General features: G+C 60.8%; 41 protein-coding genes (2 of these 41 only partly in view). 21 read left to right on the top strand and 20 right to left on the bottom strand.

The window, feature by feature from the left end:
* The 8 genes from metA to JQ604_RS13955 form a co-directional block, all read left to right on the top strand.
* Positions 1–1,056 carry the 3' portion of a homoserine O-succinyltransferase MetA gene (gene metA, locus JQ604_RS13920; protein ID WP_212357965.1) on the top strand. It extends 9 nt beyond the left edge of the window, so only the last 1,056 of its 1,065 coding nucleotides appear in the window; its start codon lies beyond the left edge, outside the window; its stop codon occupies positions 1,054–1,056.
* 2 nt (positions 1,057–1,058) lie between these two features.
* A complete protein-coding gene (locus JQ604_RS13925; RefSeq protein ID WP_212358035.1) occupies positions 1,059–1,979 on the top strand; it encodes an acyl-CoA acyltransferase in 921 nt (306 codons plus the stop codon).
* 27 nt (positions 1,980–2,006) lie between these two features.
* Positions 2,007–2,894 (top strand): branched-chain amino acid aminotransferase, encoded by an 888-nt coding sequence (locus JQ604_RS13930; RefSeq protein ID WP_212357966.1) that lies wholly within the window; start codon positions 2,007–2,009, stop codon positions 2,892–2,894.
* Between the two features lie 33 nt (positions 2,895–2,927).
* Positions 2,928–4,610, top strand: coding sequence for a thiamine pyrophosphate-dependent enzyme (locus JQ604_RS13935; RefSeq protein ID WP_212357967.1), 1,683 nt, complete (start codon positions 2,928–2,930; stop codon positions 4,608–4,610).
* Positions 4,611–4,678: 68 nt separating this feature from the next.
* Positions 4,679–5,734, top strand: coding sequence for a TAXI family TRAP transporter solute-binding subunit (locus tag JQ604_RS13940; RefSeq protein ID WP_433996245.1), 1,056 nt, complete (start codon positions 4,679–4,681; stop codon positions 5,732–5,734).
* Positions 5,735–5,763: 29 nt separating this feature from the next.
* Positions 5,764–6,360, top strand: coding sequence for a hypothetical protein (locus tag JQ604_RS13945; RefSeq protein WP_249158245.1), 597 nt, complete (start codon positions 5,764–5,766; stop codon positions 6,358–6,360).
* 37 nt (positions 6,361–6,397) lie between these two features.
* Positions 6,398–7,000: a DsrE family protein gene (locus JQ604_RS13950; protein WP_212357969.1), complete on the top strand. Its 603-nt coding sequence runs from the start codon at positions 6,398–6,400 to the stop codon at positions 6,998–7,000.
* Positions 7,001–7,244: 244 nt separating this feature from the next.
* Positions 7,245–9,689 carry a hypothetical protein gene (locus tag JQ604_RS13955; RefSeq protein WP_212357970.1) on the top strand — a complete coding sequence of 815 codons (2,445 nt, stop codon included), beginning with the start codon at positions 7,245–7,247 and terminating at the stop codon, positions 9,687–9,689.
* A 153-nt stretch (positions 9,690–9,842) separates the two neighbouring features.
* Here JQ604_RS13955 and JQ604_RS13960 read toward each other — a convergent pair whose 3' ends face one another.
* From JQ604_RS13960 to JQ604_RS13980, 5 genes are all read right to left on the bottom strand, one after another.
* Positions 9,843–13,028 (bottom strand): acetoacetate--CoA ligase, encoded by a 3,186-nt coding sequence (locus tag JQ604_RS13960; protein ID WP_212357971.1) that lies wholly within the window; start codon positions 13,026–13,028, stop codon positions 9,843–9,845.
* Between the two features lie 276 nt (positions 13,029–13,304).
* Positions 13,305–14,735: an HlyD family type I secretion periplasmic adaptor subunit gene (locus JQ604_RS13965; RefSeq protein WP_212357972.1), complete on the bottom strand. Its 1,431-nt coding sequence runs from the start codon at positions 14,733–14,735 to the stop codon at positions 13,305–13,307.
* Positions 14,722–17,370, bottom strand: a complete 2,649-nt coding sequence (locus tag JQ604_RS13970) for a type I secretion system permease/ATPase (RefSeq protein WP_212357973.1) — start codon at positions 17,368–17,370, stop codon at positions 14,722–14,724. Before JQ604_RS13970 ends, JQ604_RS13965 begins: the two co-directional genes overlap by 14 nt.
* Positions 17,371–17,482: 112 nt before the next feature.
* Entirely contained in the window at positions 17,483–19,366 is a 1,884-nt protein-coding gene (locus tag JQ604_RS13975) for a heparin lyase I family protein (protein WP_212357974.1), read from the bottom strand.
* Positions 19,367–20,038: 672 nt separating this feature from the next.
* Complete coding sequence (locus JQ604_RS13980) at positions 20,039–20,857, bottom strand: class I SAM-dependent methyltransferase (protein WP_212357975.1); 819 nt, start codon at positions 20,855–20,857, stop codon at positions 20,039–20,041.
* Positions 20,858–21,041: 184 nt separating this feature from the next.
* Between JQ604_RS13980 and JQ604_RS13985 the strand changes: the two genes are divergently transcribed.
* Positions 21,042–22,100: a polysaccharide deacetylase family protein gene (locus JQ604_RS13985; RefSeq protein ID WP_249158246.1), complete on the top strand. Its 1,059-nt coding sequence runs from the start codon at positions 21,042–21,044 to the stop codon at positions 22,098–22,100.
* Positions 22,101–22,114: 14 nt separating this feature from the next.
* On the opposite strand, the gene JQ604_RS13990 is transcribed toward JQ604_RS13985, so the two are convergent.
* On the bottom strand, positions 22,115–23,233 hold the full coding sequence (locus JQ604_RS13990) for a glycosyltransferase family 4 protein (RefSeq protein WP_212357976.1): 1,119 nt from the start codon (positions 23,231–23,233) through the stop codon (positions 22,115–22,117).
* Between the two features lie 447 nt (positions 23,234–23,680).
* On the opposite strand from JQ604_RS13990, the gene JQ604_RS13995 reads away from it, so the two are divergent.
* Both JQ604_RS13995 and asnB read left to right on the top strand, forming a co-directional pair.
* Positions 23,681–24,538: a WecB/TagA/CpsF family glycosyltransferase gene (locus JQ604_RS13995; protein WP_283817991.1), complete on the top strand. Its 858-nt coding sequence runs from the start codon at positions 23,681–23,683 to the stop codon at positions 24,536–24,538.
* A gap of 107 nt (positions 24,539–24,645) precedes the next feature.
* Entirely contained in the window at positions 24,646–26,523 is a 1,878-nt protein-coding gene (gene asnB, locus JQ604_RS14000) for an asparagine synthase (glutamine-hydrolyzing) (protein ID WP_212357977.1), read from the top strand.
* Between the two features lie 138 nt (positions 26,524–26,661).
* On the opposite strand, the gene wecB is transcribed toward asnB, so the two are convergent.
* Together wecB and JQ604_RS14010 are read right to left on the bottom strand one after the other, a co-directional pair.
* A complete protein-coding gene (gene wecB / locus JQ604_RS14005; RefSeq protein WP_212357978.1) occupies positions 26,662–28,926 on the bottom strand; it encodes a non-hydrolyzing UDP-N-acetylglucosamine 2-epimerase in 2,265 nt (754 codons plus the stop codon).
* Between the two features lie 348 nt (positions 28,927–29,274).
* Positions 29,275–30,483, bottom strand: coding sequence for a glycosyltransferase (locus JQ604_RS14010; RefSeq protein ID WP_212357979.1), 1,209 nt, complete (start codon positions 30,481–30,483; stop codon positions 29,275–29,277).
* Between the two features lie 355 nt (positions 30,484–30,838).
* Between JQ604_RS14010 and JQ604_RS14015 the strand changes: the two genes are divergently transcribed.
* The 3 genes from JQ604_RS14015 (at position 30,839) to JQ604_RS14025 (ending at position 34,918) form a co-directional block, all read left to right on the top strand.
* Entirely contained in the window at positions 30,839–32,125 is a 1,287-nt protein-coding gene (locus JQ604_RS14015; RefSeq protein ID WP_212357980.1) for an acyltransferase family protein, read from the top strand.
* A 217-nt stretch (positions 32,126–32,342) separates the two neighbouring features.
* The gene (locus JQ604_RS14020; protein WP_212357981.1) at positions 32,343–33,188 is read left to right on the top strand and encodes a polysaccharide lyase; all 846 of its coding nucleotides are present in this window, start codon (positions 32,343–32,345) and stop codon (positions 33,186–33,188) included.
* Positions 33,189–33,304: 116 nt separating this feature from the next.
* Complete coding sequence (locus JQ604_RS14025) at positions 33,305–34,918, top strand: hypothetical protein (RefSeq protein WP_212357982.1); 1,614 nt, start codon at positions 33,305–33,307, stop codon at positions 34,916–34,918.
* Between the two features lie 12 nt (positions 34,919–34,930).
* On the opposite strand, the gene JQ604_RS14030 is transcribed toward JQ604_RS14025, so the two are convergent.
* The 8 genes from JQ604_RS14030 to JQ604_RS14065 form a co-directional block, all read right to left on the bottom strand.
* Positions 34,931–36,292 carry an O-antigen ligase family protein gene (locus JQ604_RS14030; protein WP_212357983.1) on the bottom strand — a complete coding sequence of 454 codons (1,362 nt, stop codon included), beginning with the start codon at positions 36,290–36,292 and terminating at the stop codon, positions 34,931–34,933.
* A 27-nt stretch (positions 36,293–36,319) separates the two neighbouring features.
* Complete coding sequence (locus tag JQ604_RS14035; RefSeq protein ID WP_212357984.1) at positions 36,320–37,507, bottom strand: glycosyltransferase family 4 protein; 1,188 nt, start codon at positions 37,505–37,507, stop codon at positions 36,320–36,322.
* Positions 37,508–37,805: 298 nt separating this feature from the next.
* Positions 37,806–38,666, bottom strand: coding sequence for a hypothetical protein (locus JQ604_RS14040; protein WP_212357985.1), 861 nt, complete (start codon positions 38,664–38,666; stop codon positions 37,806–37,808).
* Positions 38,663–40,228, bottom strand: coding sequence for a lipopolysaccharide biosynthesis protein (locus tag JQ604_RS14045; protein WP_212357986.1), 1,566 nt, complete (start codon positions 40,226–40,228; stop codon positions 38,663–38,665). The genes JQ604_RS14040 and JQ604_RS14045 overlap by 4 nt, the downstream gene beginning before the upstream one ends.
* A gap of 366 nt (positions 40,229–40,594) precedes the next feature.
* Complete coding sequence (locus JQ604_RS14050; RefSeq protein ID WP_212357987.1) at positions 40,595–41,350, bottom strand: FkbM family methyltransferase; 756 nt, start codon at positions 41,348–41,350, stop codon at positions 40,595–40,597.
* A gap of 88 nt (positions 41,351–41,438) precedes the next feature.
* On the bottom strand, positions 41,439–42,659 hold the full coding sequence (locus JQ604_RS14055; protein ID WP_212357988.1) for a glycosyltransferase: 1,221 nt from the start codon (positions 42,657–42,659) through the stop codon (positions 41,439–41,441).
* Positions 42,660–42,734: 75 nt separating this feature from the next.
* A complete protein-coding gene (locus JQ604_RS14060) occupies positions 42,735–43,832 on the bottom strand; it encodes a Wzz/FepE/Etk N-terminal domain-containing protein (RefSeq protein ID WP_212357989.1) in 1,098 nt (365 codons plus the stop codon).
* Between the two features lie 119 nt (positions 43,833–43,951).
* Positions 43,952–45,457, bottom strand: a complete 1,506-nt coding sequence (locus tag JQ604_RS14065; protein ID WP_212357990.1) for an undecaprenyl-phosphate glucose phosphotransferase — start codon at positions 45,455–45,457, stop codon at positions 43,952–43,954.
* 237 nt (positions 45,458–45,694) lie between these two features.
* Between JQ604_RS14065 and JQ604_RS14070 the strand changes: the two genes are divergently transcribed.
* Both JQ604_RS14070 and JQ604_RS14075 read left to right on the top strand, forming a co-directional pair.
* Positions 45,695–47,065 carry a polysaccharide biosynthesis/export family protein gene (locus tag JQ604_RS14070; protein ID WP_212357991.1) on the top strand — a complete coding sequence of 457 codons (1,371 nt, stop codon included), beginning with the start codon at positions 45,695–45,697 and terminating at the stop codon, positions 47,063–47,065.
* Positions 47,066–47,192: 127 nt separating this feature from the next.
* The gene (locus JQ604_RS14075) at positions 47,193–47,978 is read left to right on the top strand and encodes a class I SAM-dependent methyltransferase (RefSeq protein WP_212357992.1); all 786 of its coding nucleotides are present in this window, start codon (positions 47,193–47,195) and stop codon (positions 47,976–47,978) included.
* Positions 47,979–48,020: 42 nt separating this feature from the next.
* On the opposite strand, the gene galE is transcribed toward JQ604_RS14075, so the two are convergent.
* Positions 48,021–49,031 (bottom strand): UDP-glucose 4-epimerase GalE, encoded by a 1,011-nt coding sequence (gene galE, locus JQ604_RS14080; RefSeq protein ID WP_212357993.1) that lies wholly within the window; start codon positions 49,029–49,031, stop codon positions 48,021–48,023.
* A 133-nt stretch (positions 49,032–49,164) separates the two neighbouring features.
* Positions 49,165–49,884, bottom strand: coding sequence for a LuxR C-terminal-related transcriptional regulator (locus JQ604_RS14085; RefSeq protein ID WP_249158247.1), 720 nt, complete (start codon positions 49,882–49,884; stop codon positions 49,165–49,167).
* A gap of 702 nt (positions 49,885–50,586) precedes the next feature.
* On the opposite strand from JQ604_RS14085, the gene JQ604_RS14090 reads away from it, so the two are divergent.
* The 5 genes from JQ604_RS14090 (at position 50,587) to JQ604_RS14110 (ending at position 55,652) form a co-directional block, all read left to right on the top strand.
* The gene (locus JQ604_RS14090; protein WP_212357995.1) at positions 50,587–51,267 is read left to right on the top strand and encodes a LuxR C-terminal-related transcriptional regulator; all 681 of its coding nucleotides are present in this window, start codon (positions 50,587–50,589) and stop codon (positions 51,265–51,267) included.
* 302 nt (positions 51,268–51,569) lie between these two features.
* Complete coding sequence (locus JQ604_RS14095; RefSeq protein WP_249158248.1) at positions 51,570–53,690, top strand: PAS domain S-box protein; 2,121 nt, start codon at positions 51,570–51,572, stop codon at positions 53,688–53,690.
* 2 nt (positions 53,691–53,692) lie between these two features.
* Complete coding sequence (locus tag JQ604_RS14100) at positions 53,693–54,346, top strand: response regulator transcription factor (RefSeq protein WP_212358040.1); 654 nt, start codon at positions 53,693–53,695, stop codon at positions 54,344–54,346.
* A 135-nt stretch (positions 54,347–54,481) separates the two neighbouring features.
* The gene (locus JQ604_RS14105; RefSeq protein WP_212357996.1) at positions 54,482–54,907 is read left to right on the top strand and encodes a response regulator transcription factor; all 426 of its coding nucleotides are present in this window, start codon (positions 54,482–54,484) and stop codon (positions 54,905–54,907) included.
* Between the two features lie 559 nt (positions 54,908–55,466).
* Entirely contained in the window at positions 55,467–55,652 is a 186-nt protein-coding gene (locus JQ604_RS14110; RefSeq protein WP_212357997.1) for a hypothetical protein, read from the top strand.
* Positions 55,653–55,774: 122 nt separating this feature from the next.
* On the opposite strand, the gene JQ604_RS14115 is transcribed toward JQ604_RS14110, so the two are convergent.
* Positions 55,775–57,307: a glucosamine inositolphosphorylceramide transferase family protein gene (locus tag JQ604_RS14115; protein WP_212357998.1), complete on the bottom strand. Its 1,533-nt coding sequence runs from the start codon at positions 57,305–57,307 to the stop codon at positions 55,775–55,777.
* A gap of 30 nt (positions 57,308–57,337) precedes the next feature.
* On the bottom strand, positions 57,338–57,671 hold the 3' end of the coding sequence (locus tag JQ604_RS14120; RefSeq protein WP_212357999.1) for a glycosyltransferase family 4 protein. It continues 809 nt past the right edge of the window; only the last 334 of its 1,143 coding nucleotides appear in the window; its start codon lies off the right edge, out of view — the gene reads right to left on this strand; it ends in the stop codon at positions 57,338–57,340.

Raw genomic sequence — 57,671 nt, forward strand, 5'->3', positions numbered from 1 at the left:
CTGGTCGATATAGACGCCGACGACCACCACCTCCTCTCAAGAGCGCCCGGTCATGCCGCCGCATGGCAGTCACCAAGGAACCGGAGCGAGTGTCTCGATATCGGGCTGATCAACAACATGCCCGATGCCGCCCTGATGTCCACCGAGCGCCAGCTGTTCGACCTGCTGGAGGCGGCGGCCGGAAATCTCGTCGTCAGGATGCATTTCTACACGATGGAGACGACACCGCGTTCCGACTGGGGACGCGACTACGTGCGCCGCTACTACCGCAGCACCGACGATCTCTTGATGGGAAGCCTGGACGGAATCATCGTGACCGGCGCCGAACCGAAAGCGGCCCGCCTGCTGGAAGAGCCATATTGGACCAACCTGGCTCAGGTCATGGACTGGGCGACGGAGAACACGATCTCGGCCGTGTATTCGTGCCTGGCCGTCCATGGAGCGGTGTTGCACATGGATGGCGTCGAGCGCCACAAGCTGCCTGACAAGTGCATTGGCGTCTTCGCGCAGACCAAGGTGAACGACCATCCGCTGATGTGCGATATTCCGGCGACCATCAAGACACCGCACGCGAGGTGGAATGAGGTGAAGGAGACTGAACTCGCCGACTGCGGATATACCGTTCTCACCAAATCCGCAGCGACGGGCGTGGACTGTTTCGTCAAGCAGCAGAAGAAGAGCCTCTTCGTCCATTTCCAGGGCCACCCGGAATACGACACCCAGAGCCTGCTCGGCGAATTCAGAAGGGATATCGGGCGTTTCCTCCGCGGGGAGAACGATGTCTGCCCGACCATACCAAGAGGCTATTTTGGCACGGCGGCCGAAGCGTTGGTGACGGACTACCGACGCCGGGCTCTCGCGGACAGATCGGCGGAGTGCTTCGCCAGCTTCCCGGCCGATCAACTGGCGAGCGGCCTACGGAACGCGTGGCATCCGGCAGCCAGGCGCATCTATCGCAACTGGCTGCTGTACATGGCGTCGCGGCGCGCAGACCGCTCAAAGCCGCTGGCGATCACCCAAGGCCGCCGAACGAGACCGGGGCAGGCGGCCGCGTAATCATGCGCCCGGGCATCCCCAAAAATCAGGAGAAAGCGCGAGGAGATGCTCCTTCCGCAAGCGGGATCCGATGCCGCGAGATCGCATCAGCTGATCTTGATGCCGTCGCCGATCTGCTGGCGCAGGGCTTTGCACGCCGCTCGCGCGACTACTGGATCAACGGGCTCCGGCGCATGTCCGCGCGCGAGGTGCCGCAAGGCTTCCCGCGCTATGGCTACATGCTCGATCATGAGGGGACGCCGGTGGGCGTTCTGCTGCTGATCTACACCTCGCGGGACGATCGTGGCGGGACCTCGATTCGCTGCAATCTCTCCAGCTGGTATGTGGTACCTGCCTATCGCAACTACGCGCCGATGCTGACGAGCGTCGCGCAGCGCCACAAGCACGTCACCTACGTCAACATCAGTCCGGCGCACTGGACCTGGCGGATTATCGAAGCCCAGGGATTTCAAGCCTATTGCGGCGGCTTGTTCTTCTCCTTTCCGGCGCTGTCTCATCCGAAACAAGGCGTGCGCATCGAGATCATCCGACAAGACGCCGAGGCCGTGGACGACTTGTCCGAGGTCGACGCCGCGCTGCTTGCGCGGCACGCTGCGTGTGGCTGTCTCAGCCTGGTATGTCGCGCCGCCGACGGACGCAGCATCCCCTTTGTCCTGCAGCCGATGCGCTTACGCGGGCTCAGTGTGCCGGCGATGCGGCTGATCTATTGCCACGACGTCGCCGACTATGTCGCCTGCGCCGGCATCATCGGCCGCTTTCTGCTCCGGCGCGGCCGGATCATGGTCGCGCTCGACGCCAATGGCCGCATGAAGGATCTGGTCGGCTTCTATAGAGGACATCGGGGCCGCAAGTATTTCAAGGGACCGCAGCGTCCCCGGCTCGCCGATCTGTCGGATAGCGAACTGGTGATCTACGGACCGTAACTCAAGTCGTGCGCGTGGAGGGTCGTCATGTTTCCCGATGTCAAATCCGTCAACTATTCGCAGACATGGACCTTCTTCAAGGGCGAGTGGCACGAGGGCAATTTGCCGATCATGGGGCCGCGCACGCATGGGCTCTGGCTCGGATCGACCGTGTTCGATGGTGCGCGCGCCTTCGAGGGCGTGACGCCCGACCTCGACCGCCATTGCGCCCGCGTCAACCAATCCGCAGTCAATTTCGGGCTCAAGCCGATCGTCGATCTCGACACGTGGCTGGGTCTGGCGCGCGAGGGTATCAAGCGTTTCCCGCCCAATGCCGAGCTCTACATCCGTCCGATGTACTGGCCGCAGAATGGTGTGGGCGGCGGCGTGCTGTTCGATCCGGAAACCATGGACTGGTGCCTTTGCATCTATGAGGCGCCGTTACCGAAACCTGTCGGCAACGCGATCACGCTGTCGCCGTTCCGCAGGCCGACCGCCGAATGCGCGCCGGTCGATGCCAAGGCCGCCTGCCTTTACCCGAATTGTTCGCGTGCGCTGATCGAGGCCGCCGCGCGCGGTTTCCAGAACTGCCTGATGCTGGACATGCTCGGCAACGTCGCCGAGTTCGGTAACGCCAACGTGTTCATGGCGAAGGACGGTGTGGTCTACACGCCGGCGCCGAACGGCACCTTCCTGAACGGTATCACCCGGCAGCGGGTGATCGAACTGTTGCGCGGCGACGGCGTCACCGTAGTGGAGGCCACGTTGCGGTATGCCGATTTCCTTGCCGCGGACGAGATCTTCTCGAGCGGAAATTTCGCCAAGGTTGCGCCGGTGATCCGCATCGATGACCGCCAGCTGACACCCGGGCCGTTCTATGCGCGCGCGCGGAAACTGTACTGGGATTTCGCGCACGCGGTCAGGCTTGCGGCGTGACGGGTGACGACCATCCAGGGAGGATTGTGTCGCATGGCATTTCGGACTGCCGATCTGATCGTGGATGCGCTGATCGCGCACGGCGTCGACCGGGCCTTCAGTGTCCCCGGTGAAAGCTTTCTTGCGCTGCTTGACGCCCTGTACGAACGCGACGAGATCGACCTCGTGACGTGCCGCCATGAGGGCAGCGCCAGCCTTGCAGCCATTGCCGACGCCAAGCTGACCGGCCGTGCCGGCGTGGTGATGACGAGCCGCGGACCGGGCGCATGCAATGCGGCGCTTGGTCTTCACGTCGCGTCCCAGGAGGCCATCCCTCTCATCATGCTGGTTGGTCAGGTCGATACGGCCGAGCTGAACCGTGACGCGGTGCAGGAGATCGACACGAAGCAGGCGTTCGGCGGCCTCATCAAATGGTCAACCCGCATCGATTCGGCCGCGCAGGCGCCCGAGATGATGGCGCGCGCGTTTTCGGTGGCGCTTGGCGGCACGCCGGGGCCGGTTGTGATCGAACTTCCTCACGACGTGCTCGAAATGGAGGCCGCTCGGCTTTCCGCCCGGGTTCACGGCGTCGCGCGGGCCGAGCCCAGCCGAACTGCGCTGGAGCAAACGGCCGACCTGGTCGGCAAGGCGGAGCGGCCGGTCCTGCTGATCGGAGGGGAGTGCCGAACCGCGGAATTTCGCAAGGATTTGCTGGCGCTGAGCGAGCGCTGGAATCTGCCGGTCGCAGCCACCAACAAGATGCAGGATCAGTTTCCGAACGATCACCGGCTCTGGGTCGGACAACGCGGCTTCTTCTCGTCGCCGGCCCATGTCGCGCTGTTTGATCAGGCCGATCTGATCGTCGCGGTCGGAACGCGGCTCGGCGACCTGTCCTCCCTGGGATTCCGCTTTCCGCGGCAATCGCCGGCTCCGCAGCAACTGGTTCACGTCTATCCCGATCCACATGCGATCGGGACCCACTTCCATACGGATGTTCCGATCGTCGCCTCGTCGCATCCGTTTTTGAAATGCTGGCTCGACCTGCCGGCCGTATCGCGCGAGCGCAGCGGTTGGATCGAGGCCGTGGCGAAAACCCGGGAGGCGGTGCACGCATGGCCCGAGCAGCGTATCCCCAGCGCCGACGTGCTGGGGCATGCCGTGGCGGCCATCGCGAGGTGTTTTCCGGAAGATGGCATCGTGACGACCGACTCCGGCAACTTCGCCACCTGGGTCCACCGCATATTCCGCTTGCAGCCGTCGGCCCGCATGCTCGGCTCCGCCTGCGGCGCGATGGGCAGCGGTGTCCCTTCTGCATTGAGCGCGAGCCTTCGCTATCCCGACCGTCAGGTGGTCGCGTTTTGCGGAGACGGCGGCTTTCTGATGACCGGAAACGAGCTGGCCACCGCCGTGGCGCGCCGGCTCAATATCAAGATCGTGATCTCCAACAACGAGTCGTACGGCACGATCCGCTCGTATCAGGAGAAAGCGTTCCCAAAGCGCAACTGGGGCACGGACCTGTCCAATCCCGACTTTGCGGCTCTTGCCCGGGCGTTCGGCGCGCGGGGCTATACGATCGCGGATGCAGCGCACGCGGCCCCAATCGTCGCGGAGGCGATGTCGTCGACGGGACCCGCGGTGATCGAAGTTCAATGCGATGTCCGCCAGACCGTCGATCGATCCCTCGCTGTGGCGCGGACTGATGCCTCGGATCGCGCGATCGGGGTGTCCTCTGCATAACCCGGAAGGGGTACGTGTGGTTCGGCGATGCGAGGCATAGGATGGGCAGGCACGTGATGGATGTTGCGATGGGACGGGTCATTGCAGATGGGGCGCGGAACGCAAAGGCCGGATTGCTGCTGCGGCTTGCGCTGGTGGCCTTGACGGCACTGTTCACGATCGTTCAGCCTCCCGAGGCGGATGCACAGACGCAACCCGCGCCTCGTCAATTGCGACGCGAGCCACCGCAAAAGCCGCAAGTGACGATGAATGCCTGGACGGTTGGACTCGCCGGCGGTCTTCTCGAAGGGGCGCCGATCCGCCTGGCGGCTGAAATGGCCCGCGTCGTGGATGATGGCGACAAACTCCACGTTCTGCCGATCGTGACGCGCGGGCCCACGGAGAATGTGAATTCGCTGCTCTATTTGCGCGGCATCGACGTCGCGATCATCAACTCCGACTCGCTCGAGGAATACAAGAGCCAGGTGCCCGACATCCAGCAGCGCCTCGCCTATGTCCTGAACCTGTTTCCGTCAGAACTCCATGTGTTTGTCCGTCCCGAGATCCAGAGCCTGAACGATCTCGCCGGCAAGAAGGTGAACTTCAATACCTTGGGCACCGCCGCAGCCTATTCGGGACCGCTGATCTTCAGCCGTCTCGGCCTCGACGTGGAGAAGACCTTCATCCCCCACCAGATCGCGCTCGAGCAGATGCGAAAGGGCGAGATGGCCGCAGTCGTCTTCATTACCTCGAAGCCGGTGGATGCCTTCACGCGCGGCCGTTGGGATCCGGGGTTCAAGTTCTTGCCCGTGCCCTACGATCGCAAGTTCGAGGACTATTATCTCCCCGCAACCCTCGATGCCACAGAATATCCCGGCCTGATCAAGCAGGGCGAACGCGTCATGACGATCGCGGTGCCGACTGCGCTGGTGGCCTTCAACTTCCCGGCCAAGTCCAACCGCTTTGAGCGCCTCGAGCGCTTCGTGGACTATCTGTTTTCGCGGATCGAAAAATTGCAGCAGCCGGGCTTCGACCAGAAGTGGAGGACGATCAATCTCGCGGCCTCCGTTCCCGGCCTTACGCGCTTCCCCGCGGCGCAGGCGTGGCTCGATCGCGAGCCGCGCGCCGCGCGTCCATCGCAATGAGACGCTTGGCGATCCCTTTGGTCGTTGGAATGGCTCTGGCGAGCGGCATCGCTTCGGCGCAGAGGGCAGAAGATCGTTCGACGGCACAGCTTCGCGATTGTTCTGCGACGGAGCGCCCCGAAGGGGTGGAATGTGCGGAGGCGGCGCCGCAGACCGCTGCACCTCGCCAGGTCGACAGGGCAAGCAACTGGATCGTCAGTTTGACGACGTCACCCGTCGACTATTCGCCGGTCGCGACCGCCACGGCATCGGCGCGTGACGGAGCAGGCGATTCCGGAATGAAACTTTCAATTCGCTGTCGTCAAGGGCGGAGCGAACTGGTCATCGCCGGGCCAGGCATTACCGGCCGCGGCGCCGATTACACGATTTCCTATCGTGTCAACGACGGCCAGACGCTGCAAATCGCGTCAGCTGTGCCGGCGTCCGGAACCGGAGTGGCATTCGGGGGGGATGTGGTCGGTCTGCTGCAGTCCCTTCCCGACAGTGGAAGCCTCGGCATTCACCTGTCATCCCGCTTGGGAGGCGCTGTGGATGCAGTGTTTCCGCTGGGTGGACTGGAAGCCGCGCGGGCGAAGATGTCCAGCGTATGCGCGTGGCCACGTCCGGCCGCGAAACCGAACGGGTGAAAAGTTCGACGAATTGTGTTCGAGAGGAGAAGGCATCATGAGCATGTTTCGACATATTGCGCGGGTCACCGCAGTAGGCGCCGTAACGCTGCTGTTCGCCGCGTCGTTCGCTGCGGCCGCCCAGGGCGGGCGGTACTGGGTCCCGTCGACATCGAATCCCGCTATGGACCAGCCGCGCATCGCGGCGACGGATGGCACGACGCCTAAAGCGGTCACGCAAAAGAAGGAGCGGCGTGCTCTCTCCGCGAACGCGAAGCTTGAACCCAGCGGCAAGCCGCATCGCCTGATCTTGCAGGTGAACACGAACGACCCCGCCGCGATGAATCTCGCGCTCAACAACGCGACGAACGTTGCGCAGTACTACAAGGATCTCGGCGAGAAGGTGAAAATCGAGGTGGTCACGTTCGGGCCAGGCCTGAATATGCTGCGCGAGGACACCTCGCCGGTGAAGTCCCGCATCGAGGAGATGGCGCTGAGCACGCCGGAAGTCTCGTTCAAGGCCTGCGGCAACACCCAGGAAAAGATGCACAAGGCCGAGAACAAGGACATCCCGATCGTTCGGCAGGCCGAGGTGGTGAAGTCGGGCGTCGTGCGCGTGATGGAACTGCAGGAGAAGGGCTGGTCCTATGTGAAACCGTGAGCGAGATAGCCGCCGCGTAACCCGAAAGGGGGGGACGGGTCCTCCAAGAGGGTTATAGGATTTGCGTCGAGGCCGGCCGCATGATGGCGCATCCTGAACAGGATGATCGATCGCACGGGCCGTGGCGAAGCAAGGACCGGCGGCAATATCACAGACACGTTGGGCCGCGATTTTGGACAAGACGCCGTTTGCTCGGAAGACAGTGAAGCTCCTGCCTGCGCGGGGACGATCGGCGTCCCTGTGGGTGGCCGCCGCCGTGCTTGCGATGGCCTGCGCTCCGCAAGCACAGGGAGCCCCTAAACCGCCGCAAGCCTCGGCGGATGCGCAGCAGGCGACCGACGACAGACCGCTGCAGCAAGCGACCACGAGCGATCCAGGGCCATCTCCGAACCAGGAACCCCATTGGGCGGAGACTCTGTCCTGCGACCTCGTCAACGCAAGGCGAGATATCGAGCTGCTGCAACGCCTGGAGCAGGAGCGCGATCGGGCCGACCTGCTGGAGCAGGGTATTGCGGCGGCGAGAGGCGATCTCGAGGCCCAGACCGCGCTGACGGCCAGGGCGGTCGAGGAGGCCACCCGGCTGAAGCAGGCCGCCCAGGCCGGGCCCGCGGAACTGCAAGACGCCGCGCAACAGGCGCGCGAGCGGGCGGATCGGCTGGAGCAGGATCTCGCGGCGGCGCGGCGCGATGTCGAGACCCAGACCGCATTGGCAGCAAAGGCGGGTGAGGAAGCGTCCCGGCTGAAGCAGCAGGCGGGGGAAGGCGGCGCGGCGGAGTTGAAGATATCCCTGCAACAGGAGCGCGAGCGGTCTGCGCGGCTGGAGCAGGGTCTCGCGGCGTCGCGACGCGATGTCGAGACCCAGACCGCATTGGCAGCAAAGGCAGGCGAGGAAGCGTCCCGGCTGAAACAGACGGGGGACAGCGGTGCGGCTGAGTTGAAGACATCTCTGCAGCAGGAGCGCGAGCGCTCCGCACGGCTGGAGCAGGATCTCGCGGCAGCGCGGCACGATGTCGAGACCCAGACCGCACTGGCCGCAAAGGCAGGCGAGGAAGTCTCGCGGTCGAAACAGACGGTGGACAACGGCGCGGCGGAATTGAAGACATCCCTGCAACAGGAACGCGAGCGGTCCGCGCGGCTGGAGCAGGATCTTGCGGCAGTGCGGCGTGATGTCGAGACCCAGACTGCGCTGGCGGCAAAGGCGGGTGAGGAAGTCTTGCAGCGGACGAAGGCCGCGGAGGCAGGTGCGGCCGAGCTGAAGCAATCGCGCGCCAAGGCCGATGCGCTGGCACAGGACCTCTCGCTGGCGCGGAGCTCGATCTATGCATACGAGGCCAAGGCCCGCAAAGCCGAAGACGACGCGTCCGAACTCAAGCAGGCTGCCGCAAACGGCGCGACGTCGACCAGACCCGCATCGGACCAGCGCGCGCAGCTCGCACGCCTGGAGCAGGATCTTGTTGCGGCGCGAGGCGACGTCGAGACCCAGGTCGCGCTGGCGGCGAAGGCGAGCAAGGAGGCGTCGCAGCTGAAAGCGGCGGGGCAAAGAAGCGAGGCGGAGCTGCAGCAGCAACGCGAGCGGTCCGCCCGGCTGGAGCAGGATCTGGCGGCGGCGCGCCGCGATGTCGAGGCCCGCACTGCGCTGGCGACGAAGGCGGGCGAGGAAACATCCCGGCTGAAGGCGACGTGGGAGAGCGGCGCCGCGGAGCTGCAGAAGTCCCTGCGTCAGGAGCGGGAGCGATCTGCCGGACTTGAGAAAGACCTTGCGGCCGCGCGGCGTGATGGCGAGACCCAGGCTGCACTGGCGACGAAAGCAGGCGAGGAAACCGCCCGGCTGAAGCAAGCGTCAGAGAGCAGTGCGGCGGACCTGCAGAAATCCCTGCGCCAGGAGCGGGAGCGCGCGGCGCGGCTGGAGAAGGATCTGGCGGCGACGCGGCGCGATGGCGAGACCCAGGCTGCGCTGGCGACGAAGGCAGGCGAGGAGACCGCCCGGCTGAAGCAGGCGTCAGAGAGCGGCGCCGCGGAGCTGCAGAAGTCCCTGCGCCAGGAGCGGGAGCGCTCGGCGCGGCTGGAGCAGGATCTGGCGGCGGCGCGGCGCGATGTCGAAACCCGGACCGCGCTGGCGCCAAAGGCGGGCGAGGACGCTTTGCGGCGAAACCAGGCGGCGGAAGCCGATGCTGCCGGGCCGAGGCCGTCGCGCGCGTGGGGCGAGGCGATGGCTCAAGACGTCTCCCTGTCGCAGAGTGCGATCCACGCGTACGAGGCGCAAGCCCGCAAGGTAGCTGGAAACGAAGCCACCGAGCTCAGGCGCACGGCTGCGCTCGGGTCCAGCGCCGCCGCGACCGGTGCGCCGCGGGACAAGTCCATCGAGCTGGCCGTTGCGCCGGCAGCGCCCGTTCGGGCGCCCGTCAGTTCGGAGCAAGCTGCGGTGGCGACCGGCCTGGTTGCGCGCGCGGCTGCGTTGCTCCGACAGGGCGACATCGGTGCGGCACGGCTCGTGCTCGAGCGCGCCGTGGAGATGGGGAGCGCCCAAGCGAGCTTCGCGCTGGCAGAAACCTACGACCCGTTGACGCTCGCGAAATGGGGGACCTACGGCACACGGGGCGATGCGAACAAGGCGCAAGGCCTCTATGCCAGGGCCGCCGCCGCTGGAATCCAGGAGGCAAAAGCCCGCCTGGAAGCGTTGCGTCGCTAAAGCGCGATGAGATTGGGTTGAATCGTCATCGCGCTTTAGCTTCTTGTTTGAGCATGATCTTCTCGGAAAACCGCTTCACACTTTTCCGGATCATGCGCTAGCGTCTGGGCTGATCGACCGCTGTTGCGGCCCTGAAGCCTTTGCTGTTCTGCCTCAGATGGGCAGGAGCACGAGTTCCGAATACAGCCTGTCGACGTCGCCGGCCGCGAGCAGCGGGGAACGGTAACAGGTGGGCTGCGGGCGCACCAAACCCCGTGGCCGTACGGCAAAGAGCCGAGCCTCCGCGACGAGTGCTGCCGTCCGCTGCCGGCGCAGGATCGCCAGCTTGATGCGCTCGAGATGCCGCGACAGCAGTTCCGGCGCACTGCAGTAAAGAATGTCCGAATAGGGGATGCCGATGGGCAGAGCTTTGGCGAGCCCAACCAGTCTGCTCCCGTTGAGTCGGTGCACGCGTCGCTTCACCACAAGGAAGGCATGGTCGGCCGCGTCGCTCACAGTGAGTTGCAAGCAATCAAATGGCGCGTGATCGTCGAAGATTTGTCGTTGCTCGCTGGTTAGCCTCGCGCGGACCGCGACCGGGTCGAGACTGATGACCGGCCGGTTCGGCGAGAACAGCGTCTCAACCTGAACCAATGGCGGCATGACGATCCTGTGGGATTCCAGCGGCGTGAAGTGCTGCGCCAGGAGAGCAGGCCAGGAAGTCTGCTGCGACGTGAAGGCCGTATAGGTCAGGCTCCCGTCGCGCAGCGCCGCGGCGAGCAAGGCCATTCCCCAGCCGCGGTACTTCGCATCGACAGACCAGGAGGAGATGTTGCAGACGAGCGCGGGCTTTCCGTCGACCTGCCGCGGGGCAACGACCGTGCCGATGAAGCCGACGACCACGTTGCCGTCGAGGAGCACAAATCCGCCCGCCTGATTGGACCAGCCATGCTCGAACAGGCGCCGCCAGGTGGCTGCGTTGGTGCCCAACTCGCGGAAGCTCTGCTCGAGGAAGCGACAGACCGGCTCCCTGTCGTCGGGACTCATTGCACGGAGATGCGGGATCGATCGACCGTCCTGCTGTGCGGTCGTCGCCATTCCGCCAGCGGATCGGGGCGTGGTCAAACCTTCGATCGACGGCGCCGCCAGAAAGACGGAGAGGGGCAGGGGCTGTCCGGTATAATCCTCAATCTCGAACAACAGGTTCAGCACCGCCAGCGAGTCTGCGCCGACGTTGAGAAGATTGTCGGACCAGGCGATGGGCGAGACGCCGAGCACACGCTCGCAGATCTCCTGCAGCTCCCGCCGCAGCTCGTCACCGTCCGGGATCCCCTTGCGGCCCAGCATGCGTTCGCGCGACGGCCTGATTGCCGGAGGCGCTCGAAAGGCGGGATGCCTGGCAATGGCATCAAGACAATCCGGATTCTGCAGGGCGTCACGGTTCCGCACGGGACGCCCATTCACCGCATCCCGCGCTGCGGCTTCGGACCGCTTGCCGCTGAAGGTGACGGGGAGCGCATCGACCTGTCCGATGCACGCCGGCACGAAGGCCGGCGAACCACACCGTGCAAGCTCCGTGCGGATGTGCTTCGCCAGCACATCGTCGAGCATCAGGCCTTTGCGCAGCACAACCAGAAGAACCATGCGCGTGCCGCCCACCTCCTCCTCTGCTTGCTGCTCGATCGCCATCGCCTCGACGATGTCCTCGATCTCACCGAGGATGCGGTAGATCTCCGTGGGGCCGATGCGGATGCCGCGCACATTGAGCACCCCGTCAGAACGACCATGCAGCCGCCAACCGCCAGAGGGCGTCGCCTCGATGATGTCGCCATGGGTCCAGAAGCCGGGGTTCTGGGCGAAATAGGCGGCATGGAAGCGAGTACCGTCGACATCGCCATGAAAGCCAAGGGGGCGGGACGGGAAGGGGTTGGCGCAGACCAACTCTCCGGTCGGACTCGTCGGATCGTCAGACGGCGGCAGCGAGCGGACATCGAGGCCGAGGCTACGGCACTGAGCCTCGCCCCGGTGGACGGGCAGGTTCGGATTGCCGAGCACAAAGCAGCCGATGATGTCGGTGCCGCCCGAGATCGACTGCAGCGGCATCGCCGCCTTTACCTGGTCGTGAACCCAGTCGTACTGGCGGGCATGCAGGATGGAGCCGGTGGAGAGCACGGCGCGCAGGGCGGAAAGGTCGAACACGCGCCCAGGGGCGAAACCTGCGTTCTCGCAAAACTGCAGATAGGCAGGATTGGTGCCGTACACGGTCACGCCCTGCTCGGCCACGATCCGCCAGAAGGTGTCCGGCCCTTCGAGCGGCCCATCGTAAAGGACGAGCTCCACGCCGGAGGCGAGCGCGGAGAGTTGCCAGTTCCACATCATCCAGCCGCAGGTGGTCTGGAACAACAGCTTGTCACCCGGCCCGAGATCGCAATGCAGCCGGTGCTCTTTTAGATGCTCCAGCAGGGTGCCGCCGGCGCCGTGCTGGATGCATTTCGGCGCGCCCGTGGTGCCGGAGGAGAACATCGTGAACAGGGGCTGGTTGAACGGATGGCGAAGCCAGCCGGGGTCCTCGCCACCAAACCCGTCGCGCAGCAGATCGGCAAGCGCATGCAGGGGAGCCGTCGGCGCCGGAAGCGAGCCATGGTCCAACGCGACAATTGCGGCCAGGTCCGGCAGACCGGCCGCCACCGCAGCGACGCGCTCGGCGACGGGCATGCCTGGATCCCATGCCTCGGCCGCGCAACAGCCGAACAGCACCACGGGTTTGAGCGGGGCGAAGCGCGCGAGGATGGCGGGCACGCCCATGTCCGGCGAGCAACTGGCGAAGGTGGCGCCGATGGCAGCGGTCGCCAGGGCGGCCATGACCGCCTCGGCATTGTTGCGTGCGATTGCCGCAACATGGTCGCCTCGACGTACTCCCAGCCGCTGCAGGGACTTCCCCAGCCGAGCAACTGCGACGCGCAGCGCACCGCGCGTGAGCCGGTCGCGGCTGCCGCCGGCGTGGCAGGTCGTCAGTATCGTCTGCTCGGGATTGCCGCCGAGCATGCACTCGGCGTAGTTGAGACGGAGATTCGGGAAGAAGACGGCGGTCTCGCATTCATCGCCGACACAAACCGGTTCGACCGCCCCCTCCAGGGGCAGGTCGGACCACTCCTGGAAATAGCGCCAGAAGCTCCGGAACTCCTGCACCGAAAACTGGTCCACCGCTGCATGGTCTGGCAAGCGGCGTCCCGTTCGCTCCTGACACCACCGGGTGAAGATGGTCAGCTGCGAAAGCGCGATGGGCTGCTCATCGGGACACAGCACCACTTCGTCCGACAAGGAGCGCGGTAAAGGAAGCAGCATCGCTCCGTCGCTCACTCTGGCATCTCCAGGTGCTTGTTGGAGGCACGGAGAGGCTTCCAGCAGGCGTGCAGTGCGGCTTGTTGCCGCTGCGTCAGTCTGCGGTGGCGCCGCGCTGCAAGCAATAATCCGTGTGAGATACCTCGCATGCTCCTTTTTTCAGGAGCGGCCGCTGCTTTGTCTTCGCTGGCGCGGTGGCGTCGCGGTATGCGGCAGTCGCCATTGACTTCCTCCAACAGCCAAAGCGGGCAGCGCTTCACGCCGCCCGCAATGCTGATCGACGGCTGCGCTCGTCTATCGCTCCCGCAGGGCTTCCTGCCTGTAGCGCGCCAGCGGCGAAAGCAGGTAGCTGATGATCCTGCGCGTGCCGGTCTTGATCTCGACCGTCACCGCCATGCCCGGGCCGAGCTTGACCAGCTTGTCCTCGATCTGCATATGCGCGCGGTCGAGTGAGATGCGCGCGGCATATTCCAGCTCCTGGCCTTTCGGCTCGCTGCTGCTTTGCGCGGCGCCCGACGTCCGGTCGTTGGCGCCCTGCGGCCTGTCGCGGGTGATGGCGTCCGACGACACGCTGAGCACGTCCCCGTGGAGGAGCCCGTAGCGCGTGAAGTTGAACGTATCGACCTTGATCTCTGCCTTCTGACCGGGATGGACGAATCCAATGTCGCGGTTGGAGAGCATGGCCTCGATCTCGAGCTGGCTCTCGCTCGGGACCACCACGGCGAGTGACTGGGCCGGCGTCACGACGCCTCCGATGGTATGAACGGCGAGCTGCTGCACGACGCCGTCGACCGGCGCAGCCAAGCGCTGGAGCTTCGTGCGCCGCTCTGCCTTGACCACCTCCTGCGCGACACCAGCGGTTTTCTGTTCGGCCTTCGCGAGTGCGTCATAGGTCGTACGCCGGTACTCTGCCGCGGTCTTGTCCTTCGTTTCCTTCAGCAGGGCAATGGCCGCATCGGCCTCGCGCAGCCGGCTTTGCTGCAGGACGAGATCCTGCTGCATGGCAACCAGCTCCTGATACTCGGAGAGATAGACGACCTTCGAGGCCAATGCCTTCTCGACCAGGCCCTTGCGAATGTCGACCCGCTCCTGCAGCACGGGGATCGTCGCCTGCAGTTTTGCAACGCTTGCTGAGGTGGTCGCCCGTTCCGCTTCCTTCTGCCCCCGCTGGCGCTCGATCTCGGCGAGCTTGGCATTCTGTTCGGCGCGCTGGCTGATCAGGAACTGACGATGCATCTCGATCTCGGCGGCGCTTGCATTCTGGGGCGGCTTGAATGCAGCAAGCGGATCGTCCGCCAGCGCAGCGCGCAGGCGGGCGACGTCGAGTTCGGACGCGAGGAGATCGCTCTTCTGGCGTTCGTTGTCGGCTTCCGTCATCGTCGGATCGAGCTCGATAAGCACGTCGCCGGCTTTCACGGTCTGGCCGTCGCGGACGTGGATGGCACGGACGACGCCCGTCTCAAACGGCTGGATCAACTTTGTGCGCCCGCCCGGCACGATCTTGCCCGTCGCGGTGGCGACGATATCGACGCTGCCCAACGACGCCCACGCCAGCGCCAGGCAGAAGACCGCGATGATGCTCGCGCCGATCGCGCGCCCGACCGGCGACGGCGGCGTTTCGGTGATCTCGAGCGCCGCCGGCAGGAACGCGATTTCGTACTCGCGCCGGCGAGCCGGAACCGGATTTCTCGGAAACGGGACGATGTTTCGGTTAGCGGACGTCATGGATGCCGGCCTGCAGATAATGGAGGTTTGCGTAACGTCCGTTCGAGCGGATCAGCTCATCATGGCTGCCGTCCTCGACGATGCGGCCATGCTCGAGCGTGATGATCCGGTTCGCATTGCGCACCGTGGAGAGCCGGTGAGCGATGACGAACACGGTCCGGCCGGCGGCAATTCGCTTCATGTTCTGCTGGATGGCGCGCTCGCTTTCGTAATCCAGCGCGCTGGTGGCCTCGTCGAGGATCAGGATGCGCGGATCGGTAATGAGCGCGCGCGCGATCGCGATACGCTGGCGTTGCCCGCCGGACAGGCTGCTGCCGCGTTCGCCGACGACGGTGTCGTAACCTTCGGGCAGTTCCAGGATGAAGTCGTGCGCGCCGGCGAGCGTGGCCGCCTCGATCACGCGTTCCATCGGCATCGCCGGATCGGCCAGCGCGATGTTCTCGCGAATCGAGCGGTTGAACAGCACGTTCTCCTGCAGGACGACGCCAATCTGGCGCCGCAGCCAGGTCAGGTCGACCATCGCGAGATCGACGCCGTCGACCAGCACACGACCGCTCTCCGGAACATAGAGACGCTGGATCAGCTTGGTGATGGTGCTCTTGCCCGAGCCGGACGAGCCGACGATGCCGACGACCTGGCCGGGATGCACGTTGAATGACACATTGTGCAGCACCTCGGGACCGTCGATGCGGTAGCGGAACGTCGCATGGTCGAACGTAACCTGTCCGCGGATCGGCGGTAGCGCGGCACGGCCGGGACTGAAGCTCGGCTCCGGGATGGTGTTGAGGACGTCGCCGAGGCGATCGACCGACAGACGGGCCTGATGGAAATCCTGCCACATCTGCGCGAGACGCAGCACCGGTGCGCTCACCCGTGCGGCCAGCATGTTGAACGCGACAAGCTCGCCAACGCTGATATCGCCACCGATCACAAGTCTGGCGCCGAAGTAGAGCGTTGCCGCGACGACCAGCTTGTTGATCATCTGGACCGCCTGGCTCGCCGTATTGTTCAGGCTAAGCACGCGGAAGCTCGCGGCCACATAGCCGGCAAGTTGCTCCTCCCAGCGGCGCTGCATCTGAGGCTCGACCGCCATGGCCTTCAGCGTCTCGACGCCCGTGACGCTCTCGACCAGGAAGGCCTGGTTCTCGGCGCCGCGATTGAACTTCTCATCGAGCCGGCGGCGGAACAGCGGCGCAGCGAACGCGGAGATGCCGATATAGAACGGGAATGACGCCAGAACGATCACCGTCAGCGTCGTCGAGTAATAGAACATCACTGCAAGGAAGACGACGGTGAACAAGAGGTCGATGACGAGCGTGAGCGCCGAGCTCGTCAGGAACTGACGGATGTTCTCCAACTCGCGGACGCGTGCGACGGAATCGCCGACCCGGCGGGCCTGGAAATAGGCGATCGGCAGCGCCATCAGGTGCCGGAACAGCCGGGCGCCAAGCTCGACATCGATGCGGTTCGTGGTGTGCGCGAACAGATAGACGCGTAGCGTATCGAGAATGGCCTCGAACACGGTCAGGGCGACCAGGCCTATGACCAGAACGTCGAGCGTGCTCATGCTTCGATGCACGAGCACCTTGTCGATGACCACCTGGAAGAACAGCGGTGAGATGAGGGCGAAGAACTGAAGGAAGAAGGAGGCGACCAGAACTTCGCCGAGAAGACGACGATACTTGTGGATCGCGCCGACAAACCAGCTGATATCGAAACGGCGGGAGAGGTCGGTCAGGGACGCGCGCCGCGTCATCAGGATGATGTCGCCATCCCAGATCGCCTCGAGCTCGGTCTGCGTCATTGTTTCGGGCTGGGGAGACAATGGGCGCTGAACCAGCAGCTTGTCATCGACGATCTTGCCGAGGATCAGGAAGCCGCCGTCGCGCAGCAGGGCGATGCCCGGCAGCGGCGTGACCGCAAGCCTGTTCCAGCTCGACCGTTGTGCCCGGGCCTTGAGCCCGTATTCCTTGGCGCAACGCAGGATTTCGGTCACACCCAGCCGCGCTGCGCCCATGCGATGCCGGATCTGGCCAGGGTCGGCCGCGATGCCGTGGCAACGCAGCAAGATCGCCACGGCAATGAGCCCGGACTGATCGTCGCGCTCGGTCTCGGCGTCGGCGTCAAGGTCGGGGATATCGTGTCGATCGGCGGATGGCGCAGTCATCAGGGCCCGGCGGGCGCGCTCCACCAGCTCGCGCCCGCGGACAGCCATGCCGGCAAGGACTTGACGCACGCGGTTGGCGATGTCGTGTGACCCGGCCAGGATCAAGCGACCGTCCCAGATCGCCTCGAATTCCGCGCGGGAGATCAGCTTCGGTTGCGCCGCAGTCGGGTGCAGCACGAGCGCCCCGTTGTCGTCGACCTTGCCGAGTAGCAGAAATCCGCCATCACGCAGTGAGGCGATTCCAGGCAGCTGGATGCTCGCAAGTCGCTTCCAGCGTATTGTTTGCGAACGGACCTTGACGCCAAACTCGCCCGCGCAGCGCAGCAGGGCCTGGATGCCTATCGTGCTGCTCCCGCAGCGATCGCGGAGCTGGTCAGGCTCGGCGTTCACGCCATGCAGGCGCAGGAACAGAGCCAGGGCTCGAAGCCCGAGATCTGCGGCATGGGCATTTCCATTCTGGATCGCCATTTTTTTACTCAACCCTTCGCGGCTACCGGCCGCGTTTGATCTTCCTTCTCTGCATTTCCAAACTTGATGATGCCGCACCCAGGCGCTGATGCGCCCGGGTGCGGAAGCCTGATCAGTGCGGCCTGGCCAGGAAAGCTGCCAGTCCAGTACCGGTCGCTTGCGACACGGTCGCCACGATCTGCCCGGGATCGACCCGGCCGGTATTACCGGCCATGTACTGGTTCAGCAGCGCGAAGCTCTGGCTCGCCAGGGACGCCGTATCCCTACCCGTCGCGAGCTGGGGATCGGTCACGATCGCTTGTGGGCTGGTGGTCGCCAGAGTGCTGGTGGCCGAGCCCATATGCTGATCCAGCAAGGCAAAGCCCCGAGTCGCCAGGGCCCCCGCGCTGGTGGTAGTCGTAGCGGGATTCGTCGCGGCGATCGGCTGCGGCGCGGTTGCCGTCATGGTGCTGATGCCTGAGTCCAGGCGCGGCTGCGTCGAGGCAGGAGTCGTCATGGTCTGCGACGACGTCGTGGTCCACGACGTCGGTCGCGGATCGGTGACGGTGATGGTCTGCGGCGCGGCCGATGCCACGGCGCCGGTGATCGGGTCCGTCGCGGTTGCCGTCAGCGTGAGTGTCGCAACCGGATGGGCATTGCCCCTGTAGTTCGATTGCAGCGTCAATCCGCTGTCGACCTGCGCAGCCGTCAGGGTGATGTTACTCCCCCTGAAAGTCCGACCATCGAGCCCGTCGGTGATCGTCTCGTACTTCGGCAGGCCCGTGATGCTAACGGTCACCCGATCGTTGGAATCGGTCGTCGACACCTGGGTCCCCAGGTCGACCGTGCCGCCTCTCCCGGCCACCCAGAGCGTGTTATCCGCGATAGTAAGGACCGGTTTGGTCACGGACGAGGTCGGCGTCGTCGGCGTTGTTGATGATATCGGCGCCGTCGGTGTGGTCGCTGTGGTCGTGGTCGATGTCGTCGAAATCTGCAGACCGGAGAATACCTTCACCGCGCCCGCCAGGTTCGCAGCGAGACCGCCGGAGTCCCTGATGCTCGTACCGCTCGGCAGATTGACGCCGGTGATGGCGAGCGCCGAGGTATTGGTGTCCGTCGACGCGACAGTGGTCTTGAAGGTGAGCGTGCTCGTGCCGGAGCCGCCGACATAGGTGGCCTTTGCACCGTCATTGAGCGACAGTGTCGGCGTACCGGTGACGGTCACGGCTTCGCTGAAGCCGAGCGTCATGGTGATGGTATCGCCGACATGCTCGATTCCGGTCCCCGGTGAAGCGGAGGCCAGCGTCACTGTCGGCGCGACGTTTGTCGTGGTCGTCGTGCCGCCCACACCCTGCCAGCCGCTTGCCATCGACCCGGTGACCAGGGTCAGATTGCGAAAGCTGGCGGTCACGCTCTCGGTCGGGCCTGAATTCCGATAGAGGCCTTCTTCCCAATAGGTCTGTGAGCCGTAGCCCAGCGGGCCGGAATAGTTCACGACCTGCTGGCCGTCGATCGCCAGCTTGAGATAGCCGCCGCCGCTGTTCGAGACGTTGGCCTGGATGTTGATGTCGTAATATTTCCCCGGAACAATCGGGTTCGGGTCGGTCCAAAGAACCAGATTATGCAGGTCGGAGGAGCCCTGGGCGGGATTTCCGCCAGGCAGGACATAGCGCGCGACAAGCTGCAGATGGTCGCCGGCCAGCTGGATCGCGAACGGCGGCGAGGTTCCAGACACGGTGCCGCCGTCATGCATTTCGGCGGTAACGAAAAACCATGCGTTGTTGATGAACGTGTTGTTTGGCCCGTTGGCCTGCACCGCGAACTGGTAGTCGATGGCGATCGGAGTTCCCGCGGGGACGTATTGGGTCGTCGTGCTTCCCGCCGTACCCGCCCACATGATTTCGGCGCGATCGACACTTGATCCATCGAACCAGGCGCGATCGCCGGCTTGAATGGTGAATTGCAGGGTCTGCGGATCGGGATTGGTCAGGCTGTAGCTCTTGCCTGAGGTCTGCACGTAGTAGCGATCGCCCCCAATGTTAAGGTACGTTTGCGGCGTAGACGAAAACGACGTAATCGTGCCAGTGGTATCCAATTCAGGCCTCCAGTTGTAGCCTTGACGTTGACATGAGATTCCAGTGCCGCAGCGCCATGGAAAGGCGCGCGACATACCGCAGCTCACAGCGCCTGGCGCCGCGAACTCATTTCAACGCATCGCAGTCTCGGACGGCGAGCGGACTTCCAAGGCAGTGGGATTGGCCCCCCCGACTGCTAGCTCGGTTGGCTAATTAGTAAACATGGCGAAAAAAATTCGAAAAAGTGATTTTAAACCCATGTATGTTGGGCAATACGCACGTATTTTCGCCGAAACGCGCTAGATAGGCTGTTTTCGGGTTCCATTTGTCGGTCAAATATATCGGTGGAAAAATGCTCCATCGGATTGGCCGAGGTAGCTTGATCCGGTCCTGGCGGCAGAAGTCAAGCAGGTCGCCCTACAATGTCGGCGAATCAGGCATGCGGGTCGCGAGGCGCCGGCCACTGCGGTGCTGAACCCGTGCTCGCCTGAATTCGGTTTGCGGATGCGCAGTCGTGCGTGCTGACCGCTGCGCCAATGGATGTCAGAGCGACTTTCGGAAGAGGCTGGTCGCCCGGATGCTCGATACGGCTGCCCTTCGCGGGCTGCCGCGTCTCAGCGACGGGTCGCGATGAGCTGGATTCCGAGCATGCGGCGCAGTATCGGCAAGTTCGATACGCGCCATCCGAGGCTCCGCGGCAGGCAGCCGACGATGGTTTCGAGCGCGGTCACGACGCCCACTGGCAGCGTCGTCTGGAAATTGCGGATACGGACGAAAGCCTGCACGCGCGCGAAACCCGCCGAGCGCAACAGGCTCGCCAGCTCACGATTGGTGTACTCGCGCAAGTGAAAGCCCCGCGCCACGTCGTCGATGCCGCCCGAGACGTCGTGCGGGCCGTTCAAACGGTTCGGCGTGATGCAGAAGTATTTTCCGCCGGGCTCCAGCGCGGCGAACACGTTCGCGAGCTGGTCGCGCGCGTCTTCCGGATGGAGGTGCTCCATCAGCTGGTTCGAGAAGATCAGCGTCGCTTTTACCGGAATGCTGATGCCGTCGGAGATCACCACTTCGAGGTTCGGGGCGCTCGCGCCGCGCGTCACCGTCTCGGAGACATCGATCGCGTAGGCCTTTCGCACGTGCGGCGCGACGAGCATCGTGAGCGCACAGTCGCCAGCCCCGATCTCCGCATAGACCGTGTCGCGCTCAAGGAACGGACGGAGAATCTCCAACAGCTCCTGCAACTCGGCCCGCTTCGTCCCCTGGCTCTTGAGCACGAGCAGCGGGTGGTACGGCACCTCGCGAAACAGCTCTTCGTACACCGAGGTGTAAAGATGCTTGCGATCCGCGCGCGAAGAATTTCGTAACCTGTCCGCAAGCGCGATTTCCACCTTGTAGTGGTGCTCGCGTTTCGGGTCCATGAGGAGTTGGGAGGCCATTCCCGACGATACCAATCGTCCACGACTCCGGCCATACTCATGATGGAGTAGCCACAACGTGAGCACCGGTTGAACTCAATCGAAGTGTGTTATTCGCAGCGTTTGGCTAGACTGGTATCGAAGTTGTGCCTGAGCATCGGTCTCGCCAGCGCCGAACGGGTCACCATTGCGGAGATCGCCTCAATTGAAGCGACAGCTCAAAGACCTTGTATTTCGTGCAATCGGGAGCGCCGGTTTTTTCCCGGTCTTTCGCAGGATCTTCGCCGGCAGGGCGGTGATCGTCATGTTTCACGAAATCCAGCGGGATTGTCGGTCGGAATTGATGACCGGCACTTCTGTTGAATTATTCGAATACTCGCTCGGTTGGCTCAAACAAGAAGGATGGGCGATTGTCAGCCTGGAGGAGTGCCTTGAGCGGCTCGCCTCGAACGACCAATCGCGCCGCTACGCGGTCCTCACTTTCGATGACGGGTATTGGGACAATATCTCGGTGGCGCTCCCGATCCTCGAGCGCAACAACGCTCCGTTCACGATGTACGTGCCGACCGCTGCGCTAACGCGGACCATGCAGTGCTGGTGGTTGGGATTGCGCGAGCTGTTTCGCTCCAGGGATGATGTCACAATCGATGCAATGGGTATGCGGTTTCATTGTCATGACCTCGAGAGCAAACGGCTCGCCCTGACGAAAGTCGACCAGTGGGTTCACCAGGATTATAGGCGTGCCGAAATGCTTGCGCAGACCTTCAGCGACGCCGGTATTTCGCTATCGAGGTTGAACAGCCAATACTTCCTTGATCGGGGCGCGCTTCAGGAATTATCGCGTCATCCCCTCGCATCGATTGGCGGGCACACGACCTCGCACGCAGCGCTGGCGACCATTGATACGACCTCGGCGCGCGCCGAATTGGCCGATAACCGCAACTATCTCGAGAACCTGCTTCAGTTGCCCGTCCGGCACCACGCTTATCCGTATGGCGCGTGCGGTGTGCGTGAAGAGCATCTCGCCAAGGAGGCGGGCTTTGCGACCGCCGTGACAACGCGGCACGGTCAGCTGGGCACCGATCGTCTCAACCAGTTTGCGCTTCCCCGCATTGGGGTGGGCAGCGCCTTTGACTCCGAAATTTCGTTCGCGGCGCGAATGAATGGGGTGCAGCTTGCAGCGCAAACGCTCCTTGCCGGCCGATCCCATCGGCAGCCCGCGGCAAGGGATGTTTCGGGCCGAGGGCGCGCGACGGTGAGCTGAGGCCGCGGGGCCGCTCAGGCACGCGTCTCCGGCCCCCGACATCGTGCGGCCTTTCGCCAGACCGATGCCAGTCGCCTCGTGTAGCTATTGATCTCATATCGTTCCGCGTGGTCGCGGCGGCCGGCGTCGCCCAGACGGCGCCTCAACGCGCCATTTTCGATCAATCGGTTAAGCGCATCGGCAAGTGCTGCAGCGTCCCCCACGGGCACCAGGAGCCCGTTGCGTTCGTGGGTGACGACTTCGGGAACCGCGCCGACAGGTGTTGCGACCACAGCTATACCGTAAGCGAAGGCTTCGATGACCGCCATCGGTAGAGATTCTACGAAAGATGGGAGTGTGAGAATGTCGGTCTGCTGAAGCAGCGCCGCGGTCTCTGAAGGAGCGAGCCAGCCCGGGAAGTCGATGCGATCGGCGATGTTGAGACGTCGAGCGTGATCGCGGGTTTGCTCTATGTCTCCGCTGCCAGCGATGGTCGCGCGCCAGTCCGCGCGGCATGCCAGCCTTCCGAGCGCATCGACGAGTTGTGGCACACCCTTGTCTGGTTCAAGAAAGCCGAGAAAGGTAATGCGCGTTTGCCCGGATTCCGATCGGTCCGGATTTGGATGGCTCGGCGACGTGCTTGCGTTCGGAAGAATCGTTATCTTATCGCGAAGGCCGGGAAGCCGATCGAGGATGACGCGCGCACCATAGTCGCCCAGCACGATAATCGCCGCACTATCCACGAACAATCTGTTGATGCTTCGACGCAACTTTGGCCCGGCTTCTGCCCAGAACTGATCAAATTGGCCGGCGTGAAGATGAACGACATAGGGCACCCGAAAATGGCGCGCCATCGCCGCGATGATCAGCTTGCGGTACGCGCTTCCGCGCCATGCAAGATGAATATGGATGAGGTCAACCTTCCCGCGTCGTGCGGCGAGACAGAATTGAAACAGCGCCCGCGCAAAGACCACCGCTCCCCAATAGATGCTCTTCTGTCCCCTGGTGACCAGTCGCTCGGCCTTGACGTCGAGATCTCCGCGTTGGTCGATCGTATCGATGATGAGATCCGTAAGGCGATCAATTCCTCCTCGGCCATGCGCACCGTAGGGTGTGGCTACCAGCAACCGAAGGGGATTCAGGGTCCTGCTCATCAAACACACCGAAATCTGTCAGCACGCGACGCGGAGCCATGCTCGGCAATGGTGCGAGCCTCAACCGGGACAACAAATCCGACGCTCGTCCGAGAACGCCGCGGAACGCGGGCGGATAGTGTCCGTGATGCCCAGCTAGCTGCAGATCATAAGACGAGACAATCTCCGCGACCTTACCATTCTTGGCTACCCACAAGCGTGGCGTTCAGCCGGTGCTCATTGGACCAGGCAGACAGATCGCGGCCCGCGCTAGCGACGGTTCGAAAGCACAGGATTGCGCGGCGATCGCCGCTGTAGGTGGTCCACCGTTCCCACGCCGGCGGACCCAGGGCGAGCGCCAGCGGCCGAGAATCGACGCGACTACTCCCAATTGGCTAGCCACTCAGCCCCAGCCACCACCCCTTCTGCTTGCACCTGCTCAGATCGTCCAAAGCTATTGTCGCCTTGATGAAGATCGAGGTGTTCAGACTTCGTGCGTCGCGCAGCGGCGAGCGGGAGGTGGCGATGCGTGCGTCATTTCTAGGGTGCCCCATTGATGTCCTGACGATGGCCGATACGGTCGAGCTCGCACGCACGGCGATGCATAGCCAGCAGCGCTTGCAGCATGTTGCGCTCAACGTCGCCAAGCTGGTCAGCATGCGCTTTGATCCGGTGCTGGCTGCCGATGTCGCCAGCAGCGATGTGATCAGCATCGATGGCATGGGCATCGTATGGGGCGCGCGGGCACTCGGCCTGCCGGTCAAGTCTCGCGTGGCCGGCGTCGATCTGCTCACCGAGCTTCTTGCGCTCTGTGAAAGGGAGGGGTTCAAACCGTATTTTCTGGGAGCGACCCCGGTCGTGTTGCAGCAGGCGGCGCGGCGAGTCCGCGACAAGCATCCCTCGATCGCGTTCGCAGGCCTCAGGGACGGCTACTTCACACGCGAGCAGGAGGCAGACGTGGTCCGGGACATTCGGTCGAGTCGCGCGGATTGCCTCTTTATCGGCATGCCGTCGCCGCGCAAGGAGCGGTTTCTTGCGTCCTATCGCGATACGCTCGGTGTTCCCTTCATCATGGGGGTCGGTGGTTCGTTCGATGTCCTTGCCGGCGCGGTACGGCGGGCGCCGGTTCGCGTCCAGCAACTCGGGCTCGAATGGCTTTACCGCGTCTATCAGGAGCCGGGACGCATGTGGTGGCGATATGCCAAGACCAATACGCTATTCGCCGGCATTCTGGCCCGAGCCATTGTACGCCAGAGGTTGGGCATGGCACCGCGAGCGCACGGCGGGCTGCCGCCCGGCGCGGGTGGGGTGGGCCATTCGGTCTAAGGTGTTCACCAGCCGCGAGCGACACACTGCCATGCTTCAATTTGGGTCGACGCCGCTAGCCCGCGCTGACGCGAGCGATCTTCCATCGTCCAGATAAGGCAATAGCAATGTGTGGGATATTCGGATGGGTTCTTGGGCCCGCCAGGCATCAGGACCGCGAAACTCTCATCAAGCTTACCGATTTGATGTCACATCGGGGGCCGGACGGTTCGGGCTACCGGATTTATGGAACGGCGGATGAGCGATTCCAAATCGGCTTCGGCCACCGCCGGCTCTCGATCATCGACATCGGTGGCGGCGCGCAGCCGATGTCGAGTGAGGACGGCCGCTTCAACCTGATCTTCAACGGCGAAATCTACAACTATGTTGAACTAAGGGAAGAGCTTGTCGGTCTCGGCCATCGGTTTCGCACGAACTCGGACAGCGAGGTCCTCATAGAGGCCTATCGCGAGTGGCAGCTTGACGCGATCCGCAGATTTCGCGGCATGTTCGGCTTTGCGTTGTGGGACGCAATGGAGCAGCGGCTCATACTTGCCCGCGATGCATTCGGCAAAAAGCCATTGTTCGTCGGCGAACTGGACGGTGGTTTTCTCTTCGGCTCGGAGACCGAACCGCTCATTCAATTTCCAGGGTTTAGCCGAGAGTTCGATTCCGAAGCCCTCGGGCATTATCTCCTCAACCGGTACGTTCCGGGCCCTGCCACGTTTTTTCGCAAGCTGAAGAAGCTGCCGCCGGGTCATTATGCCGTGTGGCAGAACGGAACGCTGAAGACGACACGCTATTTTGCGCCGCCAGTGTCGACGACCGCGCCGGATGTCAAATCATTCCATGATGCGATTTCCCTGTTCAGGCAGACATTCGATGAGTCCGTCCGAATTCGCATGCGCAGTGATGCGCCGTTCGGCGCCTATCTCTCCGGTGGCATCGACTCGTCGGCGGTCGTCGCGACCATGGTCAGGCATAGCGCGGAACCGGTGCGGACTTTCTCGGTAGGTTTTCGGGAAGCGGAATACTCCGAGCTCGATCATGCACGTGTCATTGCGCGCCAGTTTGGCACCATTCACAATGAACTGGTCGTCGAGCCCGACAGCTTCCTCGCACATTGGCCAACCGCCGTCCTGCGGCGTGGTGCCCCAGTCAGCGAAACATCGGACATCCCGATCCTTCTGCTTTCGGAGATGGCCTCTCGCAGTGTGAAGATGGTGCTCACCGGCGAAGGATCCGACGAGTTGATGGGTGGGTATCCGAAGCATCGCGCCGAGCAATGGATAGGACTCTACCAATGGCTGATGCCGCGCCCGTTGCACGACGGGCTGATATACCCGCTGGTGCGTTCCTTGCCCTACGGGATGCGGCGCGTAAAGATTCTTGCATTGGCCGCGGGCGAGCGCGACCTTCCAAATCGGATGCGGCTGTGGTTCGGCGGCACCTCGGTCGCCGAAGCCCAGGAGATGCTGGATCGTCCGCTATCGGCAACGCCGCCGGACGCTTATCCGTACTCGTCCGGGCTCAAATCCTGTCTGCGCCGCACACTGTTCTTCGATCAGACATCCTGGCTTCCGGATGATTTGTTGGAGCGTGGCGATCGAATGATGATGGCGGGGTCGATCGAGGGCCGGATGCCGTTCATGGATACGGCGCTGGCCGGCACCGTTGCACGCTTCCCCGACGAATTTCTGACCGGGGGAAAGGGGGGCAAGACGGTGCTGCGCGCTGCGATGGACAATATCCTGCCGCCGGAGATCCTGCGGCGGAAAAAGGTCGGGTTTCGTGTCCCGATCGGAGATTGGTTCAGAGGCCCGTACCGTGATTTCCTGCAAGACATGCTGGTGAGCGAAAGTTCAAGGCTGGCGCAAATGATAAGGGCCCCCAAGCTGCGTAGGCTTGTCACAGAACACCTTGAAGGTCGGCAGAATCACGAGAAAATTCTTTGGTCGCTGACGAATCTCGAGATCTTCTTGCGTACGTTCAAGGTCGCAACATAGAAGGCCCGCTTTTGAACCCCATGCGCTGCGCCCCTGCGGAACGATAGCGCACTTCGCGCCGGGCACGGCGTCACGTCAGCAATTCGCTCGCGAAGCGTTGCGACGGCGGGTTTGCATCAACTCAGTCGATGCACGCGTCTATGGCCCCAGGCCGGAAATTGCACCAGCGTCGGCGTTGATCAGCTTGTCAAACGAAAGCAGCGGAGATCCGAACGTCCTGGACGCATAGACTTTATGATTCGAAAGGATCACCAGCACGTCCGCCCACCCGTCGACCTGTTCGATGGGGAACAGCTCGAGATCAAACTGCTTCACGAACGGATCGTGGCAGCGGATCTTGTAGTTCTTCGACAGAAGCTTTGCCACTTGCAAAGCCGGAGTCTCGCGCGCATCGTCGACATCCGGCTTGTAGCTCACTCCCAGAATTCCGATTCGCTGAGCGGATGATCCGATCTTGCTGCAAATCCGCTCGGCGATATGCTTCGGCATGTCATCGTTCAGCTCGCGCGCCGTGCGGATGAGGTTCCGATCGGCGACGTCTTCGGTCAGGAACCACGGATCGATGGCGATGCAGTGGCCCCCGACTCCGATACCCGGTTGCAGGATGTCGACGCGCGGATGCTTGTTGGCAAGCTTGATCGCAGCCGAGATGTTGAATTTGAACTTGTCCGCAATCAGGGAGAACTCGTTCGCGAGAGCGATATTGACGTCGCGAAAGGTGTTTTCCATGAGCTTCACGCATTCCGCGGTCACGAGATTGGTCCGGTGAATCGCGCCTTTCGTGAAGGTCGAATAGAGGCGTGCCGCTCTTTGTGCCGCTTCCGGTGACGAGGCACCAATGATGCGATCGTTGTGCACGATCTCATGCAGCGTGTTGCCGGGGATCGCGCGTTCCGGGCAGTGCGCGACTTCGACCTTCAGATGTTTCGATTGCAGCATCGGAAGGATGATGTCTTCGCAAGTTTTCGGTTTGATCGTCGATTCGATGATCAGGAGATTTCCGTCCTTCAGGACGGGAAGCAGGCTGTCCACGGCCGAAAGGACCGAAGACAAATCGCACTTCTTGTTCCGGTGCGGGGTCGGTACGGCCACGATGAAAACGTCCGCCGCCACAGGCTTCGTCCGAGCTTCGAAGTTCCTGGTCTTCAAGGCCGCGCTCAACAGGTCCGGAATGCCGTTTTCTTCGAAAGGGCAATGGCCGCTGTTGATCTCGTTCACCTTCCTCTCGCTGAGGTCGCAGCCTGTGGTCGTTACACCCGCGTTCGCAAACAAGAGGGAGGTCGGAAGTCCCATGTAGCCAAGACCGACAACGCAAACAGTTTCTTGGTTCCGCGAAACCGGCTGCACAACTTGACCCGTGACGATGTCGAGGATCCGCTCGGCGGTGTGGCCATCGCCAAAGGGATTGGTCCAGGGTCTCACCGGGCGATTGAGAGCGGAGACCATCGCCTCCGGGTCACGGTTGACCAGAATATTCGCGCCGACCTCCACGGTTTCGGGGCGTTCCGTGGCATCGCGAATCGTCACACAGGGTATGCCGAGGATACAGGCTTCTTCCTGGACACCGCCGGAATCCGTAATGACGGCCGAGCAATTCGACAGCAAGGTCAGGAAATCAGAATAGCCGACGGGCTCGGTCCAGGTCAGATTGGCAGGCAGATCGATATTGTTTTCCTTGATGACCTTCTGGGTCCGATAGTGGATCGGCCAGCACACCTTGCCGGACATTTGGGTGATCAGTTGGATGATTTCCTTCAGCGCGTCCGGGTCGTCGACGTTCGCGGCGCGATGGGATGTGAAAAGGTAGTATTCATTCTTCTGCAGTTTCAGGTCGGAAAGAATTCGGCTGTTCTTCTCCGCTTGAACCCGATGAGAAAGCAAAGCGTCGACAATCGTGTTGCCAACCTTGAAAATCTTGGACCCCGGCAGGCCTTCCTTCATGAGATGGTCGACCTGCAGGTCGGTGACGGCAAACAGATAATCCGAGATATGGTCTGCGATGATCCGGTTGCTTTCTTCGGGCATGGTTTGGTCAAAGGAGCGCAATCCGGCCTCAACGTGACCGACCTTGATATGAAGCTTGTGCGCGGCGAGCGCGCCGGCGACGACCGTGTTCGTATCGCCCTGAACGAGCAGTACGTCGGGCTTCTCCGAAATCAATATTGGCTCGAGCTCGATCAATATGCGGCCAGTCTGGTTGGCGTGACCGCCGGAGCCGACATTCAGATTGTATTTCGGGGGAGGGAGATTGAGCTCGGAGAAAAAGATCCCGTCGAGTCTCTCGGAGTAATGTTGCTTCGAATGGATGATGAGGTAATCGAGTTTTCGCTTCTGGCACTCGCGAATAACCGGGGCCATCTTGATGATTTCCGGGCGAGTGCCAACGAGAATGGCGATTTTCATCGGTCCTCCATGAGAGGCGTCTCAACCAAATGTCACGACGCCTGGCTGCGGGAGCTCAGGGGCTTTGCGTATCTGCAGCTGCGGCCGTTCAAGGCGTTTGCGGGCGGGGCAATTGCCGGTACGAAATGCCGGAGAGTCCGCACGTCCTCGAACAAGCAGGGCCAAGCATAGTCCCATCGACCGGCCTGTGGCTCGCGCCCATTCGGATTACCCATGATCGAACGACGGGAAGCCGAGATCGGTCCGACGGCGACCGGTAGAGACGCCTTAAACAGCGGGTGCGTGAAAAGAAGTAATGAAATCGGCGTCAGGCCTGCAACGTTCGGCATGTCGCGTAGACGAGTTCGTTCAACGGACCTGCGCTTGTCCGTGTCCGATCTCGCATCGACTTCTCTCCACCAGAAGCCCGGTCAAGAAGTCCCTGTAGCGATCGAGCATGGGGCCGGCTGCAAAATTCGTGTTCACAAACTGAGATGCGGCACGTCCAACGGTGTCCCGCTTGAGCGGGTCGCTCAGCGTCTGGAGAGAATTCACAAAGGACATCGTGTCTCCGGGCGGGAATAAATAGCCGGTTTCCCCGGGAAGCACCATTTCGGCAGCATTTCCCACATTGCTGAGAACGACCGGCAGACCCATCGCCATCATTTCCAATGCGACAAGAGACGCCGCTTCGGAGATGCTACACAGGACGCCAACGTCAAAAGCGCTAGTGTACGGTCGCACGTCCTGCTGAAAGCCGGCAAAGACAACGTGCTCCGATACCCCGCTTTCGCTGGCATACTGCTCGATGTCTGCTTGCGTAGGGCCGCCTCCTACAAGCAGGGCCTTGGCCGGATAACCGCGACTTCGAAGTATTCGGATCGCGTCAATCAACTGACGATGATTCTTTTGCGGATAAAAACGGGCACACAGGCCGATGACATAATCGCCCGGTCCCAACCCCAGCATCGAGCGGGTCCGCTCTCTCCATTCACTGACTGAATGGGTTGAGAAACGACGCACGTCCACACCATTCCGAATGACGGTGGAGGTCGGAGGTTGATACCCTCGATCCTCCCACAGCTTGCGCTGATCCTGGGCGACGTAGACCATGGCGTCCGTCCGGGCGACGGCGTAGCGGTAAACGGGATGGAATAGCCGATCCCTCGAGGTCATGATGTCCGGGTTATGCAGGATCAGTACGAGTTTGGCAGTTGAGCCAGCCAACCGCCGTGAAACGGTCGCGAACAGCAATGGCCGCTCGTCTGCCGCGATGATGACGTCGGGGGCGTGGGTGCGGATCATTCGTGACACGCCAAGCGCCGTGCCGACGTCGTAAATTCGATTGCCATCGAGCATTTCAACAGCGCTTTGGCTGAGATGACCCTTCTTGATAGCGCTTGGATGGAGATGTGCCGGCCTAATGGACTTTTCGCCGAGATCCGTCGTCGAATAGCTGCTGGTGAGACCCACTATCGTGCAGATGTCACCGTGGGCCGCCAGCGCATTCGCAAGCTGATACGTATGATGCTCAGCACCTCCCGTTCCAAGACAGTTGAGCACAAACATCACGCGCATGAAGTCACTCTCCGTCTTGATGCCTGGAAAGAACAGAAATGAGGAGCGCTGACAACGCTCCGGGTCCTGGGATGGCACCGCGCGCCGGACGGAGCATCGGATGACAACCACATCGCCAACGACGCGGCGGCTCTGGTTTCAGGTCGCCCAATTCGAACGACTAGCTTCCGTATAGGTTTGTTTTCGGGCATGCCGCTCGTGGATTTGCCTAGGCCGACCGGCATCATAGCCTGCACTTCCTGCCGCTGCGGAAGCTCTCGTGGATTGCGGACAGCGAATATTGGGTAACCCGAAAGGTCGCGCCGCGGACCGGCTTGATGGATTTATGTTTCTCGTTGTTTCAACGGGACTTTTCATGGCAGGCCAATCAGAGCGGAGCTCCTACATCGATGCCTTCCGCGGCTTCGCGATTCTTGGCGTGTTGTTCCACCATTTCTTCTACCAGCAGATCGCCGCGGCCTATCCGTTCGAGGCGTCGCGGTTCCCGTCTCCGGCAGCAATCAATCACGGACATCTCGGTGTAGGCTTGTTCTTCATCCTGAGCGGGATGGTGTTCTATCGACCCCACATCGCCGATGATTGGGGAAAAGTGCTGCGGTTCTACTTCCAGCGCGCGCTTCGCTTATGGCCTCTCTACATCCTGACGATTCTGCTGCTGGGTTATCTCAAGCAGTACGACCTGCTCACGTTCGCCACGAGCTTTGCGCTGCTGCTGACCGGCATTCACGACTTCATTCCCAGATATTGGGAACCATCCTGGGCGCTCTGGGTGCTGTGGTCCCTCGGCGTGGAGATCATCTTTTCAATCTCGTTGCCGGGACTTCTGCTCGCCGAGCGGCGGCTCGGCTTTGCCCGCATCCTCATTGTGACGGTCGTCTTTTGCTTCGTCTATCGCATCGTCGGCGACCACGTCTGGATGATACGGCACCCTGATTACGCGAATCCTTTCCTGAATCCCCTCAAGGACAATTTCATCGGGCGGCTTGACGATTTCCTGTTCGGAATGGCCGCAATGCGAGCGGTCCGCAACGATATCACCATCAGGCCGGCCTACGGCTGGCTGGCTCTCGCTGGGCTACTGCTCGTCGGCCACTCCTGGTCGTATCTCGAAGCCGTCCCGCGCGGCTGGCCGCAGTCGGTGCTTGCATCGGCAAACCATACCGGGTTCGCGATCTGCTGTGTAACGCTGATCCTGGCCGTTCGGCGCGCGAAGATCTGGGACAGTTGGGTCTGCCAGCCCTTCGCTTTTGCGGGCACGGTCTGCTATTCGGCCTACATCATCCACGCTCTTCTCCTCGACCGCATGGATTGGCCGAAGGGGATCGATCTCGAAACACTGCTGGCCTTTGGCCGCTTCGCGTTTGGCACCTTTCTGCTGTCCGCCATTTCCTTCGCGACGATCGAAGCCATCGGCATTCGACACCTTCCGGCCTGGGCTCAGTGGACGAGACTCGTCCGCGGCGGCTCCTCGGTCCTCAATCCCGCGATCTGGCACAAATGCAAACCCATCCTTCCCCGCCGCACAATCGACGGGAGTTGGACCAGTCTCACGCAGACGTGGCGCCGGCAGCGCAAAGACGGAAAGTGGGAATATCGTCAAGGCGAGCCAACGGTCGATGACTGGTCGAACAGACAGTACTAGAAACCGGCAATTGCGGGCTGCCGATGGGCGAGGGCGCCAACGCCATATCCGAATAGCTTGCAAGGCCTTGCGAGCGGGAGTGTTCCCGTCTCCTATCTCCAACGCCATCCCCTGGGAGACGCCAAACAGGGGGCCGATGTAGGTAGCCCCAAAGAGTCCGCACATAGCGGGCGTTTTGAATTATGCGAAGGATTGTCGAGCCACCTGAAGTTGAGACATGTCCGTGCACAAGATTGTCAAGCTCGTGACCGCATGCGTCGTCCTTGGCGTACTACTTGCCGGTGCGGCCGAGGCCGCTTTCCTGATTGTTAGCATGTTCATGATGGGGCCCATCCCCATGCACGATGATTTTGCAACTGGCGATTTTTCACGATGGAGCCGCCTGGCAAAACAGGTTTGCTGCGACGGCTCGGCAACAGTCGTTGACGCACCAAACTGGGATTCCAAAAGCGCCGCAAGATTCAAGATCAGCTTTTACGATCCCGTCGTGAAAGGGAATCATCGCTCCGAGTTCCGATTGAAGGCGACGGAGTTTCACCGACTTTACGAATATAGATTGAAGATCTTCGTGCCGCCGGATTGGCAGTCCGACAGCAATCAGGTCATCGTAGCGCAGATGCACAACGTGCCGGACAGTTGGAAAGGCGAGGGGGGGCTGCAGCCCCCGCTGGAATTGAGCTTGGCGAATGATAGCTGGGTTCTCCGGACAGCCTGGGGGCGAGGTCCAACGTGGCTCGACCCAAAGGGAGACATTCATCGTGACACGCCATGGTCGCAGCCGTTTGAACGTGGAAAATGGACCGCCTGGACTTTTCGCACACGATGGTCGCTCGATGGGGACGGGATTATCGAGGTCGAAAAAGACGGTCATGCTGTCCTTCAGCAGCGCGGTGCGAACTGTTACGACAATTTGCTGGCTCCCTACCTCAAATTTGGAGTCTATGCTCCTGGTTGGATGAATTTGGGTGCACCTCCCGAAATCAAGACCAGGGAGATTTTTTTTACGGATGTTTCCGCGCGGGAGGCGGTGAGAGCGCCGACCGAGCATCTTGTTGAGCGATAGGCTGCGTGCTTTCCCAATAGCTGGAAACGCGATCCGTCATTTTACCGCTTGCGCTGCGTGATAAGGTCTTGGGCGTCCTTCTCATCGCACAGGCGAGACCCTTGAGGGGCCGGCACATGCGACGTCGCGATCTTCTTACCGGATTGTTGGCGACGACAACGGCGAGCGCTTTGGGGACGGCCGCCGGTCTATCAATGCCCGCCGTCAACGATGAGACCAATGCGCTCGCTTCTGCCATCTCGCCTGCACCGAGCAGCGCCTGGCTGCAGCAGGTCGATATCCTGATTACCACGCTCAAGCAAACCGGGATCTGGGCGACGCTCGATCTGTTCTATTGCTTCGCCGCACCATCCCAGAGTGCTTGCACTTACAACTGGGTCAACACGGCCCTGGGTCGCCTCACTGCCCATGGTTCCATTTCCTATAGTGCCGGCCAATGCCTCGCTGGCGATGGCTCCACAGGCTGGTTCTCGACCAACTTCCAGGTCAACAGCGGCAAGGCCTCCGATGGCAATTCTGCATTTGGGCACTTTTGCCTTAGTGAGTGCACATCCGACGACATTAGTCCGTTCCAGTGCAGTGGCGATAAATTTTCTATCGGTCACAAGGCCAATGGCTCCGTCATCAGTAACATCATGGCGTGCCTCAATACGTCGGATGGAATTTCCCTCAGCAGCGTTTACGGCTCGACGGTCGGACATTGGACGGTACAACAGAATGACACAGCGGCGCAGATTCAGGTCTTTCTCGATGGCTCATCGATCGGCACTGGCGCCGCAACCCACAGTGCGGGCGTCGGTACCGTTCAGCTCCTCAAGAGCGGGCATGATCATTTCACGTCGCGTCAGGTTGCTTTCGTACATTATGGATCGAAGCTGACAGCGCAGCAGCAGCTCGATCTCAGCAAGGCGCTCTATAGCTTCCTGGCCGCGATGGATGTCAGGCCGAAGATCGGCGGTCTCGGCTTGAGCACGGGACCGACCAATGTCGCGCCCTACAAACATCTCCCGACCGGAAACGGAAACAACCTGGTTTATCCGGTCACGACATCGACGAATGCACTTCATGGGTCCTTACAGGGGCGTGCCGGGGCCTATCCTTATTGTCTGATCAAGGTGACCGATCCAAACTATCTCAATCTGTATCGCTTCGAGGTGCATAAAGGCGATGCCGCCCCATTCGATGGTCCCAGCATCGATCGGATTCAATTCAATACTGCTCAGCTCCTGATTCCGTGGCAAGTGACCGGCGATATCTCGTTTGCCTTCTTCATAGAACCCGGCTCGAGCTTCGACTGCACCTTCTGTGATCTTCCCGATCTTCACGATCAGACTGACGGCGTCAATTCCGGGCCCACCCATGCGCTCTATCCCCGTGACGGGAATTTTGGTGTCTGGGTCCATATCAAGCCGACGACCTGGAGTTCTCCCTACGTCAGTTGCGAGACTGGCCGTTGGCATTTCGTGAGGACGACGTTCCGGATGGATAACTCTCCCAACGGGTTTGTGCAGACTTGGCTCGATGGCAAGCAACTCTGGAGTCGAAGCGGCGTGCAGGTTGGCACGCAGGCCAGGGCGCCATTCTGGTGGAATCTGGCGTTGTATCGGGGGAACAATTCAAATGGGCTGCCGTTGGCCGTCTGGTATGCGAACATCGAAATAGACGCATCGGGCTCGCAGCCGTTTGCATCGCGCATCAGCAATCCGCTGCCGGTGCCGCCGCTGATATGACCGTCAAGTGCCTTAGGCGGAAGATGTGCCCGATCGATGCAATCGCGCCAGGTTGATCATCATCGCGATGATCGGAAACACATACATGTTTTCAATGGTGGGAAGGATGTCGCACTCAGTCGCCATGCTGATTCCGCAACCAAAGAGGCACACGAACAGGGCCCAGTAAAGGTCACTGTTCAACTGTCGCCCAACTCGCAAGGCAAGGACTGTTCCAGCCGCAAGAAGAACCAGCAGCACCCCGGTCAAGATTGCCCCGCAATCAAGGAAGAAGTTGATGATGGCATTATGTGCATGGGTGACCGGCATCAAGGTCCCTGAAGCCCAAAGCGGGCTGGTCCCAGTTGCATAGCGACCAGCGCCAAACAGGAACAGGCTTGCATCGCTCGCCGCTTCATTCAACAGCGGGATCCAGACAGAATCGACACGGCCCGTGAACAAGGCGTCGGCCGAGACGTCAGTGCCGCCATCAAACCCGACCGAAAGAAGAGCTTGAACGGTTGGCACGGTCCACAGCAGCGATGCGACGCCGGCCGCCGCAGCACCGGCAGCCAAGATGACATAACTGCGCCGCAGGACCAGGAATAGGGCACACGAGACGGCTACAATGACCAGGGCGCTGCGTGACTGGAGAAGGAGAATTGCCACGAGCGCCAGACCGAACGGTACGATCCAGAAGGCGCCCCGCGTAAGAGCCCTATAGAGCAGCAGGGGGATCGTACAAATGTAAATGGTTCCAATGGTATTGTAATGGACGCCAAAGTACGTGTCGCAGAGCTCAGCCATTTCATTCCGGTTTACGGAAACAAGCTCGGCCATGTCGGCTTGGTCGGCTGAGTGCAGAGCCGACGGATTCATCAGGACGAGAACAGTGAAAGTAATTGATAGCAATAGTATCGAAAGGCAGATCACCGTCGTGATCTTCTCGAGATCCGGAAAAGAGCACATGCGCTTTAAGACAAACACGAAAGGCAGAAGGTAGAAACACGGCACGATGCACGACAGTAGGAAGCTAAAGTAGGAATCCGGAAATGAATCTGGGAAGCGGCTATGCAAAAGCGGCGCGTTCGGGATCGATCTGGCAAGGGCGATGGCAAGAGTAGCGAAGTACAAGAGAAGAAGTCTGATGGATGTTCGTTCGATTTTGTCAGTCGCGTGCAGGGGCGCAGTGTAAAGCACCACTTGAGCCAGGACGACCGCTGATAACAAGTTGAATGGTTTAAGTCCCTGGATATCGAACAAATTGTCCGTCATTCGCTGGAACGGGAGGACGAAAATGAACAGGAGGAAGAAAAAGGTACCAACTTGCGCGACTGAACGCGGCGACGTGAGATCGTAGGGCGCTTGCCCGCTATGGCTCAAAGATACACTCATCGACCTGTCGAAATTGCTTGATCCACTCTAAGCGTCGTTTGATTGGCTGGCCATCTGGTCAGGTCGCCGCGACGAAACCGGGCATTTTGATTGGGCGACAAGAGGCGTCAAAGCGGCAATCAACTCGCGAGCTTTTACCTTCGGCGAATGATTGGCCTTGACATAAATCTGACATCGTCGAGCGAGCGCGTCGTATTCGTTCGCGTCCATGTCCCAGAATGTCTTCACGGATCTGGACAGTGCGAGCTCATCCTCTGCCGATGCGCCAAGGCTATGCCGCGCGATGATCGAATCCGGATCGACTTGCCGGCGCGTCATGACAGGCGTGCCCGCAACGAAAGCTTCCAGGAACACGTTCGAAAAGCCCTCGAAATCCGATGTGCAGAGAAGCATCGTTGCCTCTGACAGAAATCGATGAACGTCTGCCCTCCGGACATAGCCAACCATTTCCACGTTTGGCAGCTGGCGCAGGCCATTCACGGCGTCAAGGGTCGGTTGATCGACAATTCGGTCCGGCATCCCGGCCACGCGAAATGTGACGGTCGGATGTTCCCGGGCGATCCGAAAAAGCAACGGCAAGTTCTTTCCATAGCGGAAGACACCGAGCCAGGCGACATATCGGCGCTGCGCGCGCGGCAAGGGAACGGGAGCGTCGTCTGCTACGACAACCGCATTGTGGACGATGTGAATAGGCTTGCCTGGATAAAGCGCGGCCAATTGTTCGCGTTGATACTCATTTTGGCAGAGAAGTGCGGCCGCGCGATTTCGAGCCCACGAATAAGCCAGCCATTCATAAGATCGAAGTCCGATTTTGCATCGTTCGTCGGCATCCTTGTCGTTGACAACGCGGTGAACGAACGGAATCCCCAGTTGGCCGGCGACGAAAGCCATCATGGCGGTCTGGACCCCACATACGCCCTGGATCATGACATCTGGACGATAGGCGCGGGCGGCTGCCAACAGTTTCGGGATGTATGAGTAGAAATACTTCGCGACCCGTACGCCGCGCGCGGGGTCATAGGTTTCGATAAGCTTGATTTGCTGGCCCGAACCGACATGGGCCAACGCACCCTTCCAGGTCAGCAGAGCAGTTTCATGACCGGCGTTTTCAAGCGCGCGAAGCCAAATTGAAAGCTGGACCGCCCAGCCGCCGATCGGATGGTCATCGTCCTTCAACAGATAAGGAATGGAAAACTCAATCGACAGGATTCGCACCGGAACTCCCTGAGAGGACGTCGACGCATGGCACCCAAACTCACGCATCAGCACCATAGTATTTTGGACTGGGCCGCGGTTCGACCCTTTCGGACTACCCATTCTCGACCACGGGAGAGGTCATCAGGTCACGCAATGAGGTAAGCGCTGGACCGGGAAGTCCACCGGAGAGCTTTGGATCGCCGGGCGAGGGAACAAGATAGGACAGACCGGCAGGGAGGCCGAATCCGCCGCCCGCCGTACCTCACTTGTGCCGGCGAGACGTTGAGCGCGACCAATTTTAAGTTGCCGCTCGCAACTATGCTCCTGCGGCGTCGGACGACAATACGATGTCCTCGATCTCGCTCCCGTCCCGCATTCTGGCCACGATCTCAAATTGGTTCGTCTCGCTTAGCCGGAAGATCGTACCGTTATTGCTGCCGTCTGCGTGCGTTCGGTTCACAATCAGGTAGGAACCGGCACCCATCAGCCGATCCTTGAGATTGTCCACGGCACGCCGCAATTGCGTTTCGTCGAAATAGCCACGATTGAGCAGATTTGCCACGCGGATTGCGTTGAACCGACCGCGGAGATGCTCCGGGTTGGGCGCCAGTATGTCGTCATCGGCAAAACTCAGCCGGCCGCTATCGCGTGCATCCGGGTTCACCAGCAGCACGTCGGTCCCCCTTCGCTTCCCATTGGTCAATGGCAACAGCGTGCGCGCAGACGCATTGAGCGCGGCGACCAGGAAACCGGTACCCCCGAAAAAATCGCGCGGTCCATCCAGGGACCATCGTACCGGACGATTGCCGAGAATGTGCTGAATCACCTTGCCGTCACGGTCAACGAGAACCTCATATCCCGGCAAGAGGGGCACGAGGCGTGCGTGCATGCACAGGTCCGTCGCGACGATTTTCGCATCGATTCCGGCGCAGGCGAGGGCATCCGCCCATTCAAGCGAGGAAATCCCCGAGGACGCACCAACGTCCATGATCTCGCGCGGCTTAAGATCCAGTTTCTGCCACTCGCGGATGACCAGCATATTGAGATCATCGAGTCGATGGTGGTCCGTGGTCTTGAAGGTGCCGTTGCGCAGTCGAATTGAGGCGAAGAAGTCTGCCTCCTGCTTTTGCGTAATCGCATTGCCTGCTCTGAAAAAGCTCCTTGCACTCAAAATCACGCCGGCCTCCAAAATCTCGAAATGCGCGCAGCCCCAGACTTGCCAAGAGAATTCGTTGGCGCTTGGTCACTCCAGATCCCGGAGGCCGACTGCTCGACGGAACGGGATGTATTGGCGAGTTCATTTCCTTCTCTTCGCATCTCGGAAAGTGTTCGATAATACCCCGTCACAAACAAGATGGTGGCATAAGACGCCAGGACGGCAGCAGGCCCCAGCGTCGCAGCAAGGAGCGTTGACGGTTGCAACATGTCGGCTGACAGACGCACCACGATTGCGCACAGCGCGGATGCGCTCAGAACTTTTCCAAGATTCTTCCAATCCTGCACTCTTCCGATCGGTACGTTCATTACTTTTGAAAGCCGTCTAAGGCAGAGCGCATACGCGACGAAGGTGGCCAGCACCGATCCCACAGCCGCGCCCGGCAAGCCGAAATACCAAACACCGACCAGGCTGGTCATGACGGCAAAAGGCAAAATCAAGGCTTCATAACGCATGTTGGCCGACCCTTGTCCGAACACGCTCAGCAGGGTCGTGATTTCAGCCGATATCAGCGTCTGAACCAGATAAATGCGCAGCACCGGCGAGCCGCGCGCGTACTCCTCGGTAAACAGAAACTGGATGACTTCATGAGAAAAGGCGAATAGTGCCGCAATAGCAGGGAACATGATCGCGCTGATGATCACGTTGCCCTGATTGTTCAGTCGCAACAGCTCGTCGTGGCGGCCGATCGAATGGAGATGACTCATCTTGGGCAAAAGCAAATTCGCCAGTACGCCTCTCAGAACTTCAAAGGGCAGAAGAAGCGTGGTTGCAATTGAGAATATGCCGAACACGCCCGATGAAAAGGTGGTGGCCACGATCCATTGCTCGGCTTGCTTCCGCATGTTCCATAGCAAGCCAGCCATACCAAATGGAAGGGCATAACGAAGCTGTATGCGGAATTGCTGCTTGTCCAGCGGGAACAGTCGAATGCCGCAATAGCGTGCAATGAAATAAGTCAGAAGTCCGAGGCGGATGCAGGCAGCAAGTGTCGCGGCAACCAGCACCTCTTCAAGTCGCCGAAAGATGACTGCCGCGGAAATGATGAGCGCGGCCCTGAGCACCGATGTGGCCACGATAGCTTGTGCCTGCCATCGAATCTGTCCTGCGGCGTTGGGTAACACGTCGAGCAACAAGCCCAGATTCGAGGCAAGCAGGAAGATCGCAATCAAAAGCCCATGCTGCCGCAACAGGTCTCTCATGGCCGAGGGCAGGGCGTCAGCGCAGAGGAAGATCAGACCCGACGCAACTATCGTTATGGCAAGCAAGAACAGCGTCGTCTGTCCGACATAAAGCCGGCGGCCCTCCGAATCCAGGCGGACAAAGAAGAAAAGCAAACTGCGGGGCAGCTCGAATGCGAACAACAAGGCCACGGTATTTACAAGTAGCCAGAACAGCCGGTATTCGCCGAAAGCTCCGGCGTCGATCGTTCGTACCAGAACGACGGGCGTCAACAGCAGGATGACTTGTTCGATATAACGAGCAGCGGAGAGAACAATGCCTTGACGGGATATTGATGCCATGGAATCGGCGACCTGTACGCTAGCGGCAACGGCTCCGACGAAAACGAAGTTGGCAGCAACGTCGGTCGCAAGGCTCGGCCGCGATGAAGCTCAAAGCCGACGGTGCCTTTCGGGCAGCAGACAAAGCCCGAAACTCACGTGTTCGTTGTAACCATCGCCGAGGCCGAGAGTTGAGCAAGTGTAAGCAAAACACGTGGGAATAAAAGGCGCGCGATCAAAATCGCCGGTGGCTGAGTGGCTACCCAATTGTAAGTACTCCTTTGTCCGGGGGGCGCGTACCGGTCCGAAGGCGCGACGCAGCTGATCTATGCCGTCACGCGGCGCACTGCCGCGCATCTGCGCGGCTGCCCAGCGGTTGTCACGTCGCTACGAAAGCGTCGCGTGTATGTCGTACCACCCGGACAAGGTACCAGTCGCCTTCGCCCGGCGCCACTGTGACAGGCTGTGATCCGCAGAGCACCAATTGCCGTCACTCTCCCAGGGGCCGGGTCCGGAACTATGTCCGGAGATGAAGAAACGCCCCGCTCGCCTGATCTGGCGGCAGTCGGCATAGCCGAGCTCGCGCACGAAGCGTCGAGTGATGCGGTCGTAAAGACAGTCCTGGTTGGCGAGCTCGCGGAACGACGTCTGACTGACGATCTTGAATTTCCCGAAGCCGATCTTTCGCGCGTGCTCGATCAGTTCTTCGACGTCGTCCCCGACTTCGAACGACAGGTATTCCGGGCGGTTCTCCGCATTGAAGGAGAGCACGCATATCCGATCAGCCCCTTCGATATCGACCTTGACATAGAACGGCGCACCGTAGCGGGAGAGCAGGTCCTGCATCGTCATGCCAGGCACTGTGATTGAACCGATCGGGAGCTTGTGCGCCACGCGATCGCCGAACACGGAACTCGAGCCCGGGTCGGCGCCGCTCAGCACCAGGTCAACGGGATCGCGACTGGTCGAGATCGCGGCGTTGACGCATATCATTTGTCCCGAGGCGATCTCGGCGGCGAACTTCTCGTTGGCGCGTTGCGCCAGTTCAGGATTGGCCTCGACCGCGACGACCCGATATCCGGACTGCAGGTAGTACGCGCTGTCCGCTCCGTCGTACATGCCGATATCGAAAACGGTACGCATCAGCAGTTCTCCGTTCCAGGCGCCTTGCAGCTCGCCGTCGGGCTCAACGTCGGTAGGTATCCCCGGTCACGGCCGCCTCGCGCGTCGCTCATAACGAGCACAAGAGCGTATCCAGATCGCCGGCAACCTTGCTCCACGTGTAGTGCTCCAACACGACTCCTCGGGCACTCTCGATCATGGACAGACGAAAGTGTTCATCCTCGATGAGCAATTTGATCGCGAGCGCCATCTTCTCGGGTTCATCAGCTTGCATGTAGTCGATGCCTTCACGTGCTATGCCAATGGCTTCAATGCCCAGTCCGGTTGAAACCACAGCCAGCCCCATGGCAAACGCCTCGAGCACTTTGTTCTTCAATCCACTGCCAATGCGCATTGGGTTCACCATGACGGGGTATTCAGCGAGTACCGAGCAGATATCGTCAACGAACCCCGTGAGACGAATGCCATGGTCTCGCTTCGCCGCCTCGACGAGCCAACGTTCCGCGTCCTTGCCCACCACGCACCACTCAATTCCGGCCGGTGCCAAATAGGGTCGATAGACGTTCTCGTAGAAGAACCGAACGGCATCGCTGTTCGGCTTAAAGGCAAGATTTCCCCAAAAAGCGACACCCTTGCGTTTGGCGACGTGACCATTTGCGTCGAATGTCTCCGCAAGGTCAGTCGAGACTCCGTTCGGTATCGTGCTGACGTTTGTACTTGCACCGGACAATCTGCAAACGGCACGGGAATCCGCATCATTGATTGTCGTCACGTGGTCGAACCAATGAGGCAAACGCGCTTCCGCCTTGGCAAGGCGTGCGCGCATCAAATGCGCTTTCAGGCGCGCCTTCAGCTGCAAGGGCCAAGCGGGGAAAAGTTGCATCTCTCTGGTCAGGGTCAGAAATTCACTGTCCATGAGATCGAAGAGTATCTTCTTGTTGCTCGAGAACGGCCTGACGAATTCCGCAAGAAAAAGGCCAGAGACAATCATATGGCTGATGTCGTGCTGCTTGCAGATGTCGGCTATGGCTTTGGTGACGCTTGAAAAGTGATGCGGGTAGGCAAGTGAATAATAGTTTGAATCATTTCGACGGTAGTGCCGTTTGAGCGAGGGCCTGGTTGTCGGAAGGGTCGGTGCGTCGCTTACCTTTTTAAAGACATCGGCCATGCCGACCAGGCCGTCGCTGGAGCTATCGAGCGAACTGAGATTGAGCATCAAAAGGTACAGCTCATGCCGCTTCGCCAATTCACGGCAAAGGTGCCACACGCGAAGATCGTGGCCGTTGCCGAGGTTGGCGAGCCGTTTATGCGTTATGACCAGGATGCGCATCGCGAGGACTCATTGATTGTCGAACGGGCGGAGGCGCCTATCCCGTCCCCCTGAAGTGCCTGTACGCCTTCGTGCTCAGCCCGCGCCCGTGAGACGTACTGACGTTGCCCGTGCCGATGCTTCGGATTGATGAGCCGGTCGAATCGCGTCGGGAAGCGGTCGATCGATCCTTGCCTCCTCTGTGCTTTGACGATGCTCCAGCTCCTTCGCGCGCATACCGCGAACGAAATCGCGCAGTATTGCGATAGCGACGCCAAGCAGTAGCCCTCCAACGAGTGCTATTCCAAGCACGTTTCTAGGTCTTGGCGCACTTGCCCTCAAAGGGGGCGCCGCCCCGGTGAGGATACTGGCCTCAAACACCGGCGAGGATTGTTGTTGCGTCGCTTCTATCTTTCGCAGCACGTGGCGAAAATTATTGTAGGCGTTCTTTGATGACTCCGCAGCGGCTACCAATCTATCCATAGTGGCAGCGGAATCCGCTGAATCGTTGCGATTCTTGCTGTAGTCGTCCAATGCCTTTTGGGCAGCAAATGCCTGAGTGCTCAATTCGTTCAGCCGATCCTTGACCCACTTGTCGTCTTGCAGGCCGGCCTTGTCCACTTGATGGGTAATGTATTTCTCTGCAACGTCGTTCAGGATTTGCGCCGCCCGATCGGGATCTCTGTCATCGAACGTAAGCTCGACAAGATACGTACGGCCGACACGCTTGGCCGAAAGCTTGCGTTCGAACCGTTCCACGGCGTAGCGCGCGGCGTTGGCTTCCGTCTCCGGTTTACTCCAGCCGAGCAGCCGGGAGATCATGCCGCCGCCTAGACTGGTTGCAAATTCCGGGTCTTGAGCAAGGCCGAGCTTTTCGATCACGGCGCTGGCGATGCTCTCGGACTTCATGATTTCGATCTGGCTCTCCACGACGGTTGACACCGCCGTAGCGTCCACAAGGTTCCCCTTGGAGTTTACGATCAGGAGCGCCTTGGCGGTGTAGGTCGGCACCGCGACGAGCAGGTAAAGTATGGCAACGACGAGCGCCGCGAAACTTGTCAGCGCTATGATCGGCACATTCCGGCGTATGAATGCAGCCACGGCCCGGACTTCTGCCATCGACACCACCGGCCCTGGATGAAATTCGGGAGGCCTGTCGTCGTGACTTTTCCAGTTATCGGTCTTCTGCAACATGGTCCTACCAGCCTGTTAGTGGATGCTCAAACGCCTGTGGCAAGTCGTGCGGCTTCCGTCTTGCGCGGCACGTGGCGAAAATTGTCGCAGGCGTTCTCGATGCGGCGGACGAAACGGCGTCAATGAGCATTCCAGTAAACCTTCCTGGAAAAGAGGGTCAGGACCAAGATCTTGAGATCGAGAAGCAGCGACCAGTTGTCGATGTAGTAGAGATCATGCTCTACACGATGCTGCATCTTCTCGAGGGTGTCGGTTTCGCCTCGGTAGCCGTTGACCTGGGCCCAGCCGGTAATGCCGGGCTTGACGTTGTGGCGACGGGAGAATGACGAAATCAGCGTGGCGAACAGATCGTTCTGCGAGGTCGCATGTGGCCGGGGTCCGACGAGCGACATGTCGCCGACCAGGACGTTGAACAACTGCGGAAGCTCGTCGATGTTGGTCTGGCGCATGAAGCGTCCCAGGCGGGTCACCCGTGGGTCGTGTCTGGTGACAGGTTTGAAATTGTCGCCGTCTTCCATCACCGTCATCGATCTGAATTTCAGCACGCGAATGGGCTCGTTGTTGAAGCCGTGCCGCTTCTGGTGAAACAGCACCGGGCCACGGGAATCGAGCTTGATTGCGATCGGAACGATGATGAAGAGGGGGCTGACCAAAATGAGTCCGACGATTGCGGCGGCGACGTCGAATGCGCGCTTCAACGCCCGATTGAAGGGGGTGAGCGGTGACTGGAAGAGCCGCATCGTCATCATGTTGCCGAACCGCGTGATCCGCGACATGGCCATGAGCTCAACGGCACCAACAGGGACGACGTGAACGTCGACCGGCAACTCCGACAGGGCGCTGGCAAGCGCGAGGGCGGCGGGGACGTCCGACTCCGAGATCAGAATAACGATGTCATCCGCTCGTAGGGGACGGCAATCCGCGACCAGCTGGCCGGCGTGAGGGAGCGCTTGGACGGCGTCGGGAGGCGGCGAGTCTGGAGAGCCGGCGCTAGACCTCGGAAGCTCGAACGAACGGATCGTCCGAATTCCGGTGGCAATTGCCTGGGCGGAAAAATGCGAGCAGTGACGGGGATCTCCTACCAGGATGACGCGCCTTGCGTCGATCAACCCTGACGCGATTGCGTGCTGTAGAAACGAGAACAGAACTGCCCGTGTGCAGAATACGGTAAGGAGAACGCTCACAGCCTGAGCTATGACGATAGCGCGCGAGTAGCCGTCCGAGATTCTCAGAACGAACATCATTGAAATGAAGAAGGAGAATACGAAGAAGACGCTGCTGGCGCCGCTCCACAGGAACACGTGGCGCGGCTGCGTCTGGATCCGTGAGTATTGCCGGAGCCCTATGGAAACGAGCAGCTGGAATGTGGAGATCAGCAGGGATTCCTGCGCGTACTTGGCGGCCTCCGGCGGGTCCGGCGAGCCCAGCCCGATCAGCCGATGATAGAGGACGGCCGCGGAATAAGCCGCAACGACGACGAGCAAAAATTCAGCGCTTGCTGCCAAAGCCAACAGGGCGGCCATTCGGCTCTTGCCAGAGCCGGCTGGAATTGTCGTGCTGCCCGCGATCGAATGCGCCGGAAGCTTGGTCGAAGCCGCCGAGTTGGAATAGGACGCATAACTCACCGATCACTCCCGGCCATCTCGCTTCCCGGCTGAACAGTAGCATTCGAGTCACCGGCTGGAATTGGCAATGAATGGGTAGGGTGGAGTAACTACGATGGAGGATTGAGCCGGGGCCACGCGGGCCTAAATTGTCCAACGATCCGAGGAGGCTCCGACGGTAGCGGTGCCGCTCTGCCTTCCGCGGACAGAGTTGAATGAAATTATTGGACAACCGCATCCGTACAGAGAGTTGTCGCCATGCCGAACTCCACGTCGCGCAATTGGATCCGTGTCGATCTGTTTGGCGGCAGCTGCGATCGCTGGATCAAATGCAGCCTTGTGGCTGCGAGCCTGGCAATTTCCGCTCAAGCAAAAGCCGACTACCGAGTAAACGTCGGAGATGTCCTGGAGGTCGCGGTGGCAGGCGTGCCTGAGTTGCGGCAGCGTGCTCCCGTCCAGATGGATGGCAACATTTCATTGCCGCTGGTTGGAACGCTTCCGGCATCGGGCCTCGCCCTGCCGGAGATTCGAGCCAAAATCGGCGCAGCACTGAAGAGCAAGATCTTTCGACAGAGGACCGCGGACGGCCGCGAGGCCGTGATCGTGATCGACCCGGATGAGGTCACGGCGACCGTTGCGGAATACAGGCCGGTTTACGTCAATGGGGACGTGTCGAAGCCGGGTGAATACCCCTATCGTCCGGCCGGCACGGTGCGCCAACTTGTCGCTATGGCGGGCGGCTACGACATCATGCGTATCAGAATGAACAACCCGTATCTCGAGTCTGCCGACTTGAGAAGCGAATACGGGTCGCTCTGGACCGAGTTCGCCAAGGAACAGGCGCGCATGTGGCGTATCAAGACCGAGCTCGGAGAGGGCGCGCAGCTCAATCCAGGCAGTATGGCGGACGTGCCCGTCGTTCGATCGGCCATCTCGGAAATTGTCCACGCAGAAACGGAATATTTGAAGACGAAGCAGAACGATTACCAGCAGGAGAAGATGTTCCTTCAGCGCGGCGTTCGACAGGGTGACGACGAGATCCGCGTGCTCTCGGAGCAGCAGAAGAAGGAAGAAGAGGGATTTCAATCGGACCTCGACGAACTGCAGAAGGCGACTGATCTCTACGGCAAGGGGGCCTTGACCAGTCCTCGCGTGACGGATGCGCGTCGCGCCGTGTTGCTGTCATCAACCCGGAAGCTGCAGACGTCCGCGCAATTGCTGCAGGTCAAGAAGCAGCAGGACGATTTCGCCAGAAGGCTGGCAAAGCTCGACGACCAGCGGAAGCTCGACCTGCTCCGTGAGTTGCAGGATACCAGCGTGAAGCTCAACCAGATTCGCGAAAAGCTGCAGAGCGTCGGCGAGAAGCTCCAGTACACCGCGATGGTTCGATCTCAACTCACGCGTGGGTCCGGCAACAAGCCGGAGATTGCCATCGTGAGAAAGGGCGACAAGGGGCCGGAGCGGATTGTCGCAAGCGAAGATTCCGAATTGCAGCCGGGCGACGCCGTCGATGTCAGCTTGCAATACCAGGACCGCCCTGACGCGCCTGCCCGCAGGCTGAGCAATTCAAATATCCCATCAGGGGCCGACGCGGCCGGAAACAATTCGTTGCGCGTGGGAAGCAGGTGACGGAATCCGCCGCAACCCGGAACATAACGTCGATGGAAGTCCTGCTTTCCCTTCGATGCATCATCGACGTCTGCACAACAGAGGCCGGCCGGACCCGACGTTGGGCTGCGCCAAGGGAGGCAAGTCGATGAAAGCACGAGCCCGGATTCCGCTGACGAACGGTTGGGATCACGCGATGGAGGTGATGTCCCGAGAGATCCGCTCGATCAAGAAGTCTGGCAGGGTTCTTGAGATCCTCGAAGCCGGTTGCGGCCAGAAGTGGGACCTCGACATCGGCGACGGCGGCTATGTGCTGACCGGCATCGACCTCGACCCCGAGGCTCTTCGCATCCGGCTCGACAAAACGAAAGACCTCCACGAAGGCATCGTCGGGGATTTGCGCACGGCCGACTTTGGTCAGCGGACCTTCGACGTCATCTTCAACTCCTTCGTCCTGGAGCACGTGCCGGGGGCACAGCAGGTCCTGAAGAACTTCACCAGATGGGCGAAGCCGGGAGGCCTGATCATCATCATGATCCCCGACCCCTATTCGGTGTACGGCTTCACCTCCAGGATGACGCCACACTGGTTTCATGTGCTCTTCTATCGCCTGGTGCTCGGATGGAAGAACGCCGGCAAGCCCGGCTACGGCCCCTACAAGGTCATCTACGACCGAGTGGTGTCGCGCGAAGGCATTCGGGCGTTCTGCGGAGAGAACGGGCTGATCCTGGCCGCCGAATACGGTATGCCCAGCAGCCACGGTCTGAGCAACAACAGCCCCAAGCAGAAGCTGGTGGAAGCCTACAAGAAGGCGCTTCAGGTCCTGTCCCTCGGACGTCTGAGGTCCGACTACAACGACATCATCTTTATCATCCGCAAGCCGGCTCTCGCCGCCGAGGTAGACCTGCCGGCCAGCGATGCCCTGCATGCATGACTTCGATTTTCGGGCTGCAAACCGCCCTCGAAACGTCAAAACCTATGTGCCACGATAGCCATTCGGGTTGTTCATCTGCCAGCGCCAATGGTCGGTACACATTTGCGTCAATGATCGGCTGGATTTCCAGCCCCATAGTCTCTCCGCGCAACTCGGATCGGCAAAACAGGTTGCGACATCACCGATTCTGCGTTCGCTGATCACATACGGAATCGGCCTGCCACTTGCGGCCTCGAAGGTCCGGACCACTTCCAGGACACTGCAGCCGGTTCCCGTTCCGAGATTTACGGTCAGCACGCCGGGCTGCTTCAGGTGGCTCAGGGCGCTCAGATGTCCGGATGCAAGATCGACGACATGAATGAAGTCGCGAACTCCGGTGCCATCCGGGGTATCATAGTCGCCTCCCCAAATGTGGAGCTTGTCGCGCTTTCCGATCGCCACCTGCGCCACAAATGGCAACAGGTTGTTCGGAACGCCCAGGGGGTCTTCTCCGATCAGCCCGCTTTCGTGCGCGCCAACCGGATTGAAGTAGCGCAGGATGCCAATCCGCCATTCGTCGTCGGAGCCGTGCAGATCCATGAGGATCTCTTCGATGAAATGCTTCGTGCGGCCGTACGGATTTGTCGGTCCGACGGGATGCTTCTCGTCCAGCGGCAGGTACGTGGGCCTGCCGTAAACGGTCGCGGACGAGCTGAAGACGAGGGTCTTCACGCTTGCTCTCGTCATGGCAGACACGAGCCGCATCGTTCCAACGACGTTATTTTCGTAATAGCTCATGGGCTGAGCGGTGGACTCGCCGACTGCCTTGAACCCGGCGAGGTGAATGACCGCGGTCACCTCGTAAGCGCGCAGGATCTGATAGATCGCCTCCTCATCGCAGATGTCGGCCTGCCGAAACACCAGCGATCGCCCGCAGATGGCTTGCACCCGTTCGAGAGAGGCCTTGTTGCTGTTGGAGAGATTATCGACTGCAACGACGTCGAGCCCGGCATCTAGTAGCGCAACACAGACATGAGACCCGACGTAGCCAGCGCCTCCCGTCAACAAGATCATCTGGAGCTTTCCGTTTTGCGCGCGCCCGGTCGGGTTCTCGACTGCGCGGCAACTCATCCCGTCCCGCACGGACGCAAGAGGGGGAGGCGACATTTCTGTCGCCTGGCCCCTGTTTACCGAGCTGCCCCTTCCGTCAGGGAATCCGGCTGACGCTCTTGCGTATCAGGCGGCCGATCGGCGGCTCGACGTGATTTGCCTGATGACTCAACACGTCCAGCCGCCCTGGTCCCTCGATCTGCTTGAGGCCGGAGACCATTTGGAGCGCTTGTGGCGGTCGTTCGTTGATGATCTCGGAGGTATCATTTGCCGGCCGAACCAGCGAGCCGTTGTTCATGCCCCAGATCGCCGCCTGAGTCCGGTTTTGCACCCGGATCTTGCGGAGGATCGCTTTGACATGAACCTTTACGGTCGCCTCCGCGATATCGATCTTGCGCGCGATGGACTTGTTGGAATCGCCCGCGATGAGGCATTTCATGATCGATTTTTCGCGGGGGGATAACAGCTGCGTCGTTTTGTCCTGCGGCGTCAGGAGGATCGCCGCATTGTCCACGTCGTGCGGCACTGCCCTGTCGAGCCGGCCGATTTCGGGGTCAACAACAGACGCCATGAAGGCCGGCGGGAAGATGGTTTCGCCCATCATGATCAGTTCGATCGATTTGACGAAGACATCGCACTTCATGACATCAATGAAGTAACCATTGGCGCCGGCCCGAAGTGCCGCGACCATTTCTTGGGGGCGGTAATGATCGGCCACGACAGCAAGACGTGCTTTCGGATGCCGCTCCCGCAAGACCTCGATCTGTTCGACGATCCCTTCGAAATCATCGCCGGTATAGACGAGGAGAATCAGCATCGGGTCCTGCTGAAGTCTGCTCGGCGAAAGGTCGTCAGCGCATGATACGGAAGCCAAGATGCGAAAATTTGCAGCGCTTAATATTCTGGCAATTCCTTCTCGGACTAGAACACTCTTTCCAACGAAAACGGCAGAAAAAAATTGACGCCTCGACATTGTTACTCTCCCAGCCTACGCAAAAAAACTACAGGGGGCGCGGTTAAATTCCGCTTTTTAGTATTGGCCGTTAGTCCCCTCCGGCGGTGACGTCTTTATTCAAAAATTTTTGGCTAATCGGTTCGGGTAGGTTCTCCTTTCACGCAATCCGATGGCAGATTTTGAGGGCCCGCAATTCTGAAAATTTATCTAATTGTAGATTCGAATGGGCTATATCCCTATATACCATTGGGTATAGACCCTCCGTTGACGAGAAGCATGTCGATCGTAATAGTAAACGCGTCTCGCTCGACATTCTCTGGGCGAGTTAACAGCATGATGCCGACCAGGCGTTGCATTTCTTTTTGATTGAAGTGGTCAAAGCGCTTCAAACGGACGCAGTTGCGGAACCGATCCCCGGAGTTTTACGTTCTCGTCAACTGCCGGAATTGCGCTGATACTCTTGAGCTATTGCACTGATACTCATGAGCTAGGGTGTGGACTAGACAAATGAACTAAAAAGGGGCGTGCGGGGTTTACCTTTTGGGACAGGCCAAGGACTGCCCAATGCATTTTATTAGAGTCGTGAGTGCGGATCGGCATCCTGTGGTACTGCAGGGTTTGACCAAGATGCTCTCGCCAAATTTTGATTTCGAAGTTGTTGCGGCTTGCAGTGATGGTCCGAGTTTTATCGAGGCCGTTCGAACTCTGGCACCGGACATCGCGATCCTCGACAGCACGATGCCTGGCGTGACCGGGCCGGCAATGCTTTCGCTCATCAGTGCCGAGAATCTTTCCACGCGGCTGGTGCTGTTCGTCGGATCCGATGAGGACCAGGAAGTGGTCATGCCGGCCGCTGCCGACGGCTACAGCATCATCTCGAAGGATGCGACGCAGGAAGTGCTGGTGAGATCGTTGCGCGAAGTTGCGGCCGGCCGGCGGTTGTCGCCGTTGCCATCCTCCGAACAGGTCGTGGCCCGCGAGCCGGGGACGATCACCGAAAATGCGCTGGCTGTGCTGACGGACCGCGAGCGCCAGATCATGCGCCTGGTATCGGAGGGGCTGTCGAACAAGGAAATTGGACGGCGGCTGAATATCACCGATGGCACCATCAAAGTGCATCTTCATCACATCTTCCAGAAGCTTGAAATCAGCAACCGGACAGTATTGGCGGCCATCGCGATTGCGCAGGACGACGGCACACACGGCCCCTCGGAAAACGACCCTTCCCGAATTCGTCGGAGTTGAGAGCTGCGTTGCTGCGGCAAGTGGCCGCTCCCGTACGATCGTAGGGAGGGCCGTCAATTCCGAAGCCCCGCCGGTGCGTTCGCCTGCGCGGAGCGCCTGCCGCGCTGCAATAACTCCAATAGCGTAGTCCGGATGGTCCGGTTTGTCGGGGCGACTCTCGACCCTGCCGGGACCAGCCGTCATCATGTGCGCTCATTGCGCTATATCTCGACGCTTCGAAAAACTGTTAGTATGAGGCTATCGAAGAAGGGACATTGTCACGGGTGACGATGAGGCTCACCTGTGGCGCAGCGCAGGCCCAAATGGCCGAATGTTTGGTGCTGCTGGTGATGCGTAGTCAAATGGTGAAATCCTGGCATCCAGCAGAGCAATGGCTGCTCGGGAGCATGCTGCTGGTGTTACTGGCGGCAGCTTGCATCTGGCTCGTGCCCGGTTCCCTATCGATCGTCCTTGCCTCGACGCTCGCTGTTGTCCTGCTTTTCTCGTTTGCAGCCCTGACGCGGGCCTTTGGAAGGACCCGCAGCCAGTTGGCAGCCGCGCTACAAGGTCGGGCACGGGCTGAAAAGGCCGAAAGCGAACTGCGGCTCGCCGTGGACGCAATCCCCGCGCTCGTCTGGAGTGCCGCCCCCGATGGCTCGCGCGACTTCCATAGTCGGCGCTGGCTTGAATTTACCGGTCTGGCGGAGGGCGAGGCGGCGGGCCGAGGCTGGATCTCCGCCGTCCATCCGGAAGACCGCGCCGCGGCCGCTGAACATTGGTATGCTGCCATCGCGGCCGGCAAACCGTACGAAGTCGAACTTCGCGGGCGCAGTGCCGGCGGTGAATACCGCTGGTTCCTCGCTCGCGCGGAGCCGCTGCGCGACCCGGCCGGCGCCATCGTCAAATGGTACGGATCCAACACCGACATCGATGATCGCAAGCGCGCGGTCGAAGCGCTGGCCGCAAGCGAGGCGCAATGGCGGGAAGTGTTCGAACACAACCCGGTCATGTATTTCATGGTTGATGCCGTCGGCACCGTGCTGTCGGTCAACACCTTCGGTGCCGCGCAACTCGGCTATTCGGTCGACGAGCTGCTGGGACAATCCGTGCTGCAGGTGTTTCCTGAGGAGGATCGGGTCTTTGTCCTGGACAATGTTGCCACCTGCCTCAACGATGTCGGCCGCAGGCACAACTGGGAAGTCCGCAAGGTCCGCAAGGATGGTTCATTGCTTTGGGTTCGTGAAAACGCGAAAGCCGTACGGCGGCTGGACAACGAGCTGATCCTCCTGGTCGCATGCGAAGATATTACCCAGCGCAAGCAGACAGAAGATGCTCTGCAACGAAGCGAGAAGTTCTTGGCTGAAGCGCAGCGGTTGAGCCATACTGGAAGTTTCGGCTGGCGCACCGCGACCGGCGAGATCATTTGGTCGGACGAAACTTTCAGTATCTTCGGATACGAGAAGGCCCCTTCGGTCAACATCGACATGGTCGTCGCACGGATTCACCCCGATGATCGGGCGCTCGCGCAACAGACCATCGACCGCGCCTCCAGCGACGGACAGGATTTCAACCACGGATACCGATTGCTGTTGCCGGACGGATCCGTGAAATTCGTCCATGCCGCCGCACGCGCCGTAGGAGAAGCGGCCGACCTCACCTTTGTCGGTGCAGTTACTGACGTCACGGAGCGTCGACGCGCCGAGGAGGAACTCCACGAAGCGCAGGCTGAGCTCGCACGCGTCGCGCGCGTGACCGCCCTGGGCGAATTGACCGCATCGATCGCGCATGAGGTCAATCAGCCGCTCGCCGCGGTCGTCACCAACGCGGAGGCCTGTCTGCGCTGGCTCGACCGCGACGTTCCAAACCTGACCGAAGCGCGCGACGCGATGAAATTGATCGTCAGCGACGGGAAGCGTGCCGGTGAAGTGATCAAGCGCGTGCGTGCCCTCGTCAACAAGGCGGCCACGCAGAAGGTGCCGCTGTCGCTCAATGACGTTGTGCGTGAAGTTGTTGTGCTGGTGCAGCACGAGCTGGTCAGTCGGCGGGTGTCGCTGCGGCTGGAGCTCGCCCCGGCCATGCCCCTGGTTCTGGCCGATCGCGTCGAGCTGCAGCAGGTGATCCTCAATCTGGTGATCAACGGCATCGAAGCGATGCAGTCGCTGACCGACCGCCCGCGCGAACTGGTGATCCGAACGCAGCAGAACGACCGGGATCAAATTCAGCTGGCCGTGCGGGACTGCGGCATCGGGCTCGCCGCTGGCGATGCCGGCCGGCTGTTCGAGGCCTTTTTCACGACCAAATCCGGCGGCATGGGCATGGGATTGTCGATTTGCCGGTCGATCATCGACGCTCACGGAGGACAATTGTCGGCATCGAACAACGCTGGACCAGGCGCCACGTTTCAGTTCACCTTACCGCAGCATCGCGAGAATGATCGGCCGTGACGATGCGCTCAACCTCGCCACGCGACATGATGGGCACCGATGAATCCATTGTCTTCGTGATTGATGACGATGAATCGATGCGCGACGCGCTCAAGAATCTCTTCCGTTCGGTTGGCTTGAGGGTGGAGGTCTTTCCCTCCGCTGCCGAATTCCTGCAGCACCGCCTGCCGGATGTGCCCAGCTGCCTGATTCTCGATATCAGGCTGCCTCGGGTCAGCGGCCTCGACTTTCAGGCCGATTTGGCCAAGGCAGGGATTCGCATTCCGATCATTTTCATGACCGGGCATGGCGATATTCCGATGACCGTCAGGGCGATGAAGGCCGGAGCGATCGACTTTCTGTCCAAGCCATTCCGTGACCAGGACATGCTCGATGCGGTGGCGATGGCGATCGAGCGCGACCGTCAACGTCGTAACGAGGCAAAAAGCCTTTCCGACTTGCAGGGTCGTTTCGAAACCCTGACTCAGCGCGAGCGGGAAGTGATGACCCTCGTGACCGCGGGACTCATGAACAAGCAGGTCGCGGGTGAAATCGGCATCGCAGAAATTACCGTCAAGATACATCGCGGGCATATCATGCGGAAAATGGCGGCGAAGTCGTTGGCGGACCTGGTGAGGATGGCCGAAACCCTCGGAATGCGACGCGGGATGCCGTAGGCCGTTGCGGGATGGCCGCAACTGCAGCATGACGGCGGTTGGGCAGGGCTGCTCAATTCCGCGTGCCACAAACCTAAGTATGATTTGCTGAAGCGATCTTGCGCTGCACGCTCGCGGCCAAGTGGCTGTGCGTCAATGGCGCTCTGGTTGCGCCGTTTAGGAAAGACCACATTGTCCAATTTCCCAGTCGTTTCAATCATTGACGATGACGCTTCCATTCGCACCGCGACCTGCAACCTGGTCCGATCGCTTGAGTATGTCGCATATGCGTTCGCGTCGGCCGAGGAGTTCCTGCGCTCGTCACATCTGAAGGAGACGTCATGCGTCATCGCGGATGTTCAAATGCCGAGCATGAGCGGTATCGATCTGCAGGACCATCTGCGGGCTCTCGGAAATCGCGTACCATTCATTTTCATCACCGCGATCGCGGCCGAGCCGATCCGTGAACGCGCGCTGAGCGCGGGTGCGATCTGCTTTCTCACCAAGCCCTTTGATGGAGAGACGCTGATTAGATGCGTCGAAACCGCCCTGAAGGGGGACGGCGCCCAGGCGGGTCAATGACGCATGGGTGGTCGGTATCCGGATCTGTCCGTCAGGCCACGGGGAGCCATATACGAACGGATAAGCGGAACAACCATCAGGCGAATTGATGATGAAGCATGATCGAGCGAGATTGCTGGCAACAACTTTCTTTCAGATCGCAAGCGCAAAACAGCAATTCGTCAGAAAGTGGTCGCCATGTGTAGGGATCTACCTTGCTCAAAGTGCGACAGTGAAGACCCCGGAATAATCTCTCTGCGAGATCCAGCGCGTGAGCACCACTGCGGACGCTCTTGCCTTTGCGCGATAGATGTCGAGGTCCTGTCATGACAAACCGTTGCAACAATCCGGACTGTGAGCGGCCGTTTGGCCTGATCCGATTTAACTGGCACTTCGAACAATTCTGCTCGGCCAAGTGCCGCGAGAACCGCAAGCGCCTGCGGGAGCGCCACAAGACGTATTGGAGATGGCTCTACCCATGGCCTGATCCAGCGGCCGTAAAGCAGGATTAGGCCGAACGCGCATTCGGAAGTGTCTTGGAAGTTCGTAGACGGAGACGCAGTTGCCACCCCAGATAATCATGTCGCACACCCCGTCGGAATCGGAGCTTGAGGAAATCGAGCTGCTTGAATTCACCGAAGGAGCCATCAAGACGACGATGCAGGCGGCCCTGCTCGGAACCCTGATCGCGTGGACGCCCTCTCTGTTCATGCTCGCTTACATGGCGCGGGACATACAACCGGTGCCCGGCGAGCAACACGATTAGCGCCCCGGCCCAAAGGTGCCGCTTGGGGTGATCTATCTCCCGGGACGTTTCGTGCAAGCGAAGCGTCTCTGCCTCGCCCGGTCTCTCCCCAAGACCGGGTTATTTTTTTGTATAGACGGCGATCACCGCGACGCAGCGGCAGACATTCCGGCGGCGGAAATGGCTGATGCGGGCCTGCGCAGGAAGGCGCTGCCCTTTGGCTGGACGCGCGATCCATCGATGACCTCGAGATGGCCGCATCGGTTGAGGGTGTGCAGCTTTCGGCCGGGCCATGCCGGTCCGGGCTTCAAGATCTGTCGGACGGCTTGCCGGAACGTCGTCGGCGACAGTTCGAGAATTTCCGCAAGGCCGAGCGCGGCGCCATATCCGTTCGTGCAATCCTGGACCGGGCGCCACAGCTTGCCGTCGATCCTCACGAAGTGTCCTGCCGGTCGCGTGGTTGCGCGATCCATCAGAACCGGATTGCTCGCATGGGGCAACCAGGGACCGAACAGGCTCGCGGCGTGGAAGATCGACAAGCTATCCGAGTATCCGCCGGTTCCGTCGCGCCAGGCGCCGAACAGATAATGCAGGCCGTTGTGTTGGGTGATGGTGACGTCAGCCAGTTCGAGCCCCGACAGCAGCGTGGAGTGACGCTCCCATCTGTCGGGGAATCGAACGCATCGGTAGAGAGCGACGTCGCGATGCTCGGAGCTTTCCGGGATCATCCATAGATCGCCGCCGTCTTCGATCAGGAACGGATAAGACAGATGCCAGGGCTCTTCCAGCACGGGCACCGCCTCGCCAACCGGGCCGGTGCCATCGAACTCGATGGCCGAGATGATGCCCTTTCCCACATGGTGATCCAAGTCCTCAAAGAAGACGAATGTTCGCCCCTGCCATTGGACCGGAAACGGATCGGCGTAGAAGCGATGTCCGGGATCGGCGAGCACGTTCCAGTCCGGGCCTGACAAATTCTCTGCCTGCCAGACATTCGTCTGACTGTAGCGCCATCCGACGTGCCAGTGCGGCGCGTAGCAGCACAGGCGATATATTTCCTTCGCGATCGAGACGGCGAGGCCACGCAGGACATATTTGGCGGGCCGCGGCTGCGGGTTGTTGGCGATCGAATACGCCAGTTGCGGCACGATCCGCGGCGCCCCGCTCAGAATCGCCGTCAGCATGGTCAGGGTGCGCGCCATGACGGTTTCGAGTGCACCGCTGAGGCCGGCTGCAATTTCTCCGGATGGATGACCGCGATCCAGCACCGCACCGTCGACCTCGTTGACGATTTCGATCACGGGCAAGTCTCCGGCCAGGATCGCTGCCAAAGCCGCGTTCTCGCCCGCGACCCCGTTGAACAGCGGCCGCAGATAGAGCCGGGCGGAGCAGTCAGGCTTCCGCGCAGCGCCGGTAAAGTCGACGATCACCTCGGCCGTGTCGGCGTGAGGTCGCGATTGTGCGGGGATCGCCGTCCACTTGTCGGCGCCACTGCGCTTGCCCTTGCGCAACACAAGGCGCTCGAGCTCGAACAGCGCCTCGAGGCCGGCGGGCCGCGCCTCGCTCGTCGCTGACCATGCGATCTGAATCGGAACATCCCGGCCGTTAACCGACAGGTTCTCGCGATTCATCCAGAGCCGAGCATGGTCAGTTTCGCAACGGAACTCGATCATCATGTTCGCCCATCCGTTCCAGGCAACCTGCGATCACATCGTCTGGTCGATAATTTGCACGTATTCCTCAACCATCGTCTCTACCGAATAGCGCGACCGCAGGCCTTTGGCGTTTCGCCGCAGTTCATTGCTGAGGGTTTCGTCGGTTAAAATTCTCGAAACGGCGGCCGACAGCTTCGCGTTATCTGCGGCATCGACGAAAATTGCCGCCGGCTTGCCGTCGACCGACAATACCTCGCGCAACACGGGCAAATCATTGACGACCAGAGGAAGCCCGGCGCTCGCCGCTTCGACCGCCGCGAGGCCGAAAGTTTCGGCTTGCGAGGGAAACACGAAGACATCCAGGCAAGCGAGGAAACCCGCCATC

This window comes from Bradyrhizobium jicamae (genome assembly GCF_018130695.1).
Lineage (GTDB): Bacteria > Pseudomonadota > Alphaproteobacteria > Rhizobiales > Xanthobacteraceae > Bradyrhizobium > Bradyrhizobium jicamae_B.

Coding starts and splice junctions, on each gene's coding strand:
- JQ604_RS13925 (WP_212358035.1), top strand. CDS start 1,059: ATGCGCCCGGGCATCCCCAAAAATCAGGAGAAAGCGCGAGGAGATGCT.
- JQ604_RS13930 (WP_212357966.1), top strand. CDS start 2,007: ATGTTTCCCGATGTCAAATCCGTCAACTATTCGCAGACATGGACCTTC.
- JQ604_RS13935 (WP_212357967.1), top strand. CDS start 2,928: ATGGCATTTCGGACTGCCGATCTGATCGTGGATGCGCTGATCGCGCAC.
- JQ604_RS13940 (WP_433996245.1), top strand. CDS start 4,679: ATGGGACGGGTCATTGCAGATGGGGCGCGGAACGCAAAGGCCGGATTG.
- JQ604_RS13945 (WP_249158245.1), top strand. CDS start 5,764: ATGGCTCTGGCGAGCGGCATCGCTTCGGCGCAGAGGGCAGAAGATCGT.
- JQ604_RS13950 (WP_212357969.1), top strand. CDS start 6,398: ATGAGCATGTTTCGACATATTGCGCGGGTCACCGCAGTAGGCGCCGTA.
- JQ604_RS13965 (WP_212357972.1), bottom strand. CDS start 14,735: ATGACGTCCGCTAACCGAAACATCGTCCCGTTTCCGAGAAATCCGGTT.
- JQ604_RS13970 (WP_212357973.1), bottom strand. CDS start 17,370: ATGGCGATCCAGAATGGAAATGCCCATGCCGCAGATCTCGGGCTTCGA.
- JQ604_RS13980 (WP_212357975.1), bottom strand. CDS start 20,857: ATGGCCTCCCAACTCCTCATGGACCCGAAACGCGAGCACCACTACAAG.
- JQ604_RS13990 (WP_212357976.1), bottom strand. CDS start 23,233: ATGAGCAGGACCCTGAATCCCCTTCGGTTGCTGGTAGCCACACCCTAC.
- JQ604_RS13995 (WP_283817991.1), top strand. CDS start 23,681: ATGAAGATCGAGGTGTTCAGACTTCGTGCGTCGCGCAGCGGCGAGCGG.
- asnB (WP_212357977.1), top strand. CDS start 24,646: ATGTGTGGGATATTCGGATGGGTTCTTGGGCCCGCCAGGCATCAGGAC.
- wecB (WP_212357978.1), bottom strand. CDS start 28,926: ATGAAAATCGCCATTCTCGTTGGCACTCGCCCGGAAATCATCAAGATG.
- JQ604_RS14010 (WP_212357979.1), bottom strand. CDS start 30,483: ATGCGCGTGATGTTTGTGCTCAACTGTCTTGGAACGGGAGGTGCTGAG.
- JQ604_RS14015 (WP_212357980.1), top strand. CDS start 30,839: ATGGCAGGCCAATCAGAGCGGAGCTCCTACATCGATGCCTTCCGCGGC.
- JQ604_RS14020 (WP_212357981.1), top strand. CDS start 32,343: ATGTCCGTGCACAAGATTGTCAAGCTCGTGACCGCATGCGTCGTCCTT.
- JQ604_RS14025 (WP_212357982.1), top strand. CDS start 33,305: ATGCGACGTCGCGATCTTCTTACCGGATTGTTGGCGACGACAACGGCG.
- JQ604_RS14030 (WP_212357983.1), bottom strand. CDS start 36,292: ATGAGTGTATCTTTGAGCCATAGCGGGCAAGCGCCCTACGATCTCACG.
- JQ604_RS14045 (WP_212357986.1), bottom strand. CDS start 40,228: ATGGCATCAATATCCCGTCAAGGCATTGTTCTCTCCGCTGCTCGTTAT.
- JQ604_RS14050 (WP_212357987.1), bottom strand. CDS start 41,350: ATGCGTACCGTTTTCGATATCGGCATGTACGACGGAGCGGACAGCGCG.
- JQ604_RS14055 (WP_212357988.1), bottom strand. CDS start 42,659: ATGCGCATCCTGGTCATAACGCATAAACGGCTCGCCAACCTCGGCAAC.
- JQ604_RS14060 (WP_212357989.1), bottom strand. CDS start 43,832: ATGTTGCAGAAGACCGATAACTGGAAAAGTCACGACGACAGGCCTCCC.
- JQ604_RS14070 (WP_212357991.1), top strand. CDS start 45,695: ATGCCGAACTCCACGTCGCGCAATTGGATCCGTGTCGATCTGTTTGGC.
- JQ604_RS14075 (WP_212357992.1), top strand. CDS start 47,193: ATGAAAGCACGAGCCCGGATTCCGCTGACGAACGGTTGGGATCACGCG.
- galE (WP_212357993.1), bottom strand. CDS start 49,031: ATGATCTTGTTGACGGGAGGCGCTGGCTACGTCGGGTCTCATGTCTGT.
- JQ604_RS14085 (WP_249158247.1), bottom strand. CDS start 49,884: ATGCTGATTCTCCTCGTCTATACCGGCGATGATTTCGAAGGGATCGTC.
- JQ604_RS14090 (WP_212357995.1), top strand. CDS start 50,587: ATGCATTTTATTAGAGTCGTGAGTGCGGATCGGCATCCTGTGGTACTG.
- JQ604_RS14095 (WP_249158248.1), top strand. CDS start 51,570: ATGGCCGAATGTTTGGTGCTGCTGGTGATGCGTAGTCAAATGGTGAAA.
- JQ604_RS14100 (WP_212358040.1), top strand. CDS start 53,693: ATGCGCTCAACCTCGCCACGCGACATGATGGGCACCGATGAATCCATT.
- JQ604_RS14105 (WP_212357996.1), top strand. CDS start 54,482: ATGGCGCTCTGGTTGCGCCGTTTAGGAAAGACCACATTGTCCAATTTC.
- JQ604_RS14110 (WP_212357997.1), top strand. CDS start 55,467: ATGTCGCACACCCCGTCGGAATCGGAGCTTGAGGAAATCGAGCTGCTT.
- JQ604_RS14115 (WP_212357998.1), bottom strand. CDS start 57,307: ATGATGATCGAGTTCCGTTGCGAAACTGACCATGCTCGGCTCTGGATG.